At 43.9% G+C, this 57671-nt stretch carries 55 protein-coding genes, 1 pseudogene and 1 riboswitch (1 of these 57 cut by a window edge); of the genes and pseudogenes, 27 read left to right on the forward strand and 29 right to left on the reverse strand.

Annotated features, from left to right (window positions below; all coding sequences use genetic code 11):
* From phaC to J4N43_RS21625, 4 genes are all read right to left on the reverse strand, one after another.
* Positions 1–1251 carry the 5' portion of a class I poly(R)-hydroxyalkanoic acid synthase gene (phaC, locus tag J4N43_RS21610; protein WP_017819891.1) on the reverse strand. 525 nt of this gene lie to the left of the window's left edge, so the window shows 1251 of its 1776 coding nt (coding positions 1–1251); it begins with the start codon at positions 1249–1251; its stop codon lies off the left edge, out of view.
* A gap of 66 nt (positions 1252–1317) precedes the next feature.
* Positions 1318–1665, reverse strand: coding sequence for a phasin family protein (locus tag J4N43_RS21615; protein WP_005373550.1), 348 nt, complete (start codon positions 1663–1665; stop codon positions 1318–1320).
* A gap of 44 nt (positions 1666–1709) precedes the next feature.
* Entirely contained in the window at positions 1710–2918 is a 1209-nt protein-coding gene (locus tag J4N43_RS21620; protein WP_053349411.1) for an acetyl-CoA C-acetyltransferase, read from the reverse strand.
* Positions 2919–2930: 12 nt separating this feature from the next.
* Complete coding sequence (locus J4N43_RS21625; RefSeq protein ID WP_005373555.1) at positions 2931–3671, reverse strand: SDR family oxidoreductase; 741 nt, start codon at positions 3669–3671, stop codon at positions 2931–2933.
* 739 nt (positions 3672–4410) lie between these two features.
* Between J4N43_RS21625 and J4N43_RS21630 the strand changes: the two genes are divergently transcribed.
* The gene (locus tag J4N43_RS21630; protein ID WP_021035942.1) at positions 4411–5031 is read left to right on the forward strand and encodes a LysE family translocator; all 621 of its coding nucleotides are present in this window, start codon (positions 4411–4413) and stop codon (positions 5029–5031) included.
* Positions 5032–5046: 15 nt separating this feature from the next.
* On the forward strand, positions 5047–5313 hold the full coding sequence (locus J4N43_RS21635; protein WP_005373566.1) for a hypothetical protein: 267 nt from the start codon (positions 5047–5049) through the stop codon (positions 5311–5313).
* 58 nt (positions 5314–5371) lie between these two features.
* Here the strand turns inward: J4N43_RS21635 and secF are convergent, their stop codons facing one another.
* From secF to J4N43_RS21655, 4 genes are all read right to left on the reverse strand, one after another.
* Entirely contained in the window at positions 5372–6274 is a 903-nt protein-coding gene (gene secF, locus J4N43_RS21640) for a protein translocase subunit SecF (protein ID WP_053349260.1), read from the reverse strand.
* A 2-nt stretch (positions 6275–6276) separates the two neighbouring features.
* A complete protein-coding gene (secD, locus tag J4N43_RS21645; RefSeq protein WP_053349261.1) occupies positions 6277–8115 on the reverse strand; it encodes a protein translocase subunit SecD in 1839 nt (612 codons plus the stop codon).
* A gap of 164 nt (positions 8116–8279) precedes the next feature.
* Positions 8280–8759: a hypothetical protein gene (locus tag J4N43_RS21650; RefSeq protein ID WP_005373572.1), complete on the reverse strand. Its 480-nt coding sequence runs from the start codon at positions 8757–8759 to the stop codon at positions 8280–8282.
* Positions 8760–8927: 168 nt separating this feature from the next.
* Entirely contained in the window at positions 8928–9596 is a 669-nt protein-coding gene (locus tag J4N43_RS21655; RefSeq protein ID WP_005373574.1) for an SH3 domain-containing protein, read from the reverse strand.
* Positions 9597–9699: 103 nt separating this feature from the next.
* Here J4N43_RS21655 and J4N43_RS21660 point away from each other — a divergent pair.
* A pseudogene (locus J4N43_RS21660) lies at positions 9700–10248 on the forward strand (ATPase).
* Between the two features lie 526 nt (positions 10249–10774).
* Here J4N43_RS21660 and J4N43_RS21665 read toward each other — a convergent pair.
* Together J4N43_RS21665 and J4N43_RS21670 are read right to left on the reverse strand one after the other, a co-directional pair.
* A complete protein-coding gene (locus J4N43_RS21665) occupies positions 10775–11398 on the reverse strand; it encodes a class I SAM-dependent methyltransferase (RefSeq protein WP_053349262.1) in 624 nt (207 codons plus the stop codon).
* A gap of 5 nt (positions 11399–11403) precedes the next feature.
* Positions 11404–11859: an Lrp/AsnC family transcriptional regulator gene (locus tag J4N43_RS21670; RefSeq protein WP_005373581.1), complete on the reverse strand. Its 456-nt coding sequence runs from the start codon at positions 11857–11859 to the stop codon at positions 11404–11406.
* A 148-nt stretch (positions 11860–12007) separates the two neighbouring features.
* Between J4N43_RS21670 and J4N43_RS21675 the strand changes: the two genes are divergently transcribed.
* Both J4N43_RS21675 and J4N43_RS21680 read left to right on the forward strand, forming a co-directional pair.
* On the forward strand, positions 12008–12934 hold the full coding sequence (locus J4N43_RS21675) for a DMT family transporter (RefSeq protein WP_053307237.1): 927 nt from the start codon (positions 12008–12010) through the stop codon (positions 12932–12934).
* A 94-nt stretch (positions 12935–13028) separates the two neighbouring features.
* Entirely contained in the window at positions 13029–13691 is a 663-nt protein-coding gene (locus tag J4N43_RS21680; RefSeq protein WP_053349263.1) for a flagellar brake protein, read from the forward strand.
* 2 nt (positions 13692–13693) lie between these two features.
* Here J4N43_RS21680 and J4N43_RS21685 read toward each other — a convergent pair whose 3' ends face one another.
* The 8 genes from J4N43_RS21685 to J4N43_RS21720 form a co-directional block, all read right to left on the reverse strand.
* Complete coding sequence (locus J4N43_RS21685) at positions 13694–14731, reverse strand: DUF2955 domain-containing protein (RefSeq protein ID WP_053349264.1); 1038 nt, start codon at positions 14729–14731, stop codon at positions 13694–13696.
* 12 nt (positions 14732–14743) lie between these two features.
* On the reverse strand, positions 14744–15802 hold the full coding sequence (locus tag J4N43_RS21690; protein WP_005373588.1) for an HlyD family secretion protein: 1059 nt from the start codon (positions 15800–15802) through the stop codon (positions 14744–14746).
* Positions 15803–15837: 35 nt separating this feature from the next.
* Positions 15838–16293: a transcriptional regulator SlyA gene (gene slyA, locus J4N43_RS21695; RefSeq protein WP_017635177.1), complete on the reverse strand. Its 456-nt coding sequence runs from the start codon at positions 16291–16293 to the stop codon at positions 15838–15840.
* Between the two features lie 295 nt (positions 16294–16588).
* Entirely contained in the window at positions 16589–19165 is a 2577-nt protein-coding gene (gene luxQ, locus J4N43_RS21700) for a quorum-sensing autoinducer 2 sensor kinase/phosphatase LuxQ (RefSeq protein WP_017635176.1), read from the reverse strand.
* Positions 19165–20262: an autoinducer 2-binding periplasmic protein LuxP gene (locus J4N43_RS21705; RefSeq protein ID WP_005385634.1), complete on the reverse strand. Its 1098-nt coding sequence runs from the start codon at positions 20260–20262 to the stop codon at positions 19165–19167. Before J4N43_RS21705 ends, luxQ begins: the two co-directional genes overlap by 1 nt.
* Positions 20263–20593: 331 nt before the next feature.
* Positions 20594–20911 carry a GIY-YIG nuclease family protein gene (locus J4N43_RS21710; RefSeq protein WP_053349265.1) on the reverse strand — a complete coding sequence of 106 codons (318 nt, stop codon included), beginning with the start codon at positions 20909–20911 and terminating at the stop codon, positions 20594–20596.
* Complete coding sequence (locus J4N43_RS21715; protein ID WP_053349266.1) at positions 20908–21558, reverse strand: YceH family protein; 651 nt, start codon at positions 21556–21558, stop codon at positions 20908–20910. The genes J4N43_RS21710 and J4N43_RS21715 overlap by 4 nt, the downstream gene beginning before the upstream one ends.
* A gap of 165 nt (positions 21559–21723) precedes the next feature.
* A complete protein-coding gene (locus tag J4N43_RS21720; protein WP_005385630.1) occupies positions 21724–21948 on the reverse strand; it encodes a hypothetical protein in 225 nt (74 codons plus the stop codon).
* Between the two features lie 220 nt (positions 21949–22168).
* Here J4N43_RS21720 and J4N43_RS21725 point away from each other — a divergent pair, with 220 nt between their 5' ends.
* Both J4N43_RS21725 and J4N43_RS21730 read left to right on the forward strand, forming a co-directional pair.
* On the forward strand, positions 22169–22483 hold the full coding sequence (locus tag J4N43_RS21725) for a DUF496 family protein (RefSeq protein ID WP_005373603.1): 315 nt from the start codon (positions 22169–22171) through the stop codon (positions 22481–22483).
* Between the two features lie 121 nt (positions 22484–22604).
* Positions 22605–23942 carry an MATE family efflux transporter gene (locus tag J4N43_RS21730; RefSeq protein ID WP_005385628.1) on the forward strand — a complete coding sequence of 446 codons (1338 nt, stop codon included), beginning with the start codon at positions 22605–22607 and terminating at the stop codon, positions 23940–23942.
* Between the two features lie 74 nt (positions 23943–24016).
* Here J4N43_RS21730 and J4N43_RS21735 read toward each other — a convergent pair whose 3' ends face one another.
* Positions 24017–26653, reverse strand: a complete 2637-nt coding sequence (locus tag J4N43_RS21735; protein WP_158159481.1) for a hybrid sensor histidine kinase/response regulator — start codon at positions 26651–26653, stop codon at positions 24017–24019.
* Positions 26654–27268: 615 nt separating this feature from the next.
* On the opposite strand from J4N43_RS21735, the gene J4N43_RS21740 reads away from it, so the two are divergent.
* Positions 27269–28702 (forward strand): glyceraldehyde-3-phosphate dehydrogenase, encoded by a 1434-nt coding sequence (locus J4N43_RS21740; RefSeq protein ID WP_005373606.1) that lies wholly within the window; start codon positions 27269–27271, stop codon positions 28700–28702.
* Positions 28703–28942: 240 nt separating this feature from the next.
* Complete coding sequence (locus J4N43_RS21745; protein WP_021035939.1) at positions 28943–29164, forward strand: hypothetical protein; 222 nt, start codon at positions 28943–28945, stop codon at positions 29162–29164.
* A 125-nt stretch (positions 29165–29289) separates the two neighbouring features.
* Here the strand turns inward: J4N43_RS21745 and J4N43_RS21750 are convergent, their stop codons facing one another.
* From J4N43_RS21750 to J4N43_RS21765, 4 genes are all read right to left on the reverse strand, one after another.
* Positions 29290–29619 carry a hypothetical protein gene (locus J4N43_RS21750; RefSeq protein WP_005373609.1) on the reverse strand — a complete coding sequence of 110 codons (330 nt, stop codon included), beginning with the start codon at positions 29617–29619 and terminating at the stop codon, positions 29290–29292.
* A gap of 329 nt (positions 29620–29948) precedes the next feature.
* Positions 29949–30563 carry a LysE family translocator gene (locus tag J4N43_RS21755; RefSeq protein WP_017819876.1) on the reverse strand — a complete coding sequence of 205 codons (615 nt, stop codon included), beginning with the start codon at positions 30561–30563 and terminating at the stop codon, positions 29949–29951.
* Between the two features lie 109 nt (positions 30564–30672).
* On the reverse strand, positions 30673–31587 hold the full coding sequence (locus tag J4N43_RS21760) for a LysR family transcriptional regulator (protein WP_158159480.1): 915 nt from the start codon (positions 31585–31587) through the stop codon (positions 30673–30675).
* Between the two features lie 40 nt (positions 31588–31627).
* Positions 31628–32083, reverse strand: a complete 456-nt coding sequence (locus J4N43_RS21765; RefSeq protein ID WP_005373615.1) for an Lrp/AsnC family transcriptional regulator — start codon at positions 32081–32083, stop codon at positions 31628–31630.
* Between the two features lie 327 nt (positions 32084–32410).
* Between J4N43_RS21765 and yjeH the strand changes: the two genes are divergently transcribed.
* A complete protein-coding gene (gene yjeH / locus J4N43_RS21770; RefSeq protein WP_158159479.1) occupies positions 32411–33673 on the forward strand; it encodes an L-methionine/branched-chain amino acid transporter in 1263 nt (420 codons plus the stop codon).
* Here yjeH and pdxR read toward each other — a convergent pair whose 3' ends face one another.
* On the reverse strand, positions 33674–35119 hold the full coding sequence (pdxR, locus tag J4N43_RS21775) for a MocR-like pyridoxine biosynthesis transcription factor PdxR (RefSeq protein WP_158159478.1): 1446 nt from the start codon (positions 35117–35119) through the stop codon (positions 33674–33676).
* Between the two features lie 100 nt (positions 35120–35219).
* On the opposite strand from pdxR, the gene J4N43_RS21780 reads away from it, so the two are divergent.
* Positions 35220–35876, forward strand: a complete 657-nt coding sequence (locus J4N43_RS21780; protein ID WP_158159477.1) for a pyridoxamine 5'-phosphate oxidase family protein — start codon at positions 35220–35222, stop codon at positions 35874–35876.
* Here the strand turns inward: J4N43_RS21780 and J4N43_RS21785 are convergent.
* Together J4N43_RS21785 and J4N43_RS21790 are read right to left on the reverse strand one after the other, a co-directional pair.
* Entirely contained in the window at positions 35857–37179 is a 1323-nt protein-coding gene (locus J4N43_RS21785) for an ATP-binding protein (protein ID WP_158159476.1), read from the reverse strand. The two genes, J4N43_RS21780 and J4N43_RS21785, sit on opposite strands and share 20 nt — an antisense overlap.
* Before the next feature lie 3 nt (positions 37180–37182).
* Complete coding sequence (locus tag J4N43_RS21790; protein ID WP_005373624.1) at positions 37183–37875, reverse strand: response regulator transcription factor; 693 nt, start codon at positions 37873–37875, stop codon at positions 37183–37185.
* A gap of 366 nt (positions 37876–38241) precedes the next feature.
* On the opposite strand from J4N43_RS21790, the gene J4N43_RS21795 reads away from it, so the two are divergent.
* A complete protein-coding gene (locus J4N43_RS21795; RefSeq protein WP_158159475.1) occupies positions 38242–39783 on the forward strand; it encodes a hypothetical protein in 1542 nt (513 codons plus the stop codon).
* Between the two features lie 12 nt (positions 39784–39795).
* On the forward strand, positions 39796–40485 hold the full coding sequence (locus J4N43_RS21800; RefSeq protein WP_031778833.1) for a VV20781 family protein: 690 nt from the start codon (positions 39796–39798) through the stop codon (positions 40483–40485).
* Between the two features lie 86 nt (positions 40486–40571).
* Here J4N43_RS21800 and J4N43_RS21805 read toward each other — a convergent pair whose 3' ends face one another.
* Positions 40572–41573 carry an AraC family transcriptional regulator gene (locus J4N43_RS21805; protein WP_053304538.1) on the reverse strand — a complete coding sequence of 334 codons (1002 nt, stop codon included), beginning with the start codon at positions 41571–41573 and terminating at the stop codon, positions 40572–40574.
* A 107-nt stretch (positions 41574–41680) separates the two neighbouring features.
* On the opposite strand from J4N43_RS21805, the gene J4N43_RS21810 reads away from it, so the two are divergent.
* The 14 genes from J4N43_RS21810 (at position 41681) to J4N43_RS21875 (ending at position 56342) form a co-directional block, all read left to right on the forward strand.
* On the forward strand, positions 41681–42007 hold the full coding sequence (locus J4N43_RS21810) for an MFS transporter (RefSeq protein ID WP_017635162.1): 327 nt from the start codon (positions 41681–41683) through the stop codon (positions 42005–42007).
* Positions 42007–43230 carry an HlyD family secretion protein gene (locus J4N43_RS21815; RefSeq protein WP_158159474.1) on the forward strand — a complete coding sequence of 408 codons (1224 nt, stop codon included), beginning with the start codon at positions 42007–42009 and terminating at the stop codon, positions 43228–43230. The genes J4N43_RS21810 and J4N43_RS21815 overlap by 1 nt, the downstream gene beginning before the upstream one ends.
* Positions 43231–43331: 101 nt before the next feature.
* Positions 43332–44654, forward strand: coding sequence for an ABC1 kinase family protein (locus J4N43_RS21820; RefSeq protein WP_064376223.1), 1323 nt, complete (start codon positions 43332–43334; stop codon positions 44652–44654).
* Positions 44655–44766: 112 nt separating this feature from the next.
* Entirely contained in the window at positions 44767–46113 is a 1347-nt protein-coding gene (locus J4N43_RS21825) for a magnesium transporter (protein WP_064369371.1), read from the forward strand.
* Between the two features lie 805 nt (positions 46114–46918).
* A complete protein-coding gene (gene codB, locus J4N43_RS21830; protein WP_053349281.1) occupies positions 46919–48157 on the forward strand; it encodes a cytosine permease in 1239 nt (412 codons plus the stop codon).
* 9 nt (positions 48158–48166) lie between these two features.
* The gene (locus J4N43_RS21835) at positions 48167–49444 is read left to right on the forward strand and encodes a cytosine deaminase (protein ID WP_053349282.1); all 1278 of its coding nucleotides are present in this window, start codon (positions 48167–48169) and stop codon (positions 49442–49444) included.
* 248 nt (positions 49445–49692) lie between these two features.
* Positions 49693–50331, forward strand: coding sequence for an HD domain-containing protein (locus J4N43_RS21840; protein ID WP_053349283.1), 639 nt, complete (start codon positions 49693–49695; stop codon positions 50329–50331).
* A complete protein-coding gene (locus tag J4N43_RS21845) occupies positions 50332–51090 on the forward strand; it encodes a helix-turn-helix domain-containing protein (protein WP_053349284.1) in 759 nt (252 codons plus the stop codon). It begins immediately after the preceding gene.
* Positions 51091–51236: 146 nt separating this feature from the next.
* Positions 51237–53090 carry an MFS transporter gene (locus J4N43_RS21850; RefSeq protein WP_053349285.1) on the forward strand — a complete coding sequence of 618 codons (1854 nt, stop codon included), beginning with the start codon at positions 51237–51239 and terminating at the stop codon, positions 53088–53090.
* A gap of 117 nt (positions 53091–53207) precedes the next feature.
* On the forward strand, positions 53208–53825 hold the full coding sequence (locus tag J4N43_RS21855; protein WP_005373653.1) for a lipase family protein: 618 nt from the start codon (positions 53208–53210) through the stop codon (positions 53823–53825).
* A gap of 104 nt (positions 53826–53929) precedes the next feature.
* A riboswitch (FMN riboswitch) is annotated at positions 53930–54070 on the forward strand.
* A gap of 113 nt (positions 54071–54183) precedes the next feature.
* Positions 54184–54840 carry a 3,4-dihydroxy-2-butanone-4-phosphate synthase gene (gene ribB, locus J4N43_RS21860; protein ID WP_005373655.1) on the forward strand — a complete coding sequence of 219 codons (657 nt, stop codon included), beginning with the start codon at positions 54184–54186 and terminating at the stop codon, positions 54838–54840.
* A 104-nt stretch (positions 54841–54944) separates the two neighbouring features.
* Positions 54945–55490: a glutathione peroxidase gene (locus J4N43_RS21865; RefSeq protein WP_033906358.1), complete on the forward strand. Its 546-nt coding sequence runs from the start codon at positions 54945–54947 to the stop codon at positions 55488–55490.
* A gap of 10 nt (positions 55491–55500) precedes the next feature.
* Complete coding sequence (locus J4N43_RS21870) at positions 55501–55944, forward strand: DUF3429 domain-containing protein (protein WP_017819861.1); 444 nt, start codon at positions 55501–55503, stop codon at positions 55942–55944.
* Between the two features lie 152 nt (positions 55945–56096).
* The gene (locus tag J4N43_RS21875) at positions 56097–56342 is read left to right on the forward strand and encodes a hypothetical protein (RefSeq protein WP_005373664.1); all 246 of its coding nucleotides are present in this window, start codon (positions 56097–56099) and stop codon (positions 56340–56342) included.
* A 70-nt stretch (positions 56343–56412) separates the two neighbouring features.
* Here J4N43_RS21875 and J4N43_RS21880 read toward each other — a convergent pair whose 3' ends face one another.
* Together J4N43_RS21880 and J4N43_RS21885 are read right to left on the reverse strand one after the other, a co-directional pair.
* A complete protein-coding gene (locus J4N43_RS21880) occupies positions 56413–57012 on the reverse strand; it encodes a thiol:disulfide interchange protein DsbA/DsbL (RefSeq protein WP_005373667.1) in 600 nt (199 codons plus the stop codon).
* 84 nt (positions 57013–57096) lie between these two features.
* A complete protein-coding gene (locus J4N43_RS21885; RefSeq protein WP_062731053.1) occupies positions 57097–57477 on the reverse strand; it encodes a hypothetical protein in 381 nt (126 codons plus the stop codon).
* Positions 57478–57671 lie beyond the last annotated feature (194 nt).

Here is a 57671-nt window from a genome sequence, read left to right on the forward strand (position 1 = left end):
GAAATCAACCGGACTGTTACCCTTCAAGTAATTGTCGACGTAGTAGTTCCAGTACAAGCTGTTTTCACGCAGTAAACTAAACGTCACGCTTAAGGAACGGCCGTCCATATACCCTTTTGCGTTATTTTGCGCTTCAATTGCACTAACAATGGTGTCATTGATATACGCGCCGACTTCACCTGGTTGAGAGAAGTCGAGCAACGTGGTGAAGAAAGTGGCAGACTTAATGCGCTTCTTCATACGTTTTGCAGCGTAGTAGGCAACCGTGCTTGCTAAAACAGTACCACCGATACAATAACCAGCAGCATTGATTTGCTCTTGTCCTGTTATATCTTCAATTGCAGCGACGGCTTTCACTACGCCTTCTGTCACGTAGTCACCAAACTCTATGTGCGCTTGTGCCTTGCCTGGATTGCGCCAAGACATCATAAATACACTATGCCCCTGCTCTAACAACCATCGAACCATTGAGTTCTTTGCTGTTAAATCAAGGATGTAGTATTTATTGATGAAAGGTGGGACGATGAGCAGCGGCGTCGCATTCACTTTCTCTGTTAGAGGTCGATATTGAATCAACTCAAACAATTCGTTTTGAAAAACCACATTGCCCTGTGTCGTCGCAACGTCATCTCCCACGCGGAATGCATTGTTATTCGTCATACGAATTTTTAAAATGTCTGCGCTCGACTCAACGTCTTCTTTCAACTGCTCTAAGCCTGCCAGTAAGTTTTGACCGTTTTGCTCAAGTGTCAGCTTCAAAAGCTCTGGGTTAGTGGCGATGAAGTTGGAAGGAGAAAGGGCGTTAATGGCTTGGCGAGAGAAAAAAATAATACGTTCTTTCGTCTTTTCATCTAAGCCTTCCAAAGACTCGATGGTGTCCAGATAGGTCTTACTAAATAAAAGGTAGGATTGTTTGATGAAGCTATACATGGCTTCATTTTGCCACGCTTCGTTTGAGAAACGCTTATCCCCTTTTTCAGCTTCGACGATTTGTGCTTGGTTCCCTGCCAATGCAACATTCTGCCAAATTTGCAGCTGCTGTTCCCACCACTGTGCTTGCAGCTTTAAAATCGCAGCAGGCTGATTCGCAGCTTGTTCGAACAGTTTGGCAGTATCCTCAAAGTTCACTTCTTGCATGGCCTTGTTTAAAGGAGAGTTCACGACTGCCTTGTTCACTTCGAAATCATGCCACCACTGATGATTGGTTTCCTGAAGCTTCACAAGATAGTCCGAAAAGAAGTGTTGAAACATAGTCTTACTCCTATATTCGGAAAAAACAACGCCGCCCAAATCTAGGGGCGGCGAGAATCGGACAAATTACGCTGGAGTAACAGTCTTTAGATTTTCCGAAGTCATTTTCTCAACGTCTTCTTTGAACTCTTTTGCAATCGCTTGAAGCTTGTTGCTGTCATCCATCATTTGTTGAGAAAGTTTAGTAAGTACGCTTAGTTGCTGACTGTTGAAAGCAGTCAATGACGTTACGTCTTTGATTTCTGTCGCTGCTTTCATCTGGTTTAGACCCACTTCACTGTATGTGCGAATGGCGTTCAATTGAAGCTCGGTCAACACTTCTACGTTTTTTGTCACTAGCTTGTTGAACTTCAAGTAAGGTTCTAGATTTTTTTCAGTTTGATCGCTAAATGTTTTGAAGAAATCTGTGTACATGGTTTGTCTCCTAGAGAAAGAATTAAAAATGTCCGTTTAAATAATTACTTAACTGTCTTTACAACCACAGCCGTGCCCATGCCGCCGCCCACACAAAGTGAAGCAACGCCATATTGACCATTTTGCTTATGAAGCTCGTGAACCAGCGTGACTAAGATTCGGTTTCCAGATGCACCAAGCGGGTGTCCTAGCGCGATAGCACCACCGTTAAAGTTCGCTTTATCTTGAATCGCGTTAACTGGAACTTGGTTTGTTTCCGCCAACTGATGAATCACGCCAAGTGCTTGCGCTGCAAATGCTTCGTTTAACTCGTAAACGTCGATATCATTTACTGTGAGTTCTGCTTTTTCGAGTGCTTTATTGACCGACTCAACAGGACCTAGGCCCATGATCTTCGGATCAAGACCCGATTGCGCATAGCTTACGATCTCAGCAAGCGGCGTTAATCCATGCGCTTTAACTGCGCTTTCAGATGCAACGATAATCGCACTCGCGCCATCGTTAATGCCTGATGCATTACCCGCAGTCACAGTGCCTTCGCGGTCAAAAGCAGGACGTAGCTTGCTTAAGGCTTCCATTGTCGCGTTCGCTTTTGGGTATTCATCCGTATCAAACATCACGGTTTCACGGCGTTGCTTTACTTCCACTGGCACAATTTCGTCTTGAAATTTGCCAGCTTCGATAGCGGCTACCGCTTTCTGTTGGCTAGACAGCGCGTATTCGTCTTGCTGCTGGCGAGTTAAGCCGATTTGTTTTGCTACGTTTTCTGCCGTCACACCCATGTGATATTGGTTGTAAACATCAGTTAAACCGTCCGCTATGAGCAGATCTTTTAGCTCCAGATTGCCCATTTTGTTGCCATCACGAATGCTGCTTGGTGCAGCAAACGGAATCTGAGACATGACTTCAACACCCGCTGCAACAACGATCTCAGCATCGCCACTACGGATATGGGACACGGCATCCATGACCGTTTTCATGCCACTACCGCAAACCATGTTTACGCCATATGCAGGAACAGATTCAGGAATCCCCGCAAACAGTGCCGCTTGGCGGCCAACACCCATTCCTTGACCTGCACCAACAACGTTGCCAACAATCACTTCGTCAACCTTGTCGCCAGGCAACTTTGCCGCCTCCAACGCGCCTTTAATCGCTACTGCTGCCAGATCGCCAGCAGAAGTATTTTTCAGGCTGCCACCAAAAGCGCCGATTGGGGTACGCTTCGCCGCTACGATAAATACTTTTTCCATCATCTTATCTCCTTAGTGCATGTATAGGCCGCCGTTCACCGACAAAGTCTCTCCGGTGATATAGGCGCCCGCATCGCTGACCAAGAAGCTCACTGATGCTGCAATTTCTTCTGGTGTCGCAAGACGTTTCATTGGAATTTGGTTCGTGATAGATTCCAGCACTTCTGGCTTCATTTGCTCAACCATTGGCGTACCCGTGTAACCCGGCGCGATAACATTAACTGTTACACCCGAGCGAGCACCTTCGTATGCTAGGGCTTTAGAGAAACCGATCATCCCAGCTTTCGCCGCCGAGTAGTTTGCTTGACCAAACTGCCCTTTAAGACCATTGACTGAAGAGATATTGATGACACGACCACCGCCTTTTTCGCACATTGCAGCAAAGAGGGGTTGCGTAACGTTGAATAAACTATTGAGGTTGGTATTGATGACATCATTCCAAGCTTGCGCAGTCATCTTTTTAAACACGCCATCACGTGTAATTCCTGCGTTGTTGACAACAACATCAATGGTTCCTTCCTCCCCAAGCAATTGCGCCAATTTCTCTGCACACTCTGTCGTGTTTGTTACATCCAACTCAAAAAGGCGAACCTGATCTTTGGTAAACCCTTTGCTGTTGAACCACTCCAGCGCACATTCGTAGTTACCTGTGAAATAAGTAGCGATTACACGGTAACCGTCATTGACTAATTGAGAGGAAATAGCAGAACCAATTCCGCCTTTTGATCCAGTGATCAAAGCGACTTTCTTCATTGAAGACTCCATTCTTAACGGCATTTAAAAAGCAAACTTAATACACTGATGAAATAGTTCACCAACTGACGTGTTTATTTATTCTTTTGACAACCAATCCCGTGCTGCCTTTATTTTAAGTTAACCTAGAAATATTACATTTCAAATAAAAAACTCACCCAATTGCATAAGATTGATTTAGATCTCATTACCCGTAAAATGTTATAAAATGGTTAATTTTACATAAGCCATTGTTTTAAATCACACTTCCACAAAAGCCACACCAACAGAAATAGAAACATAATTATTAAATATCATGCACTTACATACAGAATGGTAGACGTTACATTATGTCATGATTTAAGATCTGAATTTTAAGCCTATATGATTACAACAAACTTGAGATTAGAATAATAATTCAATTATCAGTAAAAATAATTATCAAACATATCATTTAACTACTGCATTTAATGATAATTTAGTTATCAATTCGATTATTTTAATACAGTGATGATTAATACCGATAAAATATAATAAGTTAAATATATTTAATCTAAAAATGATATAAGAGCTTGTCTCATACTGGTGCAATACGCACTATTATGACGCATAGATTAAAATATAATTTCATTTTAAATTTATATATTCGAAGAACATCAACTAGCTACTAGTGAAAGTAATCGTTCGCTTTGTAGTAGCATCCTTTTCCACTTTGCACTATCTTTGTGGCTTCTCTTTAATCACTAAATCATCAACAGATATGAATCTTGCATTGCTCAGTATGTTCATCCCTACTTTCTTTTTTGTCTCAATCACGCCTGGTATGTGCATGACTCTCGCCCTAACGTTAGGTATGAGTATCGGTTATCGTCGCACGTTATGGATGATGATAGGAGAGCTTCTCGGTGTTGCGCTGGTGTCAGTCTCTGCGGTGTTAGGTATCGCTGCGATTATGCTCAATTATCCTTGGATGTTTATCGCGTTAAAGTTCATTGGTGGCGGTTATTTACTCTATCTTGGAGTTGAAATGTGGCGATCGCGAGGGAAACTTGCGATTAATGTCGACAACTTAGAAACACCAAAGAGTGACAATATCGCACTGATCATGCAAGGCTTCGTTACCGCAATCGCAAACCCAAAAGGCTGGGCATTTATGATTTCTCTTTTACCGCCTTTTATAGACCAAAACGCAGCGCTTGCACCGCAACTGATCATACTTGTCTCCATTATTTTACTGTTTGAGTTCATTTGCATGTCTCTGTACGCTACTGGTGGTAAAGGGTTGAAACACGTATTAGGTCAGTCTAAGAATGTACGTCTAATGAACCGTATCGCAGGCACTTTAATGATGGGAGTTGGTGTCTGGTTGCTACTAAGCTAAGGCAAACTGGAAACAATGAAAAATATTCTGAATAAAATAGCTAAAGTCATGGGTGAAGTATTGGACTTTCAAGCCCGAGTTTGGGTTGTGAACGTCTATAGCGGTGAGCATAAAGGCGAGTCTTATGTCGTTAATGAAGATGCTTTCTCTGTACCTCTTCAGTGGATGAAGAAGAAAGGCTACCAAGAGCCAATGTTGAATAAAGTCGAAGCAATGAAGCGCTCACAAGTCTTAGAGTTCGACTTGGGACTTGTGAAACATCGCTTGATGCGCGTGAAATAAGCACAAAAAAGCGCCACTCAAGATGAGTGGCGCAAGCACTTTTACCTTAAAAATAATGCTACGGCGCAGCGTCGATCTCAACTGGAAGATAATGTTTCGGCTCCAGTTTCAACCACTCAGGCAGCACAGTACCAATCGAAATCGAAGACCATGTCCCCGACAGAACGCCAATAAACATGGCGGTTGAGAAACCAGCCAAAGGCGCTCCTCCCATAATCCATAATGCACCAACAGTGATCAATGTCGTACCAGATGTCACCATAGTGCGTGAAAACGTCGCGATAACAGCTTGGTCATTGATGTCTTCTGTTTTCCAACTCTGTTTCGCAATCAACAGCTCACGGATTCGGTCTGCAATGATGATAGAGTCATTCAATGAGTAACCTAAAATTGCTAACACCGCTGCAAAAACGGTTAAGTTGAACTCCATTTGAGTAACTGCAAAAAAACCAAGCACTAAGATCACATCATGGGCCAAAGCAAACAGTGAACCACTGGCCAAACGCCACTCAAAACGGAAACACAAGTAACCGAGAATACTCAACACACAAATCAACAATGCTAAGCCACCTTGTTCAAACAAGTCTTGGCCAACTTGAGCGCCAACTATACTGTTGCTGACAACATCAACTTGGTGAGAGATTGGCTTCAACACCTCTTCTACACTTGGCAACGTTTGTCCATCTTCCGGCGCAGAGTAACGAATCATCCAACGGCCATCTTCACCAGAGCGTGTCACTGACGCAGATTCACCAAGCTTTGGTTGCAGAACGTCAAGCAGATCATGGTTAGTTAGCTGCTTATCTACCTTTACTTCTGTCACCATACCGCCAGTGAAGTCCAAACCTAGGTTCAACCCTTTAAAGCCTAGAGCGACGATCGCGATCACCGTTAAAATGATGGAAACTAGCGTAGTAAAGTAGCGAATTTTACGAATATTTTGTTTTAGCATTTCGACCATGATTAAACCCTCACATCACGACGGGCATCGCGGCCCCAAATTAAATTGATCATTGCTCGAGAGGCAAATACGCCTGTAAACATACTGGTTAACAAACCTAATCCGAGTGTTAAGGCAAAGCCTTGGATTGGGCCATTACCGATGGCGTACAAAATCACGGCGGTGATCATGGTAGTAATGTTGGCATCAAGGATGGTCGAGAATGCGCTGTCAAAGCCAAGATCAATCGCTTGAGCGAAGCTGCGGCCTTCACGCATTTTGTCCTTAATACGTTCAAAGATAATAACGTTGGTGTCTACTGCCATACCGACGGTTAACACTAAACCGGCAATACCCGGAAGCGTTAGAACCGCTCCTGGTAACAAGGCGATTAAGCCAAGCAAACAAAGCATGTTGGCACAAAGCGCCACGTTTGCTACCCAACCTAAGCGGCGGTACCAAAGTGCCATAAAGGTCAGTGTTAGTCCCATACCTAAAGCCAGTGCTGCAAAACCGTTTTCAATGTTTTCTGCCCCCAGAGAAGCACCGATTGTTCGCTCTTCCACAATAGTAACCGGCGCGGTCAGTGACCCCGCGCGAAGCAATAGCGCCAACTGCTGCGCATCGTCCATGCTACCTGCCCCAGTAATACGGAACTGGCTACCAAGCTGAGATTGAATAGTCGCGACGCTGATAACGCGCTCACTACGCTCAGTTACACCGCGATCGTTTGTTTTGTATTCACGGTAAACGGTCGCCATTGGCTTGCCGATGTGAGTTGCTGAGAAGTCACTCATTTTCTTACCACCAGCGTGGTCAAGAGAAATATTGACTTCTGACATGCCCATTTTGTCGACACCAGCACGAGCGTTCACGATGTGCTCGCCCGTTAGAACTGGTCGTTTTGACAAAATCACAGTACGACCATCATTATCTTGAAGAACAAGATCTTGGCTGCTGTGTGCTTGGCTCGCATCTTTCACTTCATAAAACGCCAAGCTTGCTGTTGCACCAATAACGTTTTTCGCTTGAGCAGGATCTTGTACACCAGGGAGTTCAATTCGAATGCTCTCTTTACCTTGGCGTTGCACTAGTGCTTCTGTGATACCAAGTTCTTCAATACGACCACGCATGATCTTCAGGTTTTGTTGAAGAGTCGACGATTGAAATTCTTGGATATTTTGTTCACTCGGTTCAAGCACAAAGCCACGAGATGAACTTTTTGAAATCCAGCCCGGGTAGTTTTGACGCAAGAACTTGTTCACTTCCGACAATGCTTGCTCGCTGTCACTGTTTACCGTAATTCGGTTGCCGCTCTCTGCTCGAACTTGCACACCACGAACACGTTGATCACGTAGGTTCGCTTTGATTTCATCAATCAACGCATCACGTTGTTCTTCAAACGCTTTATTCACATCAACATTCAACAAGAACTGAACGCCACCACGAAGGTCAAGACCGAGCTTAATTGGGCTAAAGCCCATCTCATTTAACCATTCTGGCGCAACCGATACGTATGAGAAAGTGATGCTGTCGTCTTTATTTAGCTCTTTGTTTAACAACGCACGAGCTTTACTTTGCGCATCTTCACCATCGAATACAATGGTTGTTTTGCCGTCTTTTTCGATGATTTTGTCGGCTGAAATATGGTTGGTTTTTAGCAGTTGATTCAGATGAACAACCGACATTTCGCTGTTGTTTTGATCCGCAAACGTCAACTGGATAGAAGGCTGTTCACCAAACCAAGTTGGTATAGCACTTAGGGTTAAAATAATGACTGTCGTGATTAATACGACATATTTCCAAGCTGAGTAGTGATTCATCAGCTTTCTGTTCTTTTGCTGCTTTGGTGTTTTTTTCATGTAAACATCATCCCTTCACAATGAAGTGAAGCTTTTAATAACAAGGCTTAACACACGACAGATGCTCCCAGAATAAATTCAGGGTATGAAATGCTCAGAACGCTCACGTCCTGTCGAATACAATCGTCGTGCTAAGAGTGCACAATGGTGCAAATAGATGGTGTTTAGGCAGAAAACTGACTATTGAGTGCGACGTACATGGCATTGGTCTCTTTCCAACCAGAAATGCGATGATCGCTTGTGAAATGATAAAATGTGGACTGGTTGTGACGCCAGTTAATGTCCATCAAGCTGTATGCGTAACCCGCATCAGCGTAAAACGGAGTAGTGAGATCGCCGACAAAATCTACGTGCTCGTCATCAAGCCCTTCCCGTAAGTAAGACGTCCAGCGCTGAGAGTTAAACAAAGCAACGGAATCGAGACTTGCATGGCCTTCAGATACTGGAGATTGAGAGCTTTCTTCTGAAACTTCAGAAAAATCGACGGAAGAGTTTGGCGACACACTTACGGCTACAAAAGGTTGTAGCTTAGAAAAGTGCGGTACGTGAGCCTTGTGGTCGATTTGCGCAGCAGATACATGCACTGGTAGCAATACCATTGCAAATAGCAGCAAAATCAACTTTCTAAGGTAAATCCAAGGCATAGGAACTCACTAAAAACACAAAGAGCCAAGTTAGGTCACTTGACTCATTGATAGTATTCCTATTGATTATGGTTCACAACTAAAAAGTTATAAATCTCTGATTTCAGGTTTGCATCGTTATTGCATTTATCAAAACGTCTTTAGAGAACGAGTGTAATTGGTGGTGAGTTATCGATAAAAAATATCGCCCTTATCAACATCTAAGTAGATCTTATTCTCTTGCTCCAAACCGCCACAATAGATGAAGTAAACGTTGCGCTTTTTGAACGTCACAGAACGCACCCAACCCCCGAGCTCCTCAAAATCACTCGGATCACAGGTTTCATCGTCTAACAATTGCTGTGTTTTCTTACGGAAAATATCCAAGTGAACTTTTAAATCATCCGACTTCTGTAGGTATTCATCCAATATCTCTAAGCGCTCTTGCTCTTTAATAACTGGCTCTGCATCCGATAACCCTTCAGCATTCAACCATTCGGCTTTTTCTTCTCCACCCTCTTCATAGACAAGATAGCCGGAGATTCGGTACCACCCATCTACTTTTTCTAACACCGATACTTTTTCTCCCTTATAGAGCGTATCGACAACTAAAGCATTAAGGTTAGGCTTGTTGTAAACATTGACACGACGCTCAATAACGTAGTACTCGGTAACTTCCGGGGGAGCGGCTTCTAAATCCAGAATCGGTTTGGATGTTTCTTTTTGCAGTGACGATTGCTCGACTTGTGTAGCCTTTGGTGCTTCAGGTTCATCTTTCTGCATAAAGAAGAAATAGTATCCAGCCCCCGCTCCGCCGAGCAACAGCATGACAATCAATGCGACGAGAATTTTCTTCATGCCCTTTTCCTTTTCATTCTTTATTCTTATCCCACCAGCAGCACGCATGTCGTAGAAATTTGGGTATATACTCAAAAGAGCAGGTCAACTAACGCGAGCAATAATGATCAACAGACTCAATTGGATACTACTATTTCTTCTGTTCCCGATAACGGGGCACGCCAATATTCAATGTAACCCATCGTCGTGGAATGACAATCTTACCCAATTCAATCGTTTAGAGTCCAATTACAATCAGCATGTTGAGGTATTCAATACACTTTTAACCGAACATAAACAGCGTCAGTTATTGTCCGAAACCTTTTCACTGCATGAGCTCGTGCTACTTTGGCGTGCCAAGTCGAACCAAAATGTGTTCAAAGCGCAATTAAAAGCATCGATTCAATACAAAGAAGAGCTCACAACTAAAGCGAATCAGCTGCTTAAATTGAGCACACAATCCCAATAGTCAGCAAATGGGTGGGAGATACTGGCCCAGAAGTGCCGCGAGTCAAACAAAACAGCCAATCAAATAACTGCGGAATGGTATAACACCAACGCTTTGGAACTTGCTGAAGATTACAAGCGCCTCTCTTCACAATATCAAACTCTGTCACAAGTCTATGATAAAGAAGCCCGAGCGCTTCAATACGCTCAAGATGTTTCGAAGTAAAAACAGAGCCAGTTTTGAATAGACGATGTTGGTTTTTCACTCCAATATTGGACGTTATTCGTGCTTTTTATCTTTCCTTAGTCGTGAACGATATCAAATGTAAATAATGGGATTGTTCCCTTTGACAAACTTGACTAAACCATGACCAAGACAATCAATTTATAGAGACATACGTCACATTAATGCTTTACTTATGGACATTTTTTGGTTAGTTTAGCCATTAATAAAATTTAATAAAAAGTCACATTTGGCTGGAGATGATGCTACAAACATGGTTATCAGTCGATTAAGTAACAGGGAATGTCCTAATGCTACCAAAGCCAAGTTTTTGTCAGTAGTTAGGCACGTAAAAGAGTTCGGTTCAATCAGTGATTTGGATCTTTGTAAAATCTTCGGAGAAACAATATGGAGTGATGGGAGGGAATACCATTCAGCCGCGTTCTCATTCAAGGTTGATAGATACACAGGTAACTGTGAAATCTCACAATACAAAAACCAATAAGGCTTAAGAATTTATTAAGCGGAGTCAGGAAACGGACTCCGCTTTTTTGATCATGGCAATCGTAAAGTCGTGCTCGGAGTATCCCTCAATCAATCGTGTATTCGGACACAGCAACCGACAATAGCGAAAGACACCTTCTTTATTGTGCGACGCTAACATTTTCATGCTGGGTAGTTTGGATTCATCCAACAAGTTAAACACACAACCTTTCTCTGTCGCTCGGTACATTTTATCAATCATTTCAATGGTATGATTTGGGTTGGTGGATTGATAGTTCAATGATCCGGAAGCAAAAACAAAGTCGCAACGAGGCAATACCAACGTTGAAAAGTCGCCACATATAAACTTACTTTGCGTACGAAAATCTCGTTTTCTGGCTTCAGAGATAAATTGTTTTTGCTGATCAATGCCAATATAGCTTTGAGGAAGCCCCCCCGTAAGTTCGATAAACGCTAACAAGTCTCCGTAGCCGCACCCAATATCTAAAATACTTGAACCGTCTAACGTTAACCCTCGGCACAACGCCTCAAAACGGCTGATCTGACTATACTTATCTGCCCATCCCAGAGCTCGGGCTCTGTCTTTACCAAACTGTCTATATCGCTTTCGATGATAGTGGGCAATCTTAAGTCTATCGAAAAATTTCATCTTTCTTATGCATAAATCGGCAAACTGCCATTTCCTTTCACTTGTCTAATCGCCAGGTGGGTATGAATATCTTTCACATTTTCTAATCGCTGTAACTTTCTAGTAAATGTTTCATAACCAGCGAGATCTTTACTGACCACCTCTAACAGGTAATCATAGGCCCCTGATACGACATGGCATGAGATCACTTCATCCATCTCAACAACGGCATGTTCAAACTCATCAATCGAAGAAGCTTGGTGGTTATTTAAACTCACTTCAACAAATACAGTCATCGCGATGCCTACAGTGTCTCTGGACACAATAGCTCGATAACCACTTATTACACCTTCCTGCTCCAAACGCTTAATGCGTCTTGCACAAGGTGATGCCGATAGCCCTACTTGGTCAGCAAGTTCTGCAGTTGTCAGAGTGGCATCCTTCTGCATTAGGTTGATAAGTTGCCTGTCAATTTTATCCATTCATTCTTCCGTGCCTTTAATCACTAACAATTAACACTTATACGCAATTTATCACTAACATCAAGCCTAATTACGTCAAACTTTGCCTCCCTTTGGCAAGAGTTTTATTCAACAATTAACACATCATTTACAAATGGACATGTCGATAATGATCTTGGGATACGCAGCTATATTAACGACCTTACTGCTTTGGTCTGGTTTCTTTATTTCTTTAAAAGGGGGCGCAATTTCTGCCTTGCAGCCAGCCGATATCGCGTTAGTTCGCTTTCTCATCCCAAGTATAATTTTATTACCATTTGTGATTAAGCATAAACAGTCGCTGCGCGTCGTGCCTAAACGCTACCTGGTTGGTGTTGTGGTTGGAAGCGGCCTTCCCTATCTTCTGGTCGTCGGAACGGCTATGCATTTCGCTCCCGTGGCGCACGGCAGTGCATTAGTACCTGGCACTTTGCCATTGTTTGTTTCTGCTATCGCGGTACTTTGTTATCAACAGTCGCTGAGTGCTCACCGCTTAATCGGGCTTTCTACGGTGTTGTTAGGGATTTTCGTATTCCTTCTTTCTAATAGCGGCGCAGAGTACAACTGGTCTCAATTACAAGGGCATATCCTGTTTCTAACTGGCAGCATCATGTGGGCTGCTTTCACCATCAGCGCTCGTGTCGCCAATCTTAATGCACACGTCTGTGCAGGATTCGTTGCAATCGCGTCTTTGGCTCTGCTCATCATCGCCGTTGGTTTCGGGTGGGTAGACAGTTATTTGGTGGTAACACCGTTCAGCCAGTGGCCATGGGAGGAGTTATTTGGCCACGCGATGCTACAAGGTGTTGGCGCAGGTTTAATCGCTTCTTTCACTTTCATTTATGCAATTAGGATCATCGGTGCCGAAGCCAGCGCAGCTTTTGGTTCATTAACTCCAGTCGTCGCGACACTTCTTGCCGTTCCAATTTTTGGTGAACAACCAGATTCTCTCACTTGGTTAGCGCTGATGTTGGTCACATGCGGCAGTATTGTGGCAAGCCAAATCTTTATGAAAGGTGGAATGAACCAAACTTATCGCCCACCACTTCACAGATAGCGATGATTTTACAAAAACTTATGCCTTACTATCTTGAATAACAAAATGGCGTTTTGATAGCCTCAGCTTAACTAAAAATTAAAACGCCAATGTGATGCCAGCCACTCATAGTAAAGATGAACTGCATAGGTTTCTCAAACCGGGAATGAAACTTTCTACTAATTTCGAATTTGGGCCTAAGGATCAATATACGTATTCCACCACCTATCTTGGGATGAAAGAAAATGCTTATTTGATTCTTGATATACCAATGCGTTTGCTTGAAGAGCAAGTGATGAGGAAACTCCCCAACGCCGATGTCATCGTGCGTGGTGTATCAGATACGGAGTTAGGCCATGTCATTGCGTTTAAGTCCAGCGTGCTGACGACGACCGTTCGACCATCCCCCCTTTTGTTTATCCGCATTCCAGGAACATTTGCAACCAAACCAGTTCGGGAACATGAGCGTTACAAGTTGCAAATGGACTGTAACGTTATTCATGCAGGGAATGTCTACGACGGTAGCCTTATCGATTTCTCTCTAGCAGGTGTTGGTATATCAACCTTGATTGAGCCCGAATTCAACGTGGGTGAGAGTGTTACCATCGAATGCCCGTTAAGCCACTATATCGGAGAAGAAAATCGATGTGTCATTGCCAACATTAAGAAATTGGTGAAGGGATGGGTAGTTGGAATTAAGTTTGCCAGTCCCATTGAGATGACTCACGAACTAAAAACAGAGTTACTGGAGCAATCCTTTCTAACCAGTAACGTCTGAACTTACTGCTCGCTAAAGCGCGTCGCCTCAAAGCTGTTGAGTATTCTGTGAACCGTATAGGTCACAAGCAGCGTCGCAACAATAGCAAACAAAATACTGCTCACGCGATACAGCGCACTGAACATTAAGTCACCATCCGGAGTAAGATATTGGCCGAACAAAATGCCTAATGTGGTTAAACCGCCAAATCCGGCTCCCGAACCGCTAGACTCTTTCACGTGCATATAACTGAACATCATTGCACCAATCCAAAGCAATGGGACGATAAACAATAAGGTATCCGACCAATCGTATAATACAAGTTGTCCGACAACACCAAAGGTCACCCCCATCAAGGTCCCCATTGCTCTTTTTCGCGCATACCCTAAAGCACCGTTCCAATGCATAGGAAACAATAAAAGTAAGGTTGTCGCCTGAGCAGACATAGAGTCACTGAGGTCAAATAGCTGGAATACAAGGAAAGACATTGTAGCGATACTCGCCCCCATAAGGGCTTCATGACGCATGCGATGACTCTGTTTAGGCTGCGACGGTTTCGCTGGTGGCTGACGAGGTTCCGCATCGGGAATCAAAAATGTCACCACATAAGCAACGATCACTGAAATAACATTCGCTTGCAGATTGCTAAATATTAGGTCATTTAAGTCAGTGGTTGGATAACTCGCAAAATGCAGCATGATGCTTAAGCTCAGTACGCTGTTCGCTCCAAATAAGAATAAGCTCCCTTTTGACATACAGGCGAATTTATACAGAAACAACCCGAATGCAATGATTGTCATCATGCCAGGGTGCCCACCAAATACCCCACCAAGCACACCAACTTCTAATCCACACACAACCGCTGAAAAAATCAGTTGTCGTGCGGCATGTAGACTCATGACTGGCACCATTCCAAGTAACAACATCGGGGTTACAGTAAAGAATACGCCATAGTTCCAACCAAATACTTTACATAAAGTGAAACCAATAGTCGCACCAGTTGCAATGCGCAAACACTGACGGAAGTCGTTTTCCGACATGGGGTGGTCCCATAACTTCATATCGCCTCCTCGTTAATAAATATAATGAAGAAGACTCAAGAATTGGATCTGGCATCTCGCTAACCAGCCAGATAATGCGTTTTCTGGCAACAACTGCACGGTTGCTCGTGCCCCTGCTGGAAATGCACGCTGCTGAGGCTCATCGATAGCTAAATGTAAACGTAAGCGCTGCGCGTCTCTCACCCAACGGTTTGAGTCAGTTGGTGTTGCTAAGCGACCATCCGCATCGAACTGACCCGAGCTGACCCCGGCATCCACACTCGTAATACGAGCTTCAAATACATCACCAGGCAAGCTATCAAAAGCCACTAACGCACGGCTGTTCTGATTAAAGTGTCGTAAACTCTTTTCACGAAAGTCGGCAATGATATCCACGTCATCGGAGACTAAAGCGACAAGAGGTGTACCAGCTGCCGCATAGGCCCCCGTCTCCAGCTGCAAGTTAGCGACAACGCCATCATGTTCCGCCGAGACTTGAGTGTAAGACAGATTAAGTTCCGCTTGTTTTAGCTGGTTTTGCGCCACGCGGATATTCACATTCGTCGCGCCTAAATCACCGCGGTTTACTTCCAACTCTTTTAAACGAGCACGTGCGGCCAGTAAGTTCGCTTTAGCTGCCGTTGCGCTGCTCTGTGCGTCATCGCGCTGTTGTTGCGAAGTACCATTACGGTGAAACAGGGTATTAAGACGTTTCGCTTCGCGAACTTTTTGTTCCGCCACGATTTTGCTCGCTTCAACGTCTGCTTTTGCCGCCGCAATAGAAGCATCAAGTTGTTCGTTGTTTTGAATCACACGCTCAAGGTTAAGTTGAGCCTTTTCTACGGCGAGCTGATAAGGCTGGGGATCAATCTGAAATAGTAGATCGCCTTGGCTTATTTCTTGGTTGTTGGCAACATAAAGATGCGTAATCTGCCCACTCACACGGGGGGCCACTTTAGTTACCACACGCGTTGCCATTGCCTGAGGCGTCAACGGCATGGCGAGATCTGCAACTAGAAAATAGGCAAAGACAAGGACAAACGCGACGCAAGAATATTTGATCCAACGTGCGAATTTTTGATCTGGAGTCATAGGCGTTTACTTCTCTTTTTATTCGGTTTTCTGACTTATTCGCTAAGTGAATCAAGCGCATTGTGAGCAATCTGATCAAGAATCAATGAAAGCTGCTGAAGTTCCTGGTCGTTGATGTCCGTTAGGAGCTTGCTTCGAACTTGAAGAATTCGAGCCTCCATTTGCTTTAGTAGGGTTTTCCCCTCTTCTGTGAGGCTAACAATACGTGCTCGCTTATCGTGTTCACAGCAATGGCGAACGATCAGAGATTGCTCTTCTAATAATTTTAATGTTCGCATCAACGACGCTAACTCGATCTCAAGCGCTTCAGCCAAATGCTTCTGACTGATGTTGTCACCCATTCGATAAAGCTTCCATAACGCAGTCCAACGCGGATACGTTAGGTTTAAAGGCTCTAACTCGCGATCTGCAACCATTTTCCACAAACGAGCAACACGAGATAATTTTTCAGCCAGAGAAAGGTCTCGCAAACTGTTGATGTCTTGAATCATAAGATCTACTCAATTACTTAGCGTGCTAAGTAATATAAAATAGTTAGCACGCTAAGTAAATATCTTTTTGTGATTGAAATCACGTTGGGTGTGTCAGTGAAGGGGCAGAAATCTAAGTAACACAACACTATGTTTGAACTTGAAATGCAGCGATGTACACAACAAACGTCGAGACCAATAAAGTCTGATTTGTATAAGAGTAAAAGGGTCAGATACAAAAAAGCACAACCCACAGTCATGGTGTTGTGCTTTTCAGATAATGAATAATTGGGTTATCTCGTAGTGAGCCAATTATTCATGTTCGCTCGACTAAGAACCGCTGTTTAAAATCCACAAATGCTTCATGGAGCGCATTTTCTTTAATCGGCTTGAGAAGCACGTAATTCGCACCCGATTCCATAAAGGCGTCACTGGTTTCTTTCGCGGTGTCAGCAGTACACGCATAAATTGGCGTGCCTAGTTTTAGCTTTTGTCGGATCTCTTTGGTCGTTTCAATTCCACCAAGATGCGGAAGTTGGTTGTCCATCAGTATCAAATCGTAAGTATGATCTTTTAAGAATTCCATTGCTTCTAACCCATCTTTCGCCCAATCAACCTGCATTTTGTACTTGTTACAAAACGCTTTTAGAATGAATGCGTTAGTATGGTTATCCTCTACCAACAACACTTTGAGACTCTCTGCAAATAGTTCACCTGGCTTAACTCGCAAACTCGAATCAAGAGGGGTGAGTACTCGCTCACGATCTTTCACTGGCATTGTAATGACAAAAGTCGTTCCTAAGCCTTTCTGACTGCGGACTTGAACATCACCTTCCAGCATGTCGACAAGGCTCTTCACAATGGTCAGCCCTAAGCCACTACCACCGTATTCTCGAGTCGTTGTTGCTTCTTCTTGAACAAAAGGTTCGAACATTTGGTCGAGTTTGTCAGACTCGATGCCGATACCTGTATCCGTAATTTCCACGACCAGCACGCTATTGTCAGCACCATAGAACTGCTCCAGTTCCGCATGCAAGCGCACGCTACCCGAGGGCGTAAACTTCACAGAATTACTGACTAGGTTGAATAAAATTTGGTTCAGACGAACTTGGTCAGTAAAGATTTCAACATTGGGATCTATTTTGTTTTCAATGACAAGGTTGACGCCTTTACTTTCACAAATAGGACGATAAATGTTTTCTAACGTTCGAATTGTATCAGTGAAAGAAAACGGGTGCTTTTGGATATTAAACTTACCCTGCTCAATCTTCGAAAAGTCCAAAATATCATTCAAAACAGCAAGTAAGTGCTCACCACTATGCCGAAGTACGTCAATTTGGTTATTCTGCTCTTCTGTTTCCACAGAGTCTTTTAGCAATTGAGCAACCCCTAAAATTCCATTGATTGGCGTTCGGATCTCATGGCTCATTTTAGCCAGAAAGTCGGCACGGGCTTGAGCAGATTTTTCTGCTTCTTTGCGCGCCAAGTTACTCTGTTTTTCCGCCTCAATAAGCGTGGTTATATCCTGACCTTGAACAATAATACCGCTAATATCTCCATCAACTCGAATCGGCGATAAGTTCCAGCGATATACTTTGTCTCCAATTGGCACATTAACGCCTGTCAACGTAGCTCCCTGAGCCGCCATGCGAAGGTGTGGCATCAACTTTTCTTTGAAACCTTTGAACACTGGGTGCATGGTTTCAACATCGTTTTCCATGACTAACTCTTTGCGTGCTGCCGGATTGATTTGGACAAGTACACCCGATTCAGACCACACCATAATAGGTGATAACGCAAAGTTAAACAGGTCGCGGAAAGACCGCTTTTGTGCTTCAAGCTCTTCAAAAGTGTTTTCTAGTGTCGAACCAATATGATCGAATTCCTCAATATCTGACCCCTCAAAACGCTCAAATCCTTTTTCTTCACGAGCCGAGCGGGTATATGCCATCAGGGATCCTAACTCTTCAACTACACGATTCTCGATCCATTCTTTAGTCATTAGCGCAATCATGACCATACCGATAACTGAGGCTAGCATTGCTAGCAGGTGTTGGATTTGCAATGTCACCACGCTCTGATTGTCTTGCACAGTAAGCAAGCACAAGTCAGTCTCGGCGGCATTTACCTCAATAGGGGTTTTGATGATCAATAATTGGTCAAGCTTGTGCTGGGACTCTCGTCGTTTGAGTACGTCAAATATTTGATAAGCCTCATCTCCTACTAATGAACTTGCCAATGGTGTGTTGTTAGCGACCAACACAACATTGTCGACGTTGCCTTCATTTTTTAACCTTTCCATCAACCCAAAGTTATTATCTAAAACAACAACATTGTAAGAGTACCCCATCACTTCACCGGTTTTAGGTTGTAAAACGGGTACGCGACGAAGTAACAGATGGCGAGTTCCCATCGGGGTCTGTGAGGGTAGATAATACCAGTTGTTGCTAAAGGTCACTTGACTGGCAAGTCGGCTAAGTATCAGGTTGTTGATGCCATAGAAATGCGCGTTGCCATCGTCCCAAATAATACCTTGATGATCGGTTAGGAAACGAAACTCCGGTGTATGGGAAGGATCACTCTGGTCAATACTCATGAAAAAGTAATTGAGTGCCTCTTCATCACGTTCTGTATAAAAATCCAATACAACATCACTTTTCGAATTGCTGTTGTGATGAATCTGAATCGCTGCAAAATGGCTATCAAAAATGTTCAGGATCAGGGCAGAGGTCTGCTGCTTGGTTCGGTCGACTTCCTGCCAAATAATCTGCTTCGAGAAGTAATAACTCTGAACAAAGATGCCTAGAATGATCGGAGCAAGTACGAGAATAATTATTTTGGTAATAAGCGTCGACAGTGAGCGACGCTTTCTTGTTTTTGATGTAGTTGTCATCAATTATCTGAGTATCTAAATGCACGTTTTCTTAATGCTTCAATTCTTTCTGGAGAGTCCGATTTGGTAACGACTTCAAAATCACCAGAGTAAACGGTGGGAACTGGCTTTCCTTCTAAATCCCACTTAATGGCCTCAGCCATTGCAATACCTGTATCATCGTTCATACGCATAACGGTAACGTCTAACTCCCCTTTAGAAAGCGCCTCTAACTCTGCTGAACCGCCGCCCCAACCATTGATCATGACATCATCACGACCTAACTCTTTAAGAGCGTCAACAGCACCTAATGCTACATCGGTAGAACACGCGTAAATGAAGTCAACGTCCGGATACTTCTCCAAACTGGCTTTTGCAGCTTCATACCCAGATTGCTTTGTTGCTTTGGTGTAGTAAGCAGATTGTAGTTCAAATTGATTATCGCGGTTCACTTGGTTGATAAAAGTGTTGCCTCTGATGTCACTAATGTAGCCCTCTGAGAAGTAGAGAACACTATAGTGGCTATGTTTAGGGAAACGCTTGCCAAACTCAACGGCCAATTCACGACTTCCTTCTGCGTGGTCGAAACCAACATAAAGAAACGGCTGATGATGTTCCCAATCCCTAACAGGTGTGGTGATATTTTGTAAAATTAACTTGGTTTTCTTTGAATCTAAGACATGCTCAACAAACTTACGATGTCTTGTGGTATCTAGAGTAAAGATCAAGTAATCGGAGTTGCTTTTCAGCGCCTCCATTAAAGACAAACTTTGCTGCTTTATATCTGCATTAGGACGAGTAAACACTTGATTTAGTTGATAGTCGATATCAAGCTTATCTAGGCGTTTTTCAAACGCATCGATGTTTCGAATCCAATAATCAGAGATCTGCTGCCCTGGATAAACAACAGAAATTTTCAGTGGACGCTTTTTGTCTTTTGCTACGGGTACAGGGGTTTCTCTTACCACTTCAGCCAACGCACTAGTTAACTGCTTCTGTTGTGGAAACTGGTCTAAAAACTCTTGATATGCCCAATACCCATTAAGAACTTGGGTGGCCTGCACATTCGGCGCAAAAGCGGCCATTGAAATCAGGGAGAATACTAACGCTTTTTTCATCTACTGCTCTTTTAGCTTTTTTATGAGCCTAATTCAGCTCTATTCATTACCTAGCCGAGTCATCCTATACTCTTGTAATCTACCTTCCTCTTAGTGCCTGTTTCAATAGTAAATTAGTTCTTGGTCTGAGTGGATGCAAATGAAAGTACATTGAGTCGCTTCCTTTGTCTCGATAACGTAGAGACATTTCGCGCTTTTCATATTCAGGCCCTTTAAACAGAACACCAGCCCATTATGCGTCAGTTTATTCCTACATGGTACTCCAAAAACAAAAAGAAACCGCCAATGTGACATAGGCGGTTTCCGTGTATCTTTGCGTAGCAAGGGCTTATCAGAGTGCCACTATCTCTAACATCATTTGTTGATGTTCGTCGACGACAATATTTGCTTTTGACATAACGAGCAGCTCTTTTTTCGCTTTAGTTAGTTGCTTAATATAGTACTCTGCTCGCATGGCAAGCGTCTTTGACTCAAAATCCGATGACCATTCCAATATCAAAGGGCCTTTTCCCTTCAAAGCTTTAGCTCCTTTTCCGGTTTGGTGCTGATTGAATCTTCGTTCAACATCATTGGTAACACCACAATACAACGCGTTGCGGTTATTTCGTATCAGGTAGACACTCCAACGCTGCGTTGTATTTTCCATCATGAAAGCAGTGACTCAACCTTAGCTTTTAATTCATCCAGCTCTTCTTTCAGCTGAGCGACTTCGAGCTCTAGCTGACTTACTCGATCGGAGCTCGATCTTGCAGCAGACACAGGCGCTGCAAGTTCGGACGCATCAACATCACCACAGAACAAATGCATATAACGCGACTCCCGCTTACCAGCCTCACGTGGTAATTTGACCACTAATGGTCCTTTCTCTTCGCTTGCTAAATGCTCAAGGACCGTTTCCACTTCTTTTACATCATGAAATGTCGCGAGACGATTAGTACGAGTACGAATTTCCCCAGGTGTTTGAGCACCGCGCAAAAGCATACAGCATACAATGCCTTTCTCCTGCTCTGTCAGCTTTAAATCACCAAATTCCGTATTACAGAAACGGTGTTGATACTTGCTGACGCGGCTGTTGAACGCACTTTCGTCACTGACGAGCCTGCGCTCAATAAGAGCATCAACGGCATCGAGAACGTCTGACTCAGAGAGTGACATCACGGGATCACGGTTGCTTTTTTGATTACACGCGTTGGTTAATGCGTTTAGGCTGAGGGGGTAAAGATCTGGGGTAGTGACTTCTTTTTCGATCAAGCAACCAATAACTCGTGCTTCAATTGCCGTTAGCTCAACTTTCATAATGCATTTCCTTATTATTTTTGCATTTGACTTTGTACCTAAATCGCTTCGAAATCATACGCCATAAATTCACACAGCAGTGCAAGAAGCGTTAGCGGTTCAGGTGTTGGTGTCAGGCTAAAGCATAGCGTAAGACCTGACACCCCTTACGAATAGGGTCAGGTATCAATGCTCCGAGAGAATCGGCACTCTCGTCAAATTGCCATCTTGGTCGACCATCATTATTTTTGAACGATTAAGCTCAACTTCGATGATTTCGAGTTGCTCGCGAGCGTTAATATACGCCGTTTTTAACTTTTCAGCCACAGAGCGAGTGACTTGCTCATTATCTTGACTATTTACTTGCTCCGCAGTGTTACCAGAGTCCATATCAAGTTCATCATTTTGCATTCAATGGTGTTGATAATATAGTGAAGGCCACGTTATGACAATGAATCGATGGATTCTACGATGTTGGCCAAAACTCGAAGAAAGCAGCACGATTATATGGACACAGTGCAATTGGTTGAGAAATGTTCAACTCTGCATTGCTATTGATCTAAAGACTGTTATGCCACTGGATGTTGTGCTTTAATCGAGGAAGATATTCATAAAATTAGGAAAGAGAACTATGAGTAGCGTATTTGAAATCGTTAACCAAGCTCGTCGTAAAAACAAACTAAAACGTGAGCTTCTTGATAACGAAAAGAAAGTTCGTGATAACCGTAAACGTGTTGATCTTCTAGAAAACCTTCTAGACTACATCAAACCAGAAATGACTCACGATGAAATCGTCGCAATCATCAAAAATATGAAAGCAGACTATGAAGATCGTGTTGATGACCACATCATTAAAAGCGCTGAGATCTCTAAAGCACGTCGTGACATCAGCCGTCGCATTCGTGAGCTGACTGAAGAAGACAAGCAAACTAGCGGCAAAAAATAAACGCGTAAGCTAGATTTTCGAACCCCGAGCAAGAATATCTTCCTCGGGGTTTATTTTTGTCTCTAAACTAACCGCCGTGTACAATCAATCTAACTCTTATTCCTAACGCATTCAGCTTTCTATGTCTTCAACTACGACAAGTACACAACCAACGCTTGCAAAACAATTATTTACGATGACCTGGCCAATGCTTTTTGGCGTTCTGTCTTTAATGAGCTTTCAGCTTGTGGATAGCGCGTTTATCGGTCAGCTCGGCGTTTTACCGTTAGCCGCTCAAGGTTTCACTCTGCCTTTGCAAATGGTCATTATCGGCATTCAAGTCGGTCTAGGGATCGCAACGACAGCGGTCATTTCTAAAGCTCTTGGGGCGAATGAAAGTCGGTATGCCAAACAACTTGGCGGATTGGTATTGATGATCGGCTCAATTGGTGTCGCTATTTTTGGCGGGCTAATTTGGCTTTTGCGCTACCCCATTTTAGCTCTATTAAGCGCTCCAGAATCTGTTATGCCGATAATCGACAGTTACTGGCCTTGGTGGTTATTAAGCTCATGGACTGGTGCGGTTTTGTATTTTTATTACAGTATCTGCCGAGCTAATGGCAATACAATGTTACCTGGCACAATGATGATGATAACCAGCGGCGTGAACCTTGTACTCGATCCGCTATTTATTTTCACGTTTGACTTGGGTATTAACGGAGCGGCAATAGCAACCATCGTCGCTTTTGGGTTTGGTATTTTAGTCGTCGCTCCTCGCGTGAAAAAGAATCACTGGGCAACAACACAATGGCAAGATCTTAACGTAGCCAAAAGTGTTGCATCTATCGGTAACATTATGGGCCCTGCGATGATTAGCCAACTGCTGCCACCGTTGTCTTCCATGCTAGCAACAAAATTATTGGCAAGCTTTGGAACCGCAGCAGTCGCCGCTTGGGCGCTTGGTTCACGCTATGAGTTCTTTGCTATCGTTTCGGTCTTGGCGCTGACAATGTCTATGCCTCCAATGGTTGGACGCTTACTTGGAGCAAAGAACTATGAAGATATCCAAAGGCTCGTCAGTATTGCCGTAAAATTCATTCTAGGTTTCCAACTTTTGATTGCTGCCATTACATTTGCCGTCGCAAACCCACTCGCATTATTGATGACAAGTGATGTGCAAGTGGAGCAAGTCTTGGAAATGCATTTACTGATAGTGCCGATCAGTTTGGGTTCATTAGGGGTTTGTATGCTAATGGTTTCTCTTTGTAATGCATTAGGCAAATCTTACACCGCGCTCACTATTTCAGCGCTGCGCTTGTTTGTCTTTTTCCTACCGTGCTTGTGGGTTGGCGCTCAAATGGATGGAATCCGAGGTTTACTCTTAGGCGCTTGTATCGGCAACCTGTTAGCTGGTGTTTCCGCATACCTAACCTATCGCCAAACCATACGCAAACTCGCAGGCGCTCAAGCCAACGCGTAACGATGAATAATCAGAACTAAGCCCCTGAAATGGGGCTTAATCGTTTTGACACCTTGTCTAAGTTGAAATGTTAGCTAGGCGAGTTTTAATTCACTAAAGAGCTCAAACAACTGGTTCGATTTATACGGCTTAGGTAAATAAGCATCCATGCCTGCCGCAAAACAGTTGTGGATGTCTTCTTCCAAAACACTCGCAGTGAGTGCGATAATCATCGTTTTTTCACGTCCTGCTTTCTTTTCCCAACGACGAATTTCTTTCGTCGCGGTCAGTCCATCCATCACGGGCATCATGCAGTCCATTAAAATTGCATCGAATTCTTCTCCCTTTGTGATGGCTTCTAACGCTTCTTGACCGTTGCTTGTTATCAAATAGTCATAACCTGCTTTATCCAGAAAGAAACTCGCTATTTTCTGGTTCATCAAGTTATCCTCCGCAATTAAGATCCTCCGATGAGAGCGCGACGCTCGATATTCAGAGCTGACAACATTATTGGTGACATTGTCACTTGATATAGTCTTTTCAACCTTAGCTAAATCATCAATGACATGCTTAAATCGATTGCCAAGGAAAGGTAATGTGAGTACGGCATGTACTTTTTCTGCATTTTCGTAGGGAGTGGATAAATGATGCTGGCAAATAATCACACGGCGAAGATCGTAATTAAATGATAGATTATCCAAGATTTCATCGGTATTAGCGTCGTTACTGTGGCACAGAAATATGACATCAAAGTCATCATTTATCGCTTGCACTTCATTCACATTATTAACACCAAAGAGATTGATTTTCGCTAAGCGACACTCTTTTAATACTTGGTCGGCGTAGTCGTAATTTGAGCAGATCAAAAGCCCTTTATTAATCACCTCAGAACGCCAGCCAAACACCGGAATTGCTTCAACCTCAATCGAGAATTCAAAGCATGTGCCCACCCCTTTTGTAGATGTTGCTACGAGCTTGCCCCCCATCATCGACACAAGCTGACAACAAATTGCCAAACCCAACCCTGTGCCGCCAAATTGCCTCGACACTCCTTCATCTTCCTGAGTAAAGGGTTCAAAAATCGTGGTTAACTTATCTTGATCAATGCCTATTCCGGTATCTTCTACTTTAAACGTCAGCACTCCACGTTCTTTCTCAGGTAACTCTTCATAACTAACATCAACGCATACATGCCCACTTTCGGTAAACTTAACCGCATTCGATACCAGATTCGTAACTACCTGTTTGACACGATGATCATCGACCATCACGCGAATGGGGATATTTTCAGCTAAATTAATACCTAACTTTAGCTGTTTAGATGTTGCTTTGGATTGGAATAAAATCATCGACTGATACACGACTTCTCGGATATCCGCTTCTACTAGTGACAGCTCCAATCGTCCAGACTCGATTTTAGAGAGATCCAATATATCGTTAAGTAAAGTAAGCAGCGTTTGAGATGATGAGTCAATGTCATCAACAACTTCTTGTTGATGCGAAGACAACTCACTTTGAGAGAGTATTTCTGTCATGCCCATGATCCCGTTAAGGGGCGTGCGGATTTCATGTGACATGTTGGCAAGAAACACAGATTTTGCACGATTAGCCGACACTGCTGACTCTTTTGCATGCAGTATTTCTTCAGTTTGTCTCTGCATTTCTTCAACCACTCGATTCACTTGCTGAGCAAAAATGGTCAGTTCATCACTTCCATCAACTTTGACTTTTGTTTGCTTCTCTTCGGAGTTGATCAACGCGTTTAAAGTATGAATGATCGCATCGAGTTTGCTGTTAACTCGGAACCAAGTACTAAATCCGAGCCAACAAAGCAGGATAACCACTAAGGCGACGCCAAAACTGATCATCGCTATATTGGCCTTTTGTTCATGAACCTGCGTGAGAAGCGACTGCTCAGTTTGTTTGGTGAACCCATCAATGAGCACTTGTAAGCGCTGCACACGAAAATCGAGTTCTTTTAAATACGCGGCGTAGTCACTTTGTGACATGTCTCCTGACATTAATTGTCCGCGAGACGCCAAGTTTCTCTGATATCTCGGCGAAGTAAACAAGCCAAGCAATTTATCCACTTGCTCGTATGACCCACCTAAGTTTAAAAACGCATCCAAATTTTGCTGCTGTCTGTCAATCGCCTGATAAAACATACTTTGACTTAGCCGACTCTTAGGGTCTTGGACTAAACGGTTCGTCAGCCAAGCTTCTTTCTGTGTCCAAAAAGAGAGCTGAGCAAGGTAGGCAATAAAATTTTGCATGCGAATGCCATCGTCACTGCCATACCATTGATGATTTTGCAACAAAGAGCGCGACATATTTTGGAGCTGTTGAAATGCCCAATCACCCAGGTCGTCCATCTCACTCAATCTACCTGACAATACCCCCAGCATGGCTTCTTTCAGTTCATCAGCATACTCAGCAGTATTAGGGTTACTCACAAACTTTTGATGCAAAGAAGAAATAACTTCACCTTGTTCTTCAATATTAATGGCTGCAGAGACTTGAAGATCAGGCTGTCGGCGTACTTTCTCTATGGAGTAAATAAAGTGGGAGGCCTTGGATATCAATTGGAAACCTTGAATATTGCTAACCGTTTGATTGAGACGGCTCACGCGCAACGCATTATCAGAAAACTGCTGAACTGCAAACACCACTATTACCACAGCGGGTAATAGTGCGAGGAGTGCTAAGCGTGTTTTTATTGATAATCTCAACATCCATCAGCCTAATGGTTGATTTCATCCGTTTATTTAATATTAGACTAGTTTCTTGCATTGAAAGGCATATACGACATTGTTACTTTCAAACAACATTCACCTACCTAGATTATGGTTATTGTGAGTGTTTTATCATCGGCTAATGAAGTGGCAATTGTGATTCAAGTCATATTTTTTGATCTTAAAGTTGGATGCAAACAATAAAGTTTCACTCACAACTAAGAGTCGCATCACTTTTCAGGAAATCATCTATTGTATGTTTACCTATTGAGTTGCCTTATCGAGTTAAATCACACAAAAATGCAAAATATCCATTTTTGTCAACAAAAATAATTTGAAAGCAAACGTTATCATCGCAAAAAAAGTAAGTTACTTTCTAAATGTCAATACGTGAAAACCACTGCTTTAGTCACATTAATCCACCACTAACGTCCCCTTAAGTAGTGTTTTACACTGGATTTAATTTTCCTAGCAGAATAAGGACTCCGACCTTAGAATCCGCACACATAACTATTACAACCCGATTACATAACCCACCACACTCTTGCACGCTGCCGAAGAGGCAACAGCAGAGAGTATGGTTAGCCCCCAAAACGTGAAAGGTCTAATACAACAATGAGTCCAGAGAAATATCTCCAAGACTGGCAAACTAGCCAAACGATTGCTGAATCTATTTCCCCTCTAATTGGTAAGCTATATCGTCAAAAAGGAATCGAAGTGGTTCTGTTTGGTAAAACGCTTATTAATGCTACTACTATAGACATTCTCAAAACTCATCGCGTTGCAAGACGTTATACCGGTAACCCACTTTCGCTTGAGCACACGATGCCTATTATTCAAGCGCTTTGTGAAATGAGCATTTCTTCATGCCGTGTCGATGTTGGCCAATTGGCAACTATGTACTGGAATGAACATGACGATACAAGCTCTCTAAACGATTTCCTTATCACTGCACTTGATGGCGCTCGCGACGCAGATTCTTCATTGAAAGCGCGTGATGTGGTTCTTTACGGGTTCGGTCGCATTGGTCGACTACTTACTCGCCTTCTCATTGAGAAAAGTGGTCCAGGTTACCCACTAAGACTACGTGCGATTGTGGTTCGTGGCGGTAAAAAAGGCGATTTGGAGAAGCGTGCTAGCCTGCTGCGTCGTGACTCAGTTCACGGCCAGTTCAACGGTAGTATTGTTATCGATGAAGAGCGTAAAGCACTGATCGTTAACGGCAACTACATCCAAATTATCTACGCAAATAACCCAAGCGAAGTAGACTATTCAGCTTTCGGTATCAATAACGCGCTAGTTGTTGATAACACAGGTGTTTGGCGTGATTCTGAAGGCCTGAGCCAACACTTAGCGTGTCAAGGCGCAGAGAAAGTACTGCTAACAGCACCAGGTAAAGGTGACATCAAAAACGTTGTATTCGGTGTAAATGAGTCGGTAATTAAAGAAGATGACACCATCATCTCTGCGGCAAGCTGTACAACAAATGCAATCACGCCAGTCCTTAAGGCTCTGAACGATAAATATGGTGTTCTTTCTGGCCATATTGAAACCGTGCACTCATACACAAACGACCAAAATTTGATCGACAACTTCCACTCTGGTGACCGTCGCGGACGTAGTGCTTCACTAAACATGGTTCTGACTTCAACAGGTGCGGCAAAAGCAGTTGCTAAAGCATTGCCAGAGCTTGCAGGCAAGCTAACAGGCAACGCGATTCGCGTACCGACACCAAACGTTTCTATGGCAGTCGCTAATCTAAACTTAGGTGAAGACGTAGACCGTGATTCACTGAACGATTACTTGCGTGAAATGGCGTTGAACTCTGAGCTTTCGGCACAGATTGACTACACCGATTCAACAGAAATTGTATCAACTGACTTAGTTGGCTCTCGCCATGCAGGCGTCGTAGATGGTCAAGCGACTATCGCACAAGACAAGCGTTGTGTACTTTACATCTGGTACGACAACGAATTCGGTTACAGCTGCCAAGTTGTGCACTGTATGGAACAAATGATGGGTGTTCGTTACCAAACATTCCCTCGATAGGTGAACTTTGCTCCACAACGTTAACCACATAGCGTAGCGGACAATATCTCATATTTGTTCTAAATAATAAGCGCCATGCGCATTACTAATATTTTTCCCCGTTTATACGCCTGATCACCCTCAGGCGTTTTTTCGTTTCATTCATTTGACACTCTCCGGACAAAGTGAACGTCAGCATTCATGTTTTGTTCATGTTCACAGCATTAATCTGAGCACATAAATTACAGAGAGGTCATGATTATGAATCGGATTATTGTAACTGCACTAGCACTGATTACCGGCTTTTTTACGTTAGTATTTAGCTTGATCATTGCGATTCCGTTGACCATCGCAGCATTAATTACCGGCAAGCGTATTGAAAATCGCGTCAAGAAAATGCAGAGAGAAATGCACGAAGAATATGAATTTAATACAGGTAAAGCAGATGCGATTGAAGGTGAATTTGAAGAGGTTCGCCGGTAAGTAAATAAGATTTAGATGAGTTTCTCTCCCCCGACCGCTCCTGAGAAACTTCTTGCTTTCACCCTGTCCTTAAAATGGCAGGGTGCTTTTTTGAAAAGCACAATATTGAATAAACACCTAGCGGTTTATTGCTTTATCTTTTTGTTGTAGGAGGCTGTGTAACCAGCCTCCCATAAATCACCATCGACACCAGAGTATGGGTTGGATTCTTTCGGAGCGCCGCTTAGGCAAGCATCTTTGCCTTCCTTCTTAATTTCATCGATGTGGTTTAAAACAAAGTCAAAGTGTTTAGGATCAGCCTTTTGTAGTAACCCGTACAAAAGGCCAAAGCCAAGCATCGTAAATACAAACAGTTCAAAAAACACCCAAATGCTCTTTGTTGAAAAGAATATCCAAGCAACGCTGCAAACACTGGTCAAAATTACTACTGGAGCTAAATCTACTATTCTTTGCATATTGCTCTCACCTTCTAAACGGTCATGGAGTCTCTACCCCTTTCATAGGGTAAGTAAGAGGAAAGTCCGTTTTTATCCAATAAAGCACTCTCGACTTAATATGCGACACTGTTAGTATTAACGTTAAGTGGCTATCGTTCTCATTATAACAATGCGTTGGAAAGTAGCTTTCACAGCAAATGAGAATATGAACCAAAGTAACACTATTGATAATATTAATTTTAGCAACGTTTAGCGTCAGAATTACGTAAATTGTGTAAGGGTTACTGAGAGTAGACAAAAAAGCAGCCACACGGGCTGCTTTTAGTATTTCTGTCTTGCGAGCTTGTCTATACCGTTACGACCACTCTAAGAGCCAGCAGCATGAGTACTACCCCTGACAAACGATCAATCAACACTGCCTTAGAGCGAATTCTGTCAACGACTTTAGAGCTCGATAGCACTAGGGTAATAAAGGTGTACCAAAGCCCATCCACAACAAACGGCGTGGCAACAATGATCATCTGATTACTCAAATCATTACCGAGCGCGACAAACTGACTGAATAATGCGATAAAAAACAAAGCAATTTTGGGACTTAAAATCGAGATAAAAAAGCCTTCTCGCGCAGACTGGATTACCGTTGTTTCCTCACCTGACTCCAACTTCGCAGCCACACCACCTTTTGAACGCAAAGCATTAAACCCTAAATACGCAAGATATGCCGCACCCACAAGGCTAATCGTCTTGAACAGCATCGGGCTTTGCTGCAAAACAACAGCGAGACCAATCAAGGTAATAAACGCATATATACCAATGCCAAACGCATGAGCCCAAGCCGTAGCTAATCCATGGATACGTCCACCAGCCAACGAGTGCTTAGCGACAATAGCTAAGCTGGGACCTGGTGACATAGCCCCTAATAAACACACGGTAAAAAGTGATAACCAAACTGTTAGTGTCATAAGAATCTCCCCTCTTTGAAGCTCACTCTATCAACGGAAGAGGTATAATTAGAAATCAAAGTTATTCATACTAATCATGACTTCAAGTCATAGCTAAACGGTGTACGTATTAGCGAATGGAATATTCAGAGATTTGCATTACTGAGCGAATCTCTTCTCGCACCCATTTATGCGCAGGATCCGTGTCGTATTTGGGGTGCCACATTAACCAATATTGATGAATAGGTGTTTCGAGTGGTAATGCTTTATGGGTTAAGTCCCAATGCTTAGCGAGGTTAACGGCAATATGTTCAGGAGCCACCATCAGGTGCTCACTTGCAACTAAGCGATTGATCGCGGCAGAGAAGAATGGAACCTTAAAGGTAACGTGGCGGGTGTGCCCTAGCTCTTTCAATGCTAAATCAGTGTAGGAATCTTTGTCTCCGCCGCCAGTCACTTTGATGTGTGAATATGAAATCAAGTCTTCAATACTGATCTGGTCCTGCTTTGCTAACGGATGAGAAGATTTCATCAAACAAACTGATGAATCCTCACCAATTTTAACGCTCGACACACTCTGTGGTTTTTCTGGATACATAGAAGACGCGATATGGATGCCCGTCTCATGAAGTTTATCAAGAAAGTTGGGTTGCCACAGTCGGTACGCCATATCTAACTGTGGCGCTTGTTCACCCAAGTGAGAGGCAATATCGGGCAATACGTATTGCGCCACGTAGTCACTAGAAGCAATAACAAGCTCACCTTGCCACTGCCGCGGCTCAAAAGGTTGGTCATCGAGTAAATGGTCAAACTCAGCCAGTAATGCATCAAGCTTTGATTTTAACGCTATTGCTCGTGGCGTTGGTATCAGTTGATTACCTTGACGAATAAGCAGTGGGTCACCACACAGATCGCGCAATTGTGCAAGCTGTCGACTGACGGCAGACTGCGTAATGTGCAAACGGTCTGCGGTCCGGCTGACATGACACTCCTCTAAAAGTACATGCAAGGATCTAAGTAGATGCAAATTAATGTTGTTTAACATATTCGCTCAGAAGGGTTTTCAACATGGCATCCATTCATGGTCACTTCACAAACAGGTTCCCAGTCGTGTTAAAGAATTCAGCTAAGACGGTATGAGTCATCAGGTTTCGAAGCTCTGGATATCGTTGAATTTGATCTCTGATTTCATTCAAGCGAGCCATAGTAGGCACTTCGACAAAAACCATCATGTCCGTCTCACCGCTGATCGCATGACACCATTTTACGCCATCAATTTTGTATAACTCGTCCGCGTATGATTCGCAATAATACGTAGAGGTTGATTTATCGAACTTTAAGGCAAAATAGGCGCAAATCGAATCCCCACCCGAAGGCGCAATTTCAGCGTGATACCCTAGAATCACTTTGTCATGCTCTAGCTTGCGAATACGGGCCGTTACCGCAGAACGAGAAAGGTTTACTTTATCCGCAATTTCAGTCACCGACAGCCGAGCGTTGTGCCTGAGCAGATCCACAATCTTATGATCAAACTTGTCCATACCGTTACCAAGCTTTCCTTATTTTTCTCATTCTATACCGATTCTAACTGCATAAGAAACCAACATTTTGTTGGAATTATTTAAAACAACCGTCATATTGACGGTTTAGTAAATCATTTTGTTATTAACATTTTGGATATGCTATTTGGCGGGCATGAGATGAGTGCTGTTATCCATTTCAACAGAAAATAGATAACACATTGAAATCAAATTCCCAACTTAAGTACTCAGCACATAAATAGCATCGCTTAAACACATAAAACGAAATAACCAGAAGCCACAAGCTTTTTCGTAATAAGCCTCATAACATTGGATGAATCAATTCGCATGGAAGAGCTCAAAAAAGACATTTCACTCACATCAGGTATCGCACAGTTATCCACCACATTAATGGGAACGGGGCTGTTTATGATCCCGGCTATCGCAGCAGGTATAGCTGGCCATTTTTCACTATGGGCTTGGATTTTATTGTTCATCGCGATTTGTCCTATTGCGCTGACTTTTGCTCAACTGGGTAAACGATACCCCAACGCGGGCGGAACAGCCTTTTTTGTACGCAAAGCCTTTAACGCCAAGCTGGAAAGTAGTGTCGCTTGGCTATTTGTTAGTGTCATTCCGGTAGGGGTTCCGGCCGCGATTGCACTCGCCGCAGGCTTTCTACAACAAATATTGCCAGAGCCTATTAGCAACAATCTGTTTGCACAAGTTCTCACGGTAGTACTTCTTGTGTTCGTCAACTTGATGGGCACAAAATCATCAGGTCATTTACAAACTCTTATTGCTTTGAGTGTCTTCGCACTTGTTGGCGCATTTTTATGGAAAGGCGACGTTAACAGCGCCGATCTTGTGATGCCCGCCATCACACAAGAGTCAATTTGGCCTATTACCGCAGCGTTAGGCGTGATGTTCTGGTGTTTTGTTGGCATAGAGGCTTTTGCCCATATGGGGGAAGAGTTCAAAAACCCTCAAAGAGATTTCCCTATTGCCATTGTGGTCGGTTGTTTTGTAGCAGGGGCTACCTATTGGGCATGCTCTGTCGTTATTTTAAAATTTGGCGCGTATGGTAACGCTCAATTTGATAACGCATCCATCCCCTGGCTTAGTGCCCAACTACTAGGCGATGGAGCCAAATGGATAATCAGCTTGATAGGTTTCTCCGCTTGTTTCGCGAGCGTTAACTTATACACACAGAGCCTAGCGCGAATGGTCTGGGCTCAAGCTCGTGAACATCGTCCTTCTAGTCCACTAGCCAAGATTTCACGTCGCGGTGTCCCTTTCTCAGCCACCATATTAGTTGGCGGCATATTATTGATATCTTGTGTGATAGGAACCCTATCACAGCTCGATCTGGAGTTTTTCCTAAAACTCGCAAACAGTGTATTCGTTCTGGTTTACATGTTGGCGATGTTAGCCGCTTTTAAATTGCTTCGAGGATTTGGTAAAACACTTGCGGGACTGTCCCTACTGCTTTGTACCGGTGTTTTTATATGTTTAGGCTGGTCAATGTTTTATGCACTTGGCATTTTTACTCTACTTTTACTGCCTTGGAAACAGTGGCGACATAAGCGACAAACACGTGTAGCTGAATAGTCATCGCTTCCCATTTCGAAATATGTGAGCTAAACGTTGGATACCAGCGTCTATGTTCTCTAACGCGATATTGCCGTAACCAAGCACGGCACCATGCCAGTGACGTGCTTGAAAATCTGGGTGTTCATAATAGCTCAAAGGTCGCAAGATGATCCCTTCATGCTCTGCCAGTTTTGTAAAACGCTGCTCATCCATACCGTCTTGCCATTTCAACGTAATATGAAGCCCCGCCGCTTGGCTAACGACGCAAACACGGTCGCCAAAATACTGTTGAATGGATACATGCATCTGTTCATGCTTAGTTTTGTACAGTCGACGCATTTTTCGAATATGACGTAATAACCCACCTTCAGTAATAAAATCTGCCAATGCTTCTTGTGTATGCGTCGGCGAATCACCAGTTAACGCGTCCTTAACCACTAAGCATTGCTCTACTAAACGTTCAGGAACTACAAGGTAGCCAAGCCGCAATCCGTTAAACATCACTTTACTGAAGGAACCCACATACAACACGCGATCATCTCGACCCATTTGAGCTGCTAGCCCCTGTAAACTGGTATAGGGACGATGAGCAAACTGAAATTCGCTGTCATAATCGTCCTCGATGATCCAACTTGATTGTTCGACCGCCCAGTTGATGATCTTTCCTCTTTGCTCGGTATTGAGTGTGGTGCCCATCGGATATTGATTACTTGGTGTAATATACAGCGCATCGGCATCGCTTGAGGTCACCGCTTCCACATCAAAACCTAATTTCTCTCTTACGAACAAAGGCTCAAATTGATAGTTTTGGAACTGAATCAACTTCCGCATTTGCGCGTAACCTGGTTGCTCCATCAGAACCTTATCACCTTGTTTGAGCACTACCATCGTCGCAATTGACAACGCTTGCTGCGCCCCGGAGGTAATAATAATGCGCTCTGGAGAACAATTCACTGAACGGCTTGATGCGAGGTAGTCAGCTAAAGCACAGCGCAATGCCCAACTACCCTGAATATCTTGATTACCCAGCAAGCAAGTACGAGACATATGGCGAGTGAGTAACTTTTGCCATTGCGCCATCGGAAATGCGTCCAAATCCGGTACACCCGGTGCAAATGCGCGGTTGATATCAAAGTGAGCTTTCGGTGATGAGTCTCTCTGAACTGAACTAGGTTCAGGCAAGTACTGCTCTGGCAGTTCTACGGCAACATAAAAACCAGAACCTTTTTGGCTGTTCAAGTACCCTTCCGCCACTAACTGTTCGTAGGCAGAAATCACGGTATTCCTACTTAGATTAAGCTCTTGTGAAAGCTTCCGCGTAGAAGGCAGCTTCCCATTCTTCATCCACAGTCCTTGAACAATTTTCTTGCGAATAGCAAAAAACAACGCTTGCTGACGCGTTCCATCACTGTCTTTTAAATGCAGGTCACCGATATCAATCAAAGACAAACTGGATCCATCCATTAGTTAAAAGTGGCTCTCTTTAAGCTACCAGTTAAACGCTACATTGCAATCAAAGAATGAGGATCAATCGCTCGTAATCGTGAGCAAACAAGGAGAGAAAATGCTATCCAACACCAATAGAACGGAAATTAAGAAAGGCGCACATAAAGCCGTCTCTGATGTTAGCAAACTGCACGCCATCATAGATGAAAGCCTAATCGCTCATATTGCGATAACCAACGAGTCAGGCCCTGTGGTCATCCCTATGCTGGCATGGCGTGTCGATGATTACGTGTATATCCATGGTGCCAACAACAGTCGACTGTTACGCTCACTCAAACAAGGAGTGCAAACGTGCTTAACCTTTACTTTGTTTGATGGTTGGGTATTGGCTCGAAGTGCGTTTCACCACAGTGCGCATTATCGCAGTGCTGTGGCCTTTGGCCAGTTTGAGGTGGTGGAAGATAACCAAGAGAAAGACAGGTTGCTGAATCACTTTATTGAACAGATCGCTCCGGGGAGAACAGAACAAGTCCGTTTGAGTAATGAAAAAGAACTCAAAGCCACCATGCTACTGCGTATCCCGCTCACGGAGGCATCAGTGAAAATCAGCAATTTTGGCGTCAACGACGATGCGGAAGACATGGACATCCCTGTTTGGGCAGGTGTCCTACCCTACCGAACCGTCGTAGGTCCACTGCAAGCTTGTGACGATTTGTATGAAGGTATCGCAGAGCCAGACTACCGCAGTGCCTACTCTAACCGTTGGCAGGAATAAGCACCGTAAAACGTGCGCCGCCTAAGTGACTCTCGCCGACAGAAAGCTCCCACCCCAGTTGCCGCGCTGCACTGGTAGCGATGGCAAGCCCTAAACCAAAGCCTTTCATGTCGGCGTTGCGGCTTTTGTCTAAGCGCGAAAATGGCATAAATACTTCTTCTCGCATTGCCTCAGGGATGCCCGGACCATCGTCCTCAATATCGATGCTCCAGCAATCCGCTACCGTTCGAATCGTCACCTCAACGCAGGACTCACCATAACGCTTGGCGTTTTGCAGTAAATTATCGAGGACAAGGTTACCCAAAGTAGGCTGAAAGTGAATCAATTGGTTCGCGAGTTTATTTTCTGCTCTCAACATGGCGGACTCTAAGCCTAGGTAATTCATGCGGCTTTTACACCAAAGTGGCAGTTCCATGGTTTCAACAGAATCGATCCATGAGTGGTTTTTCACACTCAAGCGAGACAGCATGACAATGTCGGACGTTAAATCCGTCACGACATCAACGTATCGTTCAATATCGTCATGTAACTCTGCCTGCATTTCACCACTCGTGCGTCGAGCTAAATCCGTCGCTAGCTGAATACGACTCAGCGGAGTGCGCACTTCATGAGGAATAGCTTGAGTAAAGATGTGTGTTTGGCGCACTCGTCTCTCAATCTCTTCAGACATGCAGTTGAAGCCTTGGGCGAGCTCTTTCACGGGTTGCGAAAATTGCTTTAGCTCGACTCGCGTATTCAACTCACCAGAACCAAATTGTTGTTGCGCAGCCGTTAGTTGCCGAATTTGGCGGTCAAGACGTCGTACAGGTATGTAAACCATAATGCCTAAACTGCATACAACAACCAAAAGTAGAGTAAGTATAAATACAATCTCAGAATCTTCATTCCAATCAACGTGTGGGCTAAAGAAATCCGTTTTTTCTTTGAAAACTAAACTCTTCGAAGTGTTAGGCAAAGGGAATACCGCAGCATAGGTACTGCCGTCAATAAGATAAACAGGTATCCCTTGCATACGGTACAGCAGATTACAATCTCGACAAGGTGGTGATCCGTCCCAGTTTTCAACCAATGTTAAATCAAAGATAAAGAAATCTTGCTTGCCGTTTTCGGTTAACTTCTTGTAGAGAGAATCCGGAGTGCCTCGTTGCTCAATGTATTGATCGACAAAATAAGCACCATCGTTCAAAAAAACACCGACTTCTGTTTTGCGCATGTACTCTTCCCCCATAAAGAGAAACAAAGCAACAGTCAGCGCAAGGCCAGTTACTAACCCCACATATAGACGAGTAAACAGGGAAAACATGCGTCATTTACCTGTCAGCATGTAGCCGTGGTGACGTATGGTTTTAATGGTAGCCGTATGGATATGAGCCTTAGAGAATTTCTTCCTCAGTGAGGATATACGCATATCAATCGAACGATCAGTAATACAGTATTCAATGCCTCGGGCAAGACGGCAACATGATTCACGAGATACTGGCTTATCGACATTCAGCATCAGGAGCTCTAGAATTTCAAACTCAGAGCTCGTTAAACCAATATCTTTTTGCAAATAAAATGCTTGGGAGCGACGAAGACAAAGACTAATGCCATATCGGCTCAGCTTTTCTTCTTCAACGATATCAACTTGACGACAATAGCGACGCAACGCTGCTTCAATACGGGCGAGAAGGATATTGCCTTTTATCGGTTTGGTAAGGTAATCATCAGCACCGAACTTAAATAAGCTCACCTCGCTCATTTCATCATCGGTCGCAGTCAAAACAATGATAATACCATGATAAAACTTACGCGCCTCTTGGCATATTTCTGCGCCATTTTTTCCTGGTAACATCAAATCTAACAGCACTAGGTCCGGCTTGAGCCCCTTAATCGTTTCTAATGCATTTTGACCGTTATCGATGACAGTTACCGTATATCCTTCGGCTTCGAGGTACATTTTGGTTAATCGAGCAATCTCTGAGTCGTCTTCTACCAGTAAGATTGTATTACCCACCATGAATCATTTACTCCACCAATATGATGGAGGGAGTATATCGCTCGTCCTATACTGCGCAACCTACTTAAATGATAATTTTAATAAAACGCAGGCTTACATACGCTTACAAACCATACATATACGATAATCCTAATCATTCTATACCCCTAAAACCATGCAATAACCTGAGGTTTTATTCATTATCAGAATATAGCTTCACATAGAAAATAAAATTCGGAATAAAAATCCACTATATTTTTAAATATATCGAATAATAGGTCTTACCAAAAAACAATATCAACATATATGACTTAGTTTGCTTATATAGACAGGACTTTATGTTGCTTCTAAGTTTCCTGCTCTAATAAAGTCTACGAGTAACATGAAATGAGATATTCCAAATTAACACCTTTAGCCATATTTTGCGCGATAAGTCTAACTGCTTGTGGCGGCAGTGAATCTAATTCGAAACCATCGACAACGACACCTCCAACACCACCAGTGCCAACATTGAGCACTGTCACAATCCCAACTGTCGTTTCTACAGAGTTTCCAGCCAAGTTAAAAGTGGCTGCTGATGCTGGCTTCACCCACTATGTGAAAATCTCCCTTTCCGAAGCAAACAACAACGATACATTTCACATTGTGGCTGTTGATGACGGTGCGAATAATGAAAAAATCTTTCGTGCAGCCAAAATCATCCAACACCTTCTCACAAACCAACCAGACTCTAAGTACGGCGCTGACAAGTCTCGTATCGCTAAGACATTAGCCGAGCGTGATGCCACACTAATGCTGACCGAAAACGACGAACAGAATGATGAGATGCTAACCAAAATCTTTATCAACGAACTGATTCGCCAAGGCAAATTGAACGATGCAGTTACAAGCTCGGGCTTAGCACACTCTTTTGATACGAGTTCTCTAGAAAAGTTTGTTGTAAGCATGATGGTACTTAACGAAGATGATATGGATACACTTGTCACATCTATCGCGTCAACATTAGTAACTAGTAAAGAAACACCAAACTGGCTAAGGAATAGCCAATCTTTAATGTATCGAGAACTGACAGTTGAAGGCGATTGCCATTACATGAGTAATTTTGCCGATTACTGCGCCAATCTTGGTAAAAAAGCCGAACGAGACGCCGCTTTTGAAGAAATTTTACACTTGGTCCAAGCGCAAGGTATTGCACCTAACACGGCGACTGCGGCACTGCAAAATGACATTCAAGCTCATGCGTTAAGCATCTATAACGATATTCAATCGGGCAAACCGACGGTGTGGCGCCCTACTCAGTATGACTGGGACGATTGGAAATCGGACGACTTCGATCCTGAAAGTGTTAAAAAAACGGGCCCTTCATATTCTCACGAATATTTTGCTGCCGCTTTTGAAGCTTACATGGGTGTAGCAAAAGCAAACGGACATGGTTTAGATGGCTACCAAGCGTTAACGCGTGAAGAAATGCAAACCCAAGATCCACAAGCCGTTGATTGGATCAGTGGCTTATTCCACGGATACTTGCAATATACCGCGAATATCGACTCTGCGGGCGTCAAGCTCTACACAGAAAAGACAAATCCAGGCACAGTACCTACCTTCCGTATGGCTCCCAACAAAGACGGTTTGATAGAAGCGTACACCTACAAATCTCAGTGGTTAACAAAAGTGAAGATCATTGGCGACGACGCGATGAATGTGATCGGTAATGATCAAAACAATACTTTTGAAGGCAACAGCAAAGACAACAGCATTTATGGTGAAGGCGGTATCAACACCTATATCGTGCCACACAAACTGGCGGAATGTACTGTTATCAAAGCAAAGAGCGTTTCTGTTGAGTGCCCAAATACAGGCACTGACGAGTTGTACGACATTCAGAACATCCAATTCACCGACCAAACCCTAGATGTAACCAAGCTATAAACAATGAAAAACATGAAGAAACTTATTCTATTCGCTCCCTTGCTCCTTGCTGGTTGTGGTGGCCTAGCCGTCATGGATCGTACTGATGCCGTAAAAGCACAACCAGAAATGCTGATCAAAACCGACGGTGATTTTTGGGGATTCGGTGCAGATGGCCATTTTGATTTTGCTGGTAAGTACAAAGGCAAGTATTCACGCAGTGCTTCTAACTCAAGTTGGTTTAACCGTATCTCTTTCAAAGAAGGTTCAATGGGCGCAGAAGTGACTCGTATCGACAGCGGAGAAACTTGGCTTTTGAACTGCACCGGAGGCGGTATGTCGGTTAACTACATGGGCGTCGATTTTGGTGGGAATGATCCTTACACCTGTGACATTACTCAAGATGGTAAAAAAGTCGGTGAGTTTGCGATGGAGCCAAAATCGGCTCTCATCGACATCAGCTTTGAAAAAAAAGAGACGGGCGTAGTGCGTATTGGTAGCACCCACTTTAATGTAGAAACTGTACATACTAGTCCTGACGCCATGATGGCGGTAGACATTCCATTGGGTTATAGCTTTAAGGAGGGCACACAAGAAATTGCCGCAGTGCAGACGAACGGTACCATTGCGGTACAGATGCTCCCTGAACTTAGCGAACAAAAAAAGGATGTAATTGCCATCGGCGCTGTTGCAAGTGCACTAAGTTGGCGTCCTAAGAAATAGCCACCACATAAAACGACACAAAAAAATAACAAAGCCCTCAACTTTGAGGGCTTTTATTGCTTGTACTCATAGAGATAAGTGGAGCACTACTTCTCTAATCTTCCCGTATACTGCTTGGGCGTTAATCCACGATGTTTCTTAAACATACGATTGAAGCTCGCCACATTGGTGTAACCAAGGCGCGTGGCAATGTCATCAATACTCACGCGCTTACTCAACAAACCAGCTGCAATATTACTCAATACATAGCCAGAAACCGTCGAAAAATTGAGCCCTAATTTATGCAAACGACGTTGAAACTGCTGTTCAGATAAATCAAGCAGAGAAGACACGCGCTCTAACGTTGGCAATCCATAATGGCTGCTGTAGTTCACCACTTCATAAATCACTTTCAACTCGTCTTCTGGATCGGGCATATTAAGCAAATCATCCAAGTCGGAAAAACTCATCGCTAGACGGCTGTCTTCTCGATGGCTCACTTGGCGGGAGGCTAGTCGGTCATCTCCTGGGATCCATATCTCTGTTTTTGGCTGACTCCATTCCACCTCGCAGCCGAAATATTCCCGGTATCGCTCAGTATTTTTTCTCGAGCCTGAAACCTTGACACGTAAAGGCTGATAATCTTTGCCAAGAAATTCGCGCAACACCTTAATCATAAATACCGCACAGCGGATACTATCGTGCACCTTTACTGACGTTTCTATAAACGGGTTGTGGTAAGTCCATTTGATGATTTTACCCGACTGTTCGCCAGCAAAAAACGCCCCTGATTGTAGGTTGCTCACACCATAATTCACTCGCCGAATGGTACTGGCTAAATCATTGCCGGAGAATAACCAGCGTCCCACTGGCCCTAGCTTTTGCAGTTCAATACCTCGGCTGAGACTCAACACCACATCCGGGTCACCACTAGCTTGTTCAACACAACGATACCATTCCGCAACGGCTTTTAGCGGGATCAGTGTCATTGGGTTACGAAACACCGATGCTGGGATCCCTAACTCATCCGAGTCCAAATTGTATTTAGATAACGCGAGGTTATGCATGTTTAGAATGCCCATCGCGCGAATAAACCGAACCGTTTTCATAACTAATTACATCAAATTTAATCCTATAGTGATTGAATCTGTCACAAAGAAAGCCGCAAATCAAATTCAGATCACAATACGCCAACAGTTTGATAGAGGAGTGTTTAATGAGTTTACTGAGTGTCCCATTTGTCGGTACAGGCGCAGATACGGCGTTACATGTTGTCGCTGCTGTCGTTTTAATCGCGAGTGTCGCGGGCGCGTGTTACGGCTTTTGGAAAATCCATGAATTGCCTATCAATAAAGCACACAGCAAAGACCATCATCAGATAGGGCTCATCACTGCGCTGACCTGGATAGGGTTTGTCTGGCACTGGGTTTGGGTGCTAGCCGTGATCTTTGCATTTGTTGATATGGAAAAAGCCATCATCAATCTGCGTGATACATGGAAAAGTAAACCGCAAACAGAAACACAGCCAAAAGAGGAAGCATAATGTTAGAAGGTTTAGCGGTATGGGCACTCTTCATCTATCTGTTGCGTTTGGTTGGCATGCCTTGGAACAAAGCAACCAAATCGTTCGCTTATCTTGGCGGCTTGGGTTGGCTAATGTTCGTCTGGGTAGGTTTGATTAACTTCACCCCGATGGATTTATCCGGCGGTTCTGTCGTGCAGTCACCACACATCCAATTGCGTCCAGATTCAACCAATGTAAAAGGTAAAGTTGACCACATTTACATTGAGCCGAATCAGAAAGTTAAAGAAGGTCAGCTAATTTATGAACTTGACCCAACGCAATACAACATCGCATTAAATCAAGCGAACGTATCCGCTGATTCTGCTCGCGTTGCATTAGCTACGGCAAAAGGCGACATCGAGATTGAAGAAGCCAACCACGAAGCGCTAGTGCAAGATCTAGAAACATCAAAGAGCCAGTTGGAAGCGGCGAAAGTTGACTACAAATTGCAGAAAAAAATGCTAGATCGTTATGTTGAGCAAAACCGAGTAGTGCACAACACCATCACGGAAAGCGATATCGACAAACAATCGAGTGCGGTTGATATGGCACGTCACAACGTGTTGACCCTTGAGTCTCAAATCAAGAAGAAACAAGTCGATATTTCCCGTGCAAAACTGGCGATTCATAAAGCGGAACTTGCAGTTGAAACTAAACAAGCCGAACTGCGCCAAGCTGAAGAGCAAATTGCAAAAGCGCAATGGGATTTGAATAGCACAAAAGTTCATGCCCCAACAGATGGCTTTGTCACCAACTTTATCCTGCGTGAAGGTCAGCGTGTATCGATGATGCCGCGTATCAACATGTACACTAACGAGAAGTACGTGCTGATGCGAGTCAACCACCAGGCGATTCGTAACATCAAACCGGGTCAGCCAGCGGAATTCTCTTCGTCCGTTTACCCAGGTAAGATCTTCTCAGCGACCGTCGAAGGCATTGTTGAAGCAACAGGTGAGTCACAAGGTAATCTACTGGGTTTCGATGATTCCGTACGTGTCACCACTGGAAAGAACTTACAGAACAAACACCACTTTGTTCGTCTTAAGATTGATGAGCCAGAAGGCTACGACATCCCTGTTGGCTCTGTTGGCCTCGCATGGGTCAGCGGTGAAAAACCGATAGGCTTCATGGCCTTCTTGGATGTGATTCGCGGGATCATCATCCGAATGAAGTCTCAACTGTACTTCTTCTACTCTATCTAAACTCGCAAACCGCCAGTTACGCTGGCGGTTTTCTTTTCATTTGTATCCAAACATATCCTTTTCCCGTATAACAATTAGTTAGTAAATAGCGGAGAAGATTCATGTCGGCAAAGGAAAGAAGCCTACCTACCCATCGCATCTCAAGATTCAGCAAGTTCGCTTCACTTGCTACCCGTGTCGCAGGCAATGTGATTACAGAAGGCACGAAGCAGATAGCCAAAGGCAACAAACCAAAAGCGAAAGACCTCTTGCTGACGCCACAGAACATCGCGCGTTTAACTGACCAACTTGCTCACCTACGTGGCGCTGCAATGAAGCTTGGTCAAATGCTGTCAATGGATGCTGGTGATGTTTTAGAACCTGAACTTGCCGATATTCTTTCCCGTCTTCGTTCCAACGCAGACCCAATGCCTGCAAAACAACTCAACGCAGTAATGGAAAGTTCGCTAGGAACGAATTGGAAAGCTGAGTTTCTGTCATTTAACTTCAAACCAATCGCCAGTGCATCAATAGGACAAGTGCACCAAGCTTACAGCGATGCGGGCGATAACCTAGCCGTCAAAGTGCAATATCCGGGCATACGGAAAAGTATCGATAGCGACGTCGATAATGTCGGTACACTGCTCAAGGTCGTTGGGTTGATTCCCGAGTCTGTCGACTACAAAGGATTGCTCGAAGAAGCGAAAAAGCAGCTACATGACGAGGCCGATTACGCACGAGAGGCACAATTTGCCATTCGTTATCATGACGCTTTGAAGGAGCACCCTCATTTTGTGGTGCCCAAGATTCATACTGAAAGTTGCTCAGACTCCGTTCTCGCGATGGAATTCATTGATGGCAGTCCGATTGAGCAAATCGAACATTATGATCAGAGTACGCGAGATTTTGTCATGCACAGCCTACTCGAATTACTGTTTCGAGAGCTGTTCGAATTTAAGATGGTACAAACCGACCCAAATTTCGCCAACTACTTATATATCGAAAACACTCGTCAAATCGGCTTGCTAGATTTCGGGGCCACTCGCGAGTACAGCGAGCGGTTCAGCACTGGTTATCGCCAAGCTTTCGCATCTGTCGTTAACAATGACGAACAAGGCTTGAATAATGCGCTTGAACAAATAGGCTTCTTCAGCCAAACCATCCTTCCAGACCAACGCCAAGCGATTCTCGATCTAGTGAAAATGGCATGTGAACCTATGTTGGTCGATGAGCCCTATGATTTCAAAGTCAGCGGCTTAGCACAAAAGCTTCGCGAGGCTGGCACCATTCTAAGCATGGAGCAAGAATACTGGCATACTCCACCAGCAGATGCCCTATTTTTACACAGAAAAATCGGCGGAATGTACTTGCTGGCAGCCCGTATTGGCGCAAAAGTGAACATTCGCCAATTGGTACAGCCATATCTCACCATCAACAGCGAATAGCCTATTGTTTTTCTGTTACTTTCAAGTACCTTGAGCAAGGTTAAGATGCATAGTTGTGCATCTCAATAACATGCCATACTTCCATAAAACGAATTAACTATCGGGGTACTCGGTGAGCAAGTTTCAAGATCTCTCCACTCTAATCCAGCAAATTGGCCAAGCCGAAGAAGCGGATCAAGTCGCAACGCTCAATGAATCTATTGAAGCGGGCCTCGAGCCCGGCGCGGTTGCCCTGATTCTAGAAGCATTTCCAATCGACGATCGTGTTCGCTTATGGCGAGCTTTACCACTAGAGCTACATATCGACGTGTTAACGGAAATGCGTGCGGACGTACGTTTCTCTATCATCAATGCGTTATCTGAAGTCGAGCTAAAGCTCACTCTCGCTAAACTCGACAACTTGTCGCTCATCGAATGGGCCGATTCGTTGCCAGAGTCGATCATCAACGAAGCGCTCTCGTTGATAGAAAAAGATGAGTTGGAACTTTACGATCAAGCAAACGAGTATGCTGATGAAGAACTCGGCCACTGGGCTGAACGTAAGATCATCACCCTGCCCTTCAACATTACGATTGGGACAGCTAAGCAGTTAATGGAGCGCTATAGCTACGACACGCCTCAACAGGTGTATCTGATTAATCGTAATAAACAGTATCGTGGAACGGTCAACTACTTCGATATCTTGCGTGGTGACCCCGATACTCGCTTAAAAACACTCGTTATTGAGGCTGTGACGGTGCTAGACAGTAAAATGATGCTTCCTGAAGCGGTAGAGGCATTAGAACACAGCACACTGCCCGCTCTCCCTGTAACTGATGCAGACCAAACACTGATCGGTGAAGTCGATTGGCAGTTTGCATTGAGTACACAGCGTGAAATCTACGAAGCACGTTTGATGGCCGGTACAGGTATGGATGAAGGCGATGACTTGTTTGCGCCAGTATTAAAAAGCTCGCATAAGCGCGGTGTTTGGTTAGGCATCAATTTGCTTACTGCGATTTTGGCGTCTGTCACTATCGGACTATTTGAAGATGTAATTGCGCAGGTGGTGGCTTTGGCGGTGCTCATGCCAATTGTTGCATCCATGGGGGGCATTGCTGGCAGCCAAACGCTCACTCTAATGATTCGTGCGATGGCGCTTAATCAGATCACCCCAGGTAACCGTTTCAAGCTATTGAAAAATGAGTTGGGTATTGGCTCTCTGAACGGCATTGCTTGGGCGTTAATCATCGGCGGGCTCGCCGGATTGTGGTTTCAATCTCCGGTTCTTGGGGGAACCATCGCGCTGGCCATTATCGTCAATATTATTACCGCAGCTTTATTTGGTGTGCTGATTCCCATCATTCTGGATAAGTTTAAATTGGACCCCGCTTTGGCTGGCTCGGTGATTCTAACAACAGTGACAGATGTAGTTGGTTTTTTCGCCTTTTTAGGAACGGCGAGTTTAGTCATGCTTTAAAAGGTTCATTGTTTATTAATCAATCATTAGCATAATAGAGTCAAATTGCATAACGCAGTTGCAAATTGCAAACACACTCAAACTTTAAGCAACGCATGTCACAGAAACTACGTATTTTAGGGCATATTAAAGTTGGCACAGTAACTGCATTATATAAATCGACCCTTCTTAAGCCGAGGGTCACCTAGCCAACTGACGTTGTTAGTGAACTTGATTTTGTTCACATGTATATAAGCCAATCGCACTCTTTGCGGTTGGCTATTTTTTTATGTGGCTATTGCCCTCTTATCCTCTGACCGAGCTCGTTTGTACTTTTTTTGCCCACAACAGATTATTTACTGTTTATAAAATTCAAATATTAGCCCACTAAACCATTAGAAACGCCAGCTTCAACAAAAATAAATCACCTACATAAAATAAAACCTAGAAAACATACCCAAGAAAAGAACAAATAACGTCCAAACCAAAAACCTCATCATGAAAACGTTTTCTTTTCATAGAAATCGACTGAGCAATTCAGAGTTATAGATAAATTTAATCCATAAAAGCAAATAGAAATTCAAAACATTAATTTCACATATAAAACCTGTCTATAAATCATAGAAAATACGTAAAAAACAAACTTTCCACTTTTAGAATTGAAAAGTTAAACTATTGTTATTAAAAGAAAAAATACACATAAAAACCAAGCAAACGTTTAAGTTGCAATTTTATCATTGACTATTAAATTTACATCACGATAATACGCGCCGTTTGCCTGAAAATCAGGTGCTATAATTTAATATTTCAATGTGCGGAGTCAATAATGGCTGGAGACAATAACTACAGTCTTGGACCAGTTCCCAACACGGCCAGAAAAGGCGTGGCGTCACTAACCATGGTGATGTTAGGACTCACTTTTTTCTCCGCAAGTATGTGGACTGGGGGTTCTCTCGGTACTGGGCTCTCCTTTAATGATTTTTTCCTCGCTGTTCTCATCGGTAACCTAATCCTCGGTATTTACACTTCTTTCCTCGGTTACATCGGCGCTTCTACTGGTCTCTCTACTCACCTTCTTGCTCGTTTCTCTTTTGGTTCTAAAGGCTCTTGGCTTCCTTCCGCTCTTCTTGGCGGTACTCAAGTTGGGTGGTTTGGAGTTGGTGTCGCGATGTTTGCGATTCCGGTGCACAAAGCAACGGGCATCGATACCAATACTTTGATCCTCGTCTCCGGTTTGCTCATGACCGCGACCGTTTACTTTGGCATCTCCGCACTGATGGTGTTGTCAGCAATTGCCGTTCCTGCCATTGCGCTACTTGGCGGCTACTCTGTCATCGAGGCAGTAAATAGTGTTGGCGGTATAAGCGAACTACAACAGGTTCAACCAACCGAGTCACTCGATTTTTCAATAGCTCTCGCGATGGTTGTCGGCTCTTTTGTCAGTGCTGGTACATTAACGGCGGATTTCGTACGCTTTGGTAAGAAGCCGCGCAGCGCCGTGATGATCACCATGGTGGCATTTTTCATCGGTAACTCGTTAATGTTTATCTTTGGCGCGGCAGGTGCATCGGTGACGGGTCAATCAGACATCTCTGAAGTGATGATCGCGCAAGGTCTTCTTATTCCAGCTATCATCGTTCTTGGCTTGAACATCTGGACGACCAACGACAACGCGCTCTACGCATCGGGGCTTGGATTTTCCAACATCACAGGCTTACCAAGTAAATACATCTCAATGGCGAACGGTCTTGTTGGCACACTTTGCGCTATCTGGCTCTACAATAACTTTGTTGGCTGGCTGACCTTCTTATCGTTGGCAATTCCACCGATTGGCGGCGTGATCATCGCTGACTTCTTCACGAACCGTAAACGCTACGCAAACTTTGAAGCCGCCCAATTCCAAAACGTTAACTGGGCTGGCATTATCGCTGTCGTGATTGGCGTTGGTGCGGGACACTTCCTGCCTGGCGTAGTGCCGATTAACGCTGTACTTGGCGGCGCAATTAGCTTCCTGATTCTTAATCCTATTCTTAACAAAAAAGCACTGGCTACACAGCCAGCGTAAGGAACCATCATGACAACACTACTGATCAAAAACGTAACGCTAAAAGGACAAGAAGGTCTGCAGCAAATTTTGATTGAAGATGGTCAATTCAAGCGCATTGAAAGCAACGATGTGGAGCTTAGTCATAACGGTGACATCATCGATGCTGAAGGCGGTATGGCGGTTGCGCCTTTCTGCGAGCCACACATTCACTTAGATACAACTCAAACCGCAGGCGAGCCTAGCTGGAACATCTCTGGCACATTGTTTGAGGGTATTGAACGTTGGGCTGAGCGCAAAGAAATGCTGTCGATTGAAGACGTGAAAGCGCGCGCAAAACAAACCTTAAAATGGCAGATAGCAAACGGCGTACAACACGTTCGTACCCACGTCGATGTTTCAGACCCTACCCTAATTGCCCTAAAAGCGATGGTAGAAGTGCGTGAAGAGATGAAAGAGTGGGTAGATATCCAAATCGTCGCCTTCCCGCAGGAAGGAATTCTCTCTTACCCAAATGGCAAAGAGCTGCTAGAAGAAGCCGTCAAATTAGGTGCGGACGTGATTGGCGCGATTCCACACTTTGAATTCACACGCGAATATGGCATTGAATCGCTGCACTACGTGTTCGAATTAGCGCAAAAATACGACCGTCTGATCGACGTGCATTGTGATGAAATCGATGACGAACAATCTCGCTTCGTTGAAACACTGGCAGCATTAGCGCACAAGTTTGATATGGGGAATAAAGTCACGGCCAGTCACACCACAGCGATGGGTTCCTACAACGGTGCATACGCATCTCGCCTGTTCCGTTTATTACGCATGTCCGGTATCAACTTCGTGGCAAATCCATTGGTGAACATTCACTTACAAGGCCGTTTTGATGATTATCCAAAACGTCGCGGCGTAACACGAGTGAAAGAGATGCTGAATGCCAACATCAACGTCTGCTTTGGACACGATGATGTATTTGACCCTTGGTACCCACTAGGCACTGCAAACATGCTGCAAGTGCTGCATATGGGTCTGCACGTGTGTCAGGTGATGGGTTACGACCAAATCAACAACTCACTGGATCTGATCAGCAACAATTCAGCACGTACACTGAACATTCAAGACAAGCACGGCATTGAAGAAGGCAAACCAGGTAGTTTACTGATTCTTCCCGCAGAAAATGGTTTTGACGCAGTACGTCGCCAAGTGCCGGTTCGCTACTCTGTTCGTCACGGTAAAGTGATCGCAGAAACACAGCCTGCGACAACTCATATTCATCTTGAACAAGCAGAGCAAGTAACGTTCAAACGCTAAAAAGATCGGCGAAACTAAAAAGGCCTGACGACATCGTCAGGCCTTTTTTCTACTGGTAAACATCACTGCTCGCTCTGTCTATTCTTGTCTCATAAACCACTGAACACATTGAAAGGCCATATAAAACGGCTCAGTACCAAACGTTGCACAAGGTTCTGGTGGCTGAATCTCAATTACACCATCGCACTTGGAAATTATTCTAAGCGTTGGGCATACTTCTGACTTCATTTTAGTTGTAGATATGAACCATGACGTCATTAAACCAGATAGAACCGCAATTTTTGGAATTTATGCAGCAAGAGATGCAAGTGGATGCAGCTCATGATCTTAAACACGTAAAACGCGTGGTCAAAACAGCGAAACAGCTCTGCAAAGAAGAAAATGCAGACATCGCGATTGTATTACCGGCTGCCTATTTGCATGATTGCTTTACTTACCCGAAAGATCACCCAAATCGCAAAGAGAGCTCAATCATCGCAGCCAAAAAAGCGGTCGCATTTTTAGAGAGTATCGATTATCCGCAGCAATATCATGATGCCATTGCTCATGCGATAGAGGCACACAGCTTTAGCGCAAACATCAGGCCAAATACGTTAGAAGCCAAAATCGTCCAAGATGCCGACCGTCTGGACGCTTTAGGCGCAATTGGCGTGACGCGATGCATTCAAGTCAGCACTCAATTTAACGCGCAACTTTACAACGACAGCGATATATTTGCCGAAGAACGTGAACTTAACGATAAACAATTCACTCTGGATCACTTTCAGACCAAGTTATTCAAAATCGCCGAAACTATGAACACAGAGTCAGCAAGACGCGAAGCGCAAAAACGCAAAACCTTTATGCATACGTACCTAGAGCAGTTACACGACGAGGTAACAGCGTAAATGTCAGAAAGCTATACGTTAATTAAAGAGCTTAAACGCCAACTAAAGTTAGCTGGGCTGCATTATGCCGATGTTGCACAACACCTTGATTTAAGTGAAGGAAGCGTCAAACGTTTACTCGCTGAAGGTCAGCACATTAGCCTTGAGCGCTTAGAACGAATTTGCCAATTGATTGGTTTAGAAATGGCGGAACTATTTAAGCTCGCGGCTGCGCACAATAAAGGTCTGGAGTCGCTAACGTTAGAGCAAGAAAAGCAGCTGGTTGACGATAAAGCCCTGCTGCTCGTGGCGATCTGTGTTGTAAATGGCTATCAGTTTGAACAAATCGTTCAGCAATATACCTTCAATGAGTTGGAACTGGTGCAAAAGCTTGCTCATTTGGATCGGCTGAACATCATCGACTTGCAGCCAAATAACAAAATTCGTTTGCGTATATCTCCGACATTTAAGTGGCAGATGGGCGGCCCTATTCAACGGTTCTTCCAACAGCAAGTTCAAGACGCCTTTTTCCAAAGCTACTTTTCTGGTGAAGATGAAAAGTTCTCCATGGCAACAGGATTGATGAGTGTACCAACCAACAAGAAGCTACAACAGAAACTGCAAAAGGTCATCGATGAGTTTTATCAGGCTTGCCAAAATGATAGCTCTCTCGATATGGACGAAAAACACGGCACCTCTCTGATTATTGCGATGCGTCGTTGGACGTTCCCTCTGTTTGAACCATGGGAAAGAAAACCTACTCAGAAGTCTCGGAATTAGTAACTCAATAAACGAATGGAAATGAAAGTAACGAATTTCGTTACTTTTGGTGGCATACAACGTCACTTGAAAGAGAAAGCTGGTTTAATCGTTCATTGAGCATAAAGTGCTCCCATCTCATTCGACTTTGTTTAATCGGGGCCCGTATGTTTTTCTCAAAACGCTTTTTTCCTTACTTTGTGACGCAATGCCTTGGCGCACTCAATGACAACATCTACAAAAACGTTCTGTTATTGATGGTGACATACAACCAAATTGATAACCTACCAATATCTGTCAATCTATTCGTTAATTTGGCGGCAGGCTTATTCATCCTACCTTTCTTTCTATTCTCAGCGCATGCTGGTGCCGTCGCTGACAGCATGGACAAAGCCAAATTAATCCGACGTCTAAAGCTCATCGAACTAGCTATCATGTCTTGCGCAGCAACCGCTATTGCCACCCAAAGTGCCATGCTGATGCTGGTTCTGCTGTTTATGACAGGCACTCAATCGGCCTATTTTGGTCCCGTGAAATACGCCTTGCTACCACAAGCGCTCAAACCAAATGAGCTTGTTAAAGGAAATGCTTGGGTTGAAATGGGCACGTTTCTTTCGATTCTTATAGGTACGCTTAGCGCAGGCCTGCTGCTAGCCATTCCTAATGGTACCTTGATTGCTTCTTGTACCGTGATTGCCTTGTCTTTGCTTGGGTTCATGAGCAGCGTGAATATTCCAGCGATGCCTAGCCAATCAAATGACAAAGCGAAATTTGAACCGATTTCTGGTTTAAAGGACACGTTAAAAGTGGCAAAAAAACAGAGAGGCATTTGGATGTCTATTCTAGCCATTAGTTGGTTCTGGTTCATGGGTGCGACTTACCTAACTCAATTCCCTAACTTCGCACGCGAACATTTGTTCGCAGATAGCACTGTCGTTTCTTTACTGTTGGCATTGTTTTCCATTGGTATCGCGACAGGCTCTTGGTTGTGTGAAAAACTTTCTTTCAACCACGTTGAGCTTGGTATTTTGCCATTCGGTATCCTTGGTCTGACAGTCTTTGGCGTCGACTTGCTATGGGCAGTCCCAAGTTATCCATCACTTCCGGTGCACTTTTATGATGTGCAAAGCTTCGTTGCTGAATCAAAACATCTGCGCGTCATGATTGACCTGTTCCTTGTTGGTGTAAGCGGCGGTGTCTTTATTGTTCCTCTTTATGCGTTCATCCAATCGCGTTCAAACAAAGGGGAGTGTGCACGTGCCATTGCTGCTAACAACATCATGAATGCGTTGTTTATGGTGGTGTCTGCTTTGGTTTCGATCGTTGTACTCAGCGTACTAGAGCTTTCTATTGTGGAACTGTTTGCCATGATGGCAATAGGTAACTTTTTCGTGGCGATCTATGTATATCGCCAAGTACCGGAATTTACACAACGCTTTATCAGTTATTTACTCAGCCATTGTATGTATCGTGTGTCCGTAAAGGGGCGCCAACATATTCCTGAACAAGGTGCTGCGTTAATCGTGGCTAACCATGTTAGCTATGTCGATGCATTGATTTTGATGGGAACCTCTACTCGCCCGGTTCGTTTTGTGATGGACAAGTCCATCAGCGAGCTACCTGTTCTTAAATATGTATTCCGTCATGCCGGTGTTATCCCGATCTGTTCTCCACGTAAGTGTGCCGACACTTACCGACGAGCATTTGAACAGATTGAACAAGCACTTAACGACGATGAGGTTGTCTGTATCTTCCCTGAGGGTCGTTTAACGTCTAACGGTCAATTGGGTGAGTTTCGCCCTGGTGTAGAAAAAATCCTTGAACGTAACCCTGTTCCTGTCATCCCTATGGCGTTAAAAGGGCTTTGGGGTTCTTTTTTCAGCCACAAAGGCGGACATGCTCTCACAAAACGACCGACTCGTTTTTGGTCAAAAGTGGATGTTGTTATCGGTGAAGTGTTAAGTCCTGCGTCTTTAAATCGTCATCAATTGCAACAACAAGTACAGGATTTACTGGGCTGAGTCGCTTGCTACAGCAGTCAAACTTTGCAGCAAAACGTAAATATGCACCACAAAGCACAAGTAGTTTCTTGTCAATTAGAGTAGGATATCTACGACGTCATAAATCTAGGAGGTGTTATGAAAATCATCATCTTACATGGTCTTTATATGCATGGGCTGGTCATGCAGCCTCTTAGCCAAAAGCTGAGAAAACTCGGATACGAAACGCAAGTACTCAGCTATAACACTGTTGCTATCGATGAGTCTTCACTGTTTGATTCTATTGATCATTCGCTTAATCCACTGACCACAAACGTGCTCGTGGGACACAGCTTGGGAGGCTTGATGATTAAGCGCTATCTCGCCAACAGAAAACCGAGCACTAACTTAATCTCTCATGTTGTCGCTATCGGTTCGCCTCTTAAAGGCGCGTCCATTGTAGGTCGAATTCAAGATCTCGGATTGGGTGCAATTTTAGGCAATTCGCCACACCACGGATTAAACAAACATGATGACGCCTGGGATTTCCCTCAAAAACTCGGCAGTATCGCAGGAACGATGCCGATTGGCGCTCGCCCATTGTTGATCCGTAATGACAACACCATGTCGGACGGTACCGTTACCGTAGAAGAGACAAGACTGGACGGTATGCAAGATCATATCGAAGTGAAGCAAACGCATACGAGCCTGATTTACAACACCTTCGTGCCGCAGCAGATTGATCACTTTATTCGCACAGATTATTTCCGTCGATAGCACACTTTTCCATCATACAGATGGAATCGACTTTCCAAGCTATTCAGTTCGCAGTACTATCCTAGCTCCACTTCTTCACAACTTGGATGAAGTGGTACATTTTTAATTGTTCTCAGGGCGGGGCGAAATTCCCCACCGGCGGTATACTTTTTCAAGTGAGCCCGCGAGCGCTCGATTCGTCGAGGTCAGCAGATCTGGTGAGATGCCAGAGCCGACGGTTATAGTCCGGATGAAAGAGAATAAGAATACACCAGCATAGCGAGTCAGATCGCTAAGAATGCTGGTGCACTTCTTTTTGATCGTATTTTACGGCGATCTCTCATACCGCCCTGATTCTGGTGAAATTTAGGAGTTAACCATGAATCAGTCATCACTACTTGCCGAATTCGGCGACCCAATTACTCGCGTTGAAAACGCACTTATCGCTTTAAAAGAAGGCCGTGGCGTACTGCTTCTTGATGATGAAGATCGCGAAAACGAAGGCGATATCATTTATTCAGTCGAGCACCTCACTAACGAGCAAATGGCATTGATGATCCGCGAATGTAGCGGCATCGTTTGTTTGTGCTTAACAGATGCTCAAGCAGACAAACTGGAACTGCCTCCTATGGTGGTAAACAACAACAGCGCAAACCAAACCGCATTTACGGTTTCTATTGAAGCGAAAGTTGGTGTAACAACGGGTGTTTCAGCAGCAGACCGCGTAACGACCATTAAAACGGCGGCAAACCCGCACGCAAAACCGGAAGATCTTGCTCGCCCGGGTCACGTATTCCCTCTGCGCGCACGTCCAGGTGGTGTAATGACTCGCCGTGGTCACACAGAAGGTACGATTGATCTGATGCAAATGGCAGGGCTTCAGCCCGCTGGCGTACTGTGTGAAGTGACCAATCCAGATGGCACGATGGCAAAGGCACCGGAGATCGTAGCATTCGGTCGCCTGCACAACATGCCAGTACTGACGATTGAAGACATGGTAATGTACCTGAACCAGTTCGAGTTGAAACTGGCATAGTCAGATCTCAGCTCTTGAAAAAGCCGCGCATTTGTGCGGCTTTTTTGATCGATCCCCTTTGCACTTGAGTAGTTATACTTATTGAAAACAAGGGGAACAACACCATGAAAGGATTACTGAAACTCGCCGCTCTCGTTAGCTTTCTCTCCATGAATTCGCTTGCTCTTGCATCTGAGTGCCCTGATATTCTTCAAGGTAAGCAACGGTTGTTAAACTCAACGGAAGAAGTCGATCTATGCGAAAGCTTTAAGGGAAAGACACTACTAGTCGTCAATACAGCAAGCCAGTGCGGCTTCACTCCTCAGTTCGAACAGTTAGAAACCCTCTATCAAACTTACAAAGACCAAAACTTCACCGTTATCGGTTTCCCGAGTAATGACTTTCGACAAGATAGAGGAAGCGAAACAAACACAGCGAAAGTCTGTTATCTCGATTACGGGGTAACCTTTCCAATGATGGCTCGCTCTTCAGTATTAGGTGTAGATGCGAACCCAGTCTTCAACCAGATTACTAACCAAGCAGGCATAAAACCAAAATGGAACTTCTACAAGTTTCTAATTAGCTCTGAAGGTAAAGTTATTGCTACTTTTCCAAGCTCCACATCACCGACAAGTACTACGCTTACCAATATGATAGAGCAACAATTATAAGGTGACGACCATGACAACACGCTCAACCATGCTACAACTCGGTTACTTAGGCCTGGTTCCATTTGTGTTTAGTTTAGGGCTGATTTTCACTGACATCTCACTCTTCAATTTAAGTGGTCAGCAATTTTTCATCGCATATAGCGCCGTTATATTAAGTTTTTTATCCGGCATCCTTTGGGGTAATGGCATTGAGCATTACTACCATCGCCTTAGCCGAAATGTATTAATTCTCAGCAACCTTTTTGTCTTACTGGCTTGGGGCGCATTACTGCAGGGCCACAAACATTACGCAGTCGCAACCCTACTCTTAGCAATTGGGTACCTTGCTGTTTGGTATGCAGAAAAGCTCGTGAGGAAAGTCGAACAAGACGCCGAGCCCAAGGGATATCAAGGAATGAGGAGCAAACTGACCTTCGGCGTAATCGTAATGCACGGATTGGCTTTAGTTTCATAACCTGGTCTGTCCAGTACTAAGCTCACAAAAAAACGTCTTTTTATAAAACAATGTTCATTTCGTGAATGCACACATATTTTGAACACTGTTTTGTTTCATTTATGAATCAATCCACATATAAGTAATTCAAAGCATTCACAAAGGATATGAATATGTTTTTTCGCAAACTTTTGTTTAGCACTGCGATGATCAATGCAACGACAGGTTGCGTGTCTTACCAGGCACAACAAGCCGCCGCTCAAACAGTAAATAATACAGGTGCTGTGCTTACCAATGTGATTAAAACTACGATTGCTCAGCCATGTAATGTTGCAATCACTGCTGCTAGCTTGTTTTATCCGCATGCCATATTTATGACTAGTGTTCCGACTCAAGCATGTACAAGCGTTCTTAGATAATACGAGTGTGATAAGCATAAAAAATGGCGACTCTACCGTCGCCATTTTTAAGCATCAATGCTATTTACAGTTACAGCGTCAATAAGTAATTAACTAATTGATTGTACTCGTCGTAAGTACGAATTTCGTTGGCCAAAACAATGTATTTATTGTTCACAACCACACCCGGAACCCCTCTTAACGTGCTGGCAGAGAATTGCTTATCAAAACCTTTCTGCATTGAGTTTACGGCGAAACTGTTGTAAGCCGCATCAAACTTCTTACCTTCTACGCCATTATCAACGAAGAGTTGTTTCAGCTCAGCTTCGTCTTTTGGCGCTTGTCGCTTTTGATGAATTTGGGCAAACATGGCAGGAATCATTGTATCTTCAACCCCGAGCGACACCATCGTCGCGTAGGACTTGGCCATCGGAATCGCCATATCTCCGCCCATGAACCCCACATGTACCTTTTCAAACTTTGCCTCTTTTGGCAGAGCAGGTTTTAAACGCTCAATAAGCGACTCAAACTTGTAGCAATGTGGGCAATAAAAAGAAAAGAATTCCGTCACAACAGGTTTCGATGCTTTCTTAACATCCAGAACTTTGTAGTGCTTCCCTTCTTCAAATTGCGCTGCATGAGCGGTAAAAGTCAGTAAAAGTGCACTACATAAGGCAAGTAGTTTTTTCATTGTTTATTTCCTTGTGGCATTCAAATGCCAAATCATTTCATTTGGTAAAAAGGGGGGAAACCCCAAGTAATTTGAGATGAGGAATTAAACAATCGGAGGACGATAAAGCTTGGTGATCACTGTCACTACTTTTTCGACTAGAGGCCTATCAATCAAGGCAAGGCTATAAGGAAGAAGCAGTAAGTCGTTTTGAGATAAGTTGGCGGGAATTTTGACCATGCAGGAAGAGCTACAACTCGTGTGAGATTGTTGTGCCTTATTGATGGCTGACTCATCGTGATGTGATTCTACGCAGTCGTCATTGACGCCAAGTTGTTTGTGCAGAGCAGCCTGTTGAACAATAAGATCGCGTACTTCAATTGTTTTCATCGGAGCGGAAGCCTGCGCCACAGGAGCGACACTACTCAAAAGCATAGCAACTAAGCAAACTATCGCAGTGAACAATGTACGGTTAAACTTCAACATAGCTACATCAAGGAAAATGGTGATTTAAGATAATACATGATAACGGTTTGACTTCAAGATACGGACTCTCGGCTCGCTAACAAACTCTGTTCTTTGACTATTTTAGGCTAGTGAATTTTCTCTCTAACGCTCCCTCAGTACACGAAACCAGCACAACGAGCTATTCACCGTTCGGATACTCCCCTCATCAGATA

This window comes from Vibrio sp. SCSIO 43009 (assembly GCF_023716525.1).
Lineage (GTDB): Bacteria > Pseudomonadota > Gammaproteobacteria > Enterobacterales > Vibrionaceae > Vibrio > Vibrio alginolyticus.

Coding starts and splice junctions, on each gene's coding strand:
- J4N43_RS21680 (WP_053349263.1), top strand. CDS start 13,029: ATGCCAGCCACTCATAGTAAAGATGAACTGCATAGGTTTCTCAAACCG.
- J4N43_RS21635 (WP_005373566.1), top strand. CDS start 5,047: ATGAAAAATATTCTGAATAAAATAGCTAAAGTCATGGGTGAAGTATTG.
- J4N43_RS21710 (WP_053349265.1), bottom strand. CDS start 20,911: ATGATGGAAAATACAACGCAGCGTTGGAGTGTCTACCTGATACGAAAT.
- J4N43_RS21795 (WP_158159475.1), top strand. CDS start 38,242: ATGAGATATTCCAAATTAACACCTTTAGCCATATTTTGCGCGATAAGT.
- J4N43_RS21840 (WP_053349283.1), top strand. CDS start 49,693: ATGACGTCATTAAACCAGATAGAACCGCAATTTTTGGAATTTATGCAG.
- J4N43_RS21850 (WP_053349285.1), top strand. CDS start 51,237: ATGTTTTTCTCAAAACGCTTTTTTCCTTACTTTGTGACGCAATGCCTT.
- J4N43_RS21790 (WP_005373624.1), bottom strand. CDS start 37,875: ATGGTGGGTAATACAATCTTACTGGTAGAAGACGACTCAGAGATTGCT.
- J4N43_RS21715 (WP_053349266.1), bottom strand. CDS start 21,558: ATGAAAGTTGAGCTAACGGCAATTGAAGCACGAGTTATTGGTTGCTTG.
- J4N43_RS21870 (WP_017819861.1), top strand. CDS start 55,501: ATGACAACACGCTCAACCATGCTACAACTCGGTTACTTAGGCCTGGTT.
- J4N43_RS21750 (WP_005373609.1), bottom strand. CDS start 29,619: ATGCAAAGAATAGTAGATTTAGCTCCAGTAGTAATTTTGACCAGTGTT.
- J4N43_RS21765 (WP_005373615.1), bottom strand. CDS start 32,083: ATGGACAAGTTTGATCATAAGATTGTGGATCTGCTCAGGCACAACGCT.
- J4N43_RS21820 (WP_064376223.1), top strand. CDS start 43,332: ATGTCGGCAAAGGAAAGAAGCCTACCTACCCATCGCATCTCAAGATTC.
- secF (WP_053349260.1), bottom strand. CDS start 6,274: ATGGTCGAAATGCTAAAACAAAATATTCGTAAAATTCGCTACTTTACT.
- J4N43_RS21685 (WP_053349264.1), bottom strand. CDS start 14,731: ATGAAGTTATGGGACCACCCCATGTCGGAAAACGACTTCCGTCAGTGT.
- J4N43_RS21650 (WP_005373572.1), bottom strand. CDS start 8,759: ATGCCTTGGATTTACCTTAGAAAGTTGATTTTGCTGCTATTTGCAATG.
- J4N43_RS21690 (WP_005373588.1), bottom strand. CDS start 15,802: ATGACTCCAGATCAAAAATTCGCACGTTGGATCAAATATTCTTGCGTC.
- J4N43_RS21855 (WP_005373653.1), top strand. CDS start 53,208: ATGAAAATCATCATCTTACATGGTCTTTATATGCATGGGCTGGTCATG.
- J4N43_RS21740 (WP_005373606.1), top strand. CDS start 27,269: ATGAGTCCAGAGAAATATCTCCAAGACTGGCAAACTAGCCAAACGATT.
- J4N43_RS21705 (WP_005385634.1), bottom strand. CDS start 20,262: ATGAAAAAAGCGTTAGTATTCTCCCTGATTTCAATGGCCGCTTTTGCG.
- J4N43_RS21800 (WP_031778833.1), top strand. CDS start 39,796: ATGAAGAAACTTATTCTATTCGCTCCCTTGCTCCTTGCTGGTTGTGGT.
- slyA (WP_017635177.1), bottom strand. CDS start 16,293: ATGATTCAAGACATCAACAGTTTGCGAGACCTTTCTCTGGCTGAAAAA.
- J4N43_RS21730 (WP_005385628.1), top strand. CDS start 22,605: ATGTCTTCAACTACGACAAGTACACAACCAACGCTTGCAAAACAATTA.
- J4N43_RS21630 (WP_021035942.1), top strand. CDS start 4,411: ATGAATCTTGCATTGCTCAGTATGTTCATCCCTACTTTCTTTTTTGTC.
- J4N43_RS21780 (WP_158159477.1), top strand. CDS start 35,220: ATGCTATCCAACACCAATAGAACGGAAATTAAGAAAGGCGCACATAAA.
- J4N43_RS21665 (WP_053349262.1), bottom strand. CDS start 11,398: ATGAAATTTTTCGATAGACTTAAGATTGCCCACTATCATCGAAAGCGA.
- J4N43_RS21815 (WP_158159474.1), top strand. CDS start 42,007: ATGTTAGAAGGTTTAGCGGTATGGGCACTCTTCATCTATCTGTTGCGT.
- J4N43_RS21810 (WP_017635162.1), top strand. CDS start 41,681: ATGAGTTTACTGAGTGTCCCATTTGTCGGTACAGGCGCAGATACGGCG.
- yjeH (WP_158159479.1), top strand. CDS start 32,411: ATGGAAGAGCTCAAAAAAGACATTTCACTCACATCAGGTATCGCACAG.
- J4N43_RS21675 (WP_053307237.1), top strand. CDS start 12,008: ATGATCTTGGGATACGCAGCTATATTAACGACCTTACTGCTTTGGTCT.
- J4N43_RS21845 (WP_053349284.1), top strand. CDS start 50,332: ATGTCAGAAAGCTATACGTTAATTAAAGAGCTTAAACGCCAACTAAAG.
- J4N43_RS21875 (WP_005373664.1), top strand. CDS start 56,097: ATGTTTTTTCGCAAACTTTTGTTTAGCACTGCGATGATCAATGCAACG.
- pdxR (WP_158159478.1), bottom strand. CDS start 35,119: ATGGATGGATCCAGTTTGTCTTTGATTGATATCGGTGACCTGCATTTA.
- J4N43_RS21670 (WP_005373581.1), bottom strand. CDS start 11,859: ATGGATAAAATTGACAGGCAACTTATCAACCTAATGCAGAAGGATGCC.
- J4N43_RS21885 (WP_062731053.1), bottom strand. CDS start 57,477: ATGTTGAAGTTTAACCGTACATTGTTCACTGCGATAGTTTGCTTAGTT.
- J4N43_RS21620 (WP_053349411.1), bottom strand. CDS start 2,918: ATGGAAAAAGTATTTATCGTAGCGGCGAAGCGTACCCCAATCGGCGCT.
- J4N43_RS21655 (WP_005373574.1), bottom strand. CDS start 9,596: ATGAAGAAAATTCTCGTCGCATTGATTGTCATGCTGTTGCTCGGCGGA.
- J4N43_RS21720 (WP_005385630.1), bottom strand. CDS start 21,948: ATGCAAAATGATGAACTTGATATGGACTCTGGTAACACTGCGGAGCAA.
- J4N43_RS21745 (WP_021035939.1), top strand. CDS start 28,943: ATGAATCGGATTATTGTAACTGCACTAGCACTGATTACCGGCTTTTTT.
- J4N43_RS21755 (WP_017819876.1), bottom strand. CDS start 30,563: ATGACACTAACAGTTTGGTTATCACTTTTTACCGTGTGTTTATTAGGG.
- J4N43_RS21865 (WP_033906358.1), top strand. CDS start 54,945: ATGAAAGGATTACTGAAACTCGCCGCTCTCGTTAGCTTTCTCTCCATG.
- J4N43_RS21615 (WP_005373550.1), bottom strand. CDS start 1,665: ATGTACACAGATTTCTTCAAAACATTTAGCGATCAAACTGAAAAAAAT.
- J4N43_RS21625 (WP_005373555.1), bottom strand. CDS start 3,671: ATGAAGAAAGTCGCTTTGATCACTGGATCAAAAGGCGGAATTGGTTCT.
- codB (WP_053349281.1), top strand. CDS start 46,919: ATGGCTGGAGACAATAACTACAGTCTTGGACCAGTTCCCAACACGGCC.
- ribB (WP_005373655.1), top strand. CDS start 54,184: ATGAATCAGTCATCACTACTTGCCGAATTCGGCGACCCAATTACTCGC.
- J4N43_RS21725 (WP_005373603.1), top strand. CDS start 22,169: ATGAGTAGCGTATTTGAAATCGTTAACCAAGCTCGTCGTAAAAACAAA.
- J4N43_RS21835 (WP_053349282.1), top strand. CDS start 48,167: ATGACAACACTACTGATCAAAAACGTAACGCTAAAAGGACAAGAAGGT.
- J4N43_RS21880 (WP_005373667.1), bottom strand. CDS start 57,012: ATGAAAAAACTACTTGCCTTATGTAGTGCACTTTTACTGACTTTTACC.
- J4N43_RS21760 (WP_158159480.1), bottom strand. CDS start 31,587: ATGTTAAACAACATTAATTTGCATCTACTTAGATCCTTGCATGTACTT.
- luxQ (WP_017635176.1), bottom strand. CDS start 19,165: ATGACAACTACATCAAAAACAAGAAAGCGTCGCTCACTGTCGACGCTT.
- J4N43_RS21785 (WP_158159476.1), bottom strand. CDS start 37,179: ATGTTTTCCCTGTTTACTCGTCTATATGTGGGGTTAGTAACTGGCCTT.
- secD (WP_053349261.1), bottom strand. CDS start 8,115: ATGAAAAAAACACCAAAGCAGCAAAAGAACAGAAAGCTGATGAATCAC.
- J4N43_RS21735 (WP_158159481.1), bottom strand. CDS start 26,653: ATGTTGAGATTATCAATAAAAACACGCTTAGCACTCCTCGCACTATTA.
- J4N43_RS21805 (WP_053304538.1), bottom strand. CDS start 41,573: ATGAAAACGGTTCGGTTTATTCGCGCGATGGGCATTCTAAACATGCAT.